Source organism: Microcystis sp. BLCC-F210, assembly GCF_042134685.1.
Taxonomy (GTDB): Bacteria; Cyanobacteriota; Cyanobacteriia; order Cyanobacteriales; family Microcystaceae; genus Microcystis; species Microcystis aeruginosa_D.
Window position 1 is genome coordinate 1,375,001 of sequence record NZ_CP169647.1, and the last position, 57,671, is coordinate 1,432,671.

A 57,671-nucleotide genomic window follows, 5' to 3' on the forward strand; every position below is an offset into this window, starting at 1 on the left:
TGGGAGACTCTTTAACTAGTAAGGGGGTGACGGTGTGGGAGATTGTTGTTCAATATTTTCCGGCGACGCTGGAACTAACTTTTTATGGGATGCTCATTGCGGTGATGGTGGGGGTTGGATTGGGTATTATCACTGCTTCCCGTCCGAATACTCTCTTGGATGTGGGGGGGCGTTTATTTGGTTTGATAACTTATTCTTTGCCGATTTTTTGGGTGGGAATGCTCTTACAGCTGATTTTTGCGGTGCAGTTGCGCTGGTTTCCTTTGGGGACTCGTTTTCCTTTGAGTGAGACTCCACCGCAGGCAATTACGGGTTTATACACCTTTGATAGTCTGATGACTCTACAACTGGATAAGTTGCCTACGGCTTTTTATTATTTAGCTTTACCTAGTTTTACTCTCGGTGTTCTTTTGAGTGGTATTTTTGAACGGATGGTGCGAGTTAATCTGAAACACACTTTGCAAGCGGACTATGTTGATGCGGCCAAAGCTAGAGGAATACCAGAAAAAACGATTATGATTGCCCATGCGCTTAAAAATGCTCTGATTCCCTTAATTACTCTCTTCGGTTTGACTTTTGCTGCTCTTTTGGCCGGTGCCGTCTTGACGGAGGTTACTTTTTCTTGGCCTGGTTTGGGCAATCAGTTATATCGCGCCATTTCTCTGCGGGATTACCCAACAGTCCAGGGATTAATGGCTTTTTTTGCGACAATTGTGGTTTTTGCCAGTATTTTAATCGATCTTATCAATGCTTATGTTGATCCTCGCATCCGTTATTAATGGCTCTTCGTTACTCTTTATGCTAGAGTCAACAAACAAGATGCCAAGACAACATACTTCCACTCACCGTTCGCTCATTTCTCGAACCGAAAATTTGATAGATTGTCTCAAATGTCGTCTATCAAAAGAATTGAGCGTTCTACTCGAATATGTGTTAGTACAAAAAGACTATTTTGAGGTTAAGGAATTGATTGGGGTTTGAGCGAGCCAATCGGTGATCGCACTCTCGGCAATGTTCTACTTAACGTCAGTTCAGGATAAGGGTTGTTGATTTTTTTGGGCGATTAAGGGATTTCGACAAGCAATTAATCTTTCGTCGGGATAATCTTCACTCTCAAATTCCATCAAGTTTACCTGATCAAATAATCCTAATTGAATCACTTCTACCTCAGTCAGTTTCCTAATTTGAGGCTTAGTTAAACTAGCTGAGAGGGGGACAGTGGAAGGAACCACAGAGACACAGAGGACACAAAGATCGATCAATCATAATGTCAGTTAAACTTATCACACAGAACCTAGAAGAGCCTAGGGTTTTACCGATTTTGAGGAGGTCAATTACCTAGGGCTTGCTGAATAATGGTAAAACCCTTTTAAAATAAGGCTTTTGACCTGTTCAAGTCCAGCAATTCTCATTTTGAAAAAAATCAGATAAAATTGGCTCTTCGGTAACTGTTATGCAAATAATTAACTTAAAATAAAATTCGATGAGAGAGCCTACGCCCAAAAATAGCTGAAACCCATACAGGAAAAGGTTTAAGGCACAAACTGGTTAATACAAAAAGATAGACAATCGAGTTAAAATTTGATATAATAGCCAAAAACCAGAGTATTTTACTTATGATACTTGACAAATTTTTGAACCTAGAAGGAACCTCTATTCAAGGCTATCTACACCTAGAAAATATCGGTATAGTTTGACCAGTCGAATCGAAAAATAAAAAAGCAGTCTGTCCTCGTTGTGGGTTAGAGAGCGATAAACTCCACCAAAATCATCGACATTTAGTCAAAGATTTACCGCTCTCAGGTCAACCAGTGTACCTACAAGTTAATCGTCGTCAATTTAAGTGCGGTAATTGTCAGAAACCCTTTAGCGAAGAGTTAGATTTTGTCGGCAAGAAACGAACCTATACGAAAAGACTAGCCGAGAATATACTCGAACAATTAAAATCAGGAGATATTTTAAATGTTAGCCGAAGAAATGACGTAACGGAAGAAGAGATTCAAAGAATGATAGAGGACATAGCTGAAGAAATTACAGAGACAGACCTATCGAAATTAAAAAGACTAGGAATTGATGAAATCGCTCTAGTCAAAGGACAAAAAAATTACTGTGCGGTTTTAGTAAATTTAGATACGGGAAAACTAATAGCTATTCTAGAGAAGCGAACACAAGAAGAATTGAGGGAAACGCTTACAGGGTGGGGAAAAGAGGTATTAGAGCAAATTGAAGAAGTCAGCATAGACCTTTGGTTGCCCTATAAAAATTTGGTGAAAGAATTGATGCCATCGGCCGAGGTAGTCGCCGATAGATTCCATGTAATGAAACAAATTAATCAAGAGTTAGACGAACAAAGAAAAGCAGAAAAAAGAGCCGTAGAAGCGCAGAAAAATAAAAAACAGAAAGCGAAAAAAGAAGCGAAGCTAGAAGTTTTAAAGCGAAGTAAATATAGCTTGTTAAAAAATGAAAAAGATTTAACGGAAACCCAAAAAATTAAACTAGAAGCTATCAAAGAAAATTTTCCAAATTTGAAAAAGATGCAGGAATTAAAGGAAGAATTTAGAAAGATTTATGAAACCTCAGAGAATCCGACAGAGGGAATGCTATCCATCTCGGAATGGTTGGCAAAATCCTCCAGTGTTTTTACTAAGAGTTGTCAAACAATCCGAAACTGGTTTGGAGAAATTATTAGTTATTTCGAGCGAAGGACCACGAATGGGGTGGTCGAGGGAATCAACAATAAACTTAAACTAATAAAACGGAGAGCCTATGGCTTTAGAAACTTTCGGAATTTTTGGGTTAGAAGTATGTTATCTTGGCATCTTGTCTGTTGATTTAGCATAAAGGGTAACGAAGAGCCATAAAATTCTCTTATTTAAATAGAGAACTTGTGTAGAAGCATGATTTTTTGACAGATAATTATCATCCAAAGCTGGAGATAGACAGGTTTTAAGAACTTTGTCCACGAAAAATCGATTTAAACTCATAAATTTAGCTGAAATTCTGACCTAATTTGTGGTTTTTTCAATGAATAAAATAATCTTTCCTTCTCTCGAAAAATTGACATTTTTAACTAGAATTTACTTTTTTAAATGGGGCATATTCGGTTAGAATAAATGAGAAAAATTCCGACCAATTCTTAAACCAAATAAATTTTAATAGGGTACGAATATCATTAAAGAAAGAAGTCCGAGTTACTAATAGCTCACGAATCTTTTGATAGGTGTAATTAACTAAATCCAACACGGTATGAAATAAAAAAGCTAGTAAATTTAAAGACAATAAGAACTCGCACAAATGATTCTGACCGTGACCAAAGTTATGCTCTAAATTATAACCGTGATTTTTAAGAACGTTATTGCCTTCATTTTCAACTTTCCATCTGCTGCGTCCAGCTTTGACAATTTCTTCGACATTATTTTCCGTGATTTTATGATTAGTTATCCAATTATTTTGGTAGATAGTTTTCTGGGTTTTTTCATTGATAACAGTCACTTCACACCAATTAACTTCGAGACTTGAGTCGCCCTCTCTTAAGGGAACTCTAGAAGCATAACGATAACGATAAATTAGATTTTTTCGTCCATCCCATTGTTTCTTTTCAACGGTCCTAACTTCGCCACTTTTTTCTAAAAATTCTAGCCATTCATATAAAGTTTTATGCGACGTTTCCAAACAAACAAAAATAAAATTATAACCTTGTTTTATCGCTAATTCACAAACAGGTTCGTGAGAATATAAGTCGTCTCCTAAAAGAGTTACAGGATAACCATACTTATTTTTATGATTCCTATTTAACCATCTTTTAACGGCCGCATTTTCACAGTCTTGTTTTTGATGTCCATCTTGTTTTTTAATGAATTCTGGCTCTAAATTAATTACTTGTTTTTGCTTAGGAGAAACTACTATCGGTGTGACACAGCCATGAAAATAAGTTGTAGTTCCATTTCGATGATTACGACAGTTACAATGAGGGCAATTAATTTTCTTGGATGAGAAATATTCTGTGCCATCTAACGCCACTAATATTTCTCCATCTTAAGTAGAGAAACTTTTTCAAAACTCCCTTTTCTTTTAACCATTCATAGACTTTTTGAAAAGTCCTAGAGATATTAGATGCTGGCACTGGATCTAACAAATTTCTTATTTGATTATCCCCAGGAATTTTTTTAATTGAAAATAAACTTTCAGCATTATCTTTTCCCTTATTGCTTTTCATTAAACGTTGATGGTCTAAAAAAGACGGCGACTGAGTAAAAAAGACTGAAAATGCAGCCATCACGGCATCTTTTATCTCATATTTTCTATTATTTCCAGGTTTCCTCTCATCGGGTAAATCATCTAATTCTTGATGTAAAAATTGCGTTAATTCCGAAATTTCTAGGGTTGCCGCTTTTTGAGCCATCTTGGAATAATTTGACGTGCTGGTGGATTTCTATCTTACCCATTTTACCTTAGCTGACAATAATTATAAATTTTTATTTCCCTTGAATTCTCTATTCTAAAAACAGAACTATCTTCCTGATTTAACCCCGTTCGTTCTCAGCCAACCTCTTTGATTGCTTGAGTATTTATACTTAATTTGTCTAGCCAATTGTTTTTTTATTGTTCGCCTCTTCTAGAAAATAGTTGCTTCGTACTATATTTTCCCTGCCAAAATCGGGGTTAATGCTCTATTTATTTCAAAATGAGAATTGCTGTCATAATTAGCTTCAAGAGACAGTTTTAAAATATCTGCCCATAAAAAACTTATCTCAACTCATAAATTTAGCTGAAATTCTGACCTAATTTGTGGTTTTTTCAATGAATAAAATAATCTTTCCTTCTCTCGAAAAATTGACATTTTTAACTAGAATTTATTTTTTTGAGCGGGACATATTCGGTAAGAATAAACAAGAAAAACTCTGACCAATTCTTAAACCAAAAATATTTTAATAAAGTACGAATATCATTAAAAAAACTGGTGCGAGTAACTAATAACTCACGAATCTTTTGATAAGTATGATTAACTAAATCTAAAACGGTATGAAATAAAAAAGCTAGTAAATTTAAAGACAACAAGAACTCGCATAAATGACTTTGACCATGACCAAAATTATGTTCTAAATTATAACCGTGATTTTTAAGAACGTTATTTCCTTCATTCTCAACTTTCCATCTGCTGCGTCCAGCTTTGACAATTTTTTCAACATTATTTTCAGTAATTTGATGATTGGTAATCCAATTATTTTGATAGATAATTTTCTGTGTTTTTTCATTAATGACCGTGACTTCACACCAATTAACTTCGAGACTTGACTCGACCTCTCTCAGAGGAACTCTAGAAACATAACGATAACGATAAATGAGATTCTTTCGTCCATCCCATTGTTTCTTTTCTACGCAGCAATTCTCATTTTGAAACGATTTTGCGTTGTTTCAGCGATCTAGAGATTCGTTAAGAATTATTAACCCCTCTGGGTGCAAGGGTTTTAATGTCATGAAACCTTAAAATGAGAATTGCTGTTTTCTACGGCTTTAACTTCTCCACTTTTTTCTAAAAATTCTAGCCATTCATATAAGGTTTTATGAGAAGTTTCAAGACAAACAAAAATAAAATTATAACCTTGTTTTAGAGCTAACTCACAGATAGGTTGGCGAGAGTATAAGTCATCTCCTAACAGGGTTACAGGATAACCATACTTCTTTTGATGATTCTTATCTAACCATCTTTTAACAGCCGCATTTTCACAATCTTGTTTTTGCTGCCCATCTTGTTTTTTAATAAATTCTGGTTCTAAATTAATCACTTGTTTTTGCTCAGGAGAAACCACAATTGGCGTGACGCAACCATGAAAATAAGTTGTCGTTCCATTACGATGATTGCGGCAATTACAATGGGGACAACTAATTTTCTTTGAAGAAAAATATTCCGTACCATCTAAAGCTATTAAAATTTCCTCATCTAAGTAGAAAAATTTTTTAATAACTCCCTGTTTTTTTAACCATTGATAGACTTGTTGAAAAGAGCCAAATATTGTGGCAGCTGGGATAGGATATAACAGGTTTCTGATTTGATTATCACCAGGTATTTTTTTGATACCAAATAAACTTGAAGCATTATCTTTTCCCTTACTACTTTTCATCAAACGTTGATGCTCTAAAAAAGAAGGTGACTGAGTAAAAAAAACCGAAAAAGCCGCCTTAACTGCATCTTCTACCTGATATTTGGTATTGTTTCCTGGTTTTCTGTCATCGGGTAAGTCATGTAATTCTTGAACTAAAAATTGTATTAATTCAGGAATTTCTAAAGTCACAGCCTTTTTCGTCATCGCAGAACAGTTTGATTAATTAATATTTCCAACTTAATAATTTTACCTCAACAGACAACAATCATCAATTTTTATTTGGTTCTCTTTCTGATGTAGAGAACTTTTGTTCTAGATTTCTCCCATCTTTCAAATATTTTGAGTATAAATACTCTATATACTCACTTCTCTGCGATGCAGTCGCACTCGCGGGAGCGCATTTTGTAGCTTGCTTAAAGCTTTGTTTCTGTCTGTATCACTTGTTACTTTTTAAAATGAGAATTGCTGAAAAAATATTAATCGTCTGCGGGGGTTAACATTAGCGATCGCTATTATTCTTGGTCTATCTTTACCACTTTTAGCCCTAATTTTCGGTCAATCGGCTTTCATTGCCGTGACAGTGCTGACAGCATTAACTGTTATTATGGTGGCAGTTTATTGGCGCTTGGGGGAACTGAAAAAACAGTTTTATCAAGGACGGGAATTATTGCCAAGAAATACTGGTAAAAAGCGATAAAGCTGCCGAAAAAGAGCGGAAGTTAGGGAACAGGTTCCTCCTTATCGACTTTGGGGGTTTGGTTTTGGGGAGATTGCTGAAGTTCTTGCCAGCGAGTTTCTGCCAGTAGTTTTTGTGCCTGCACTTCTCGGTCATTGGAACGATAACGAAGTGATTCTTGATAAGCTGGAATCGCTCGATCGTATTGACCGATTTTAAACCAACTATTGCCTAAACTTTTCCAGGTTTCGGGGTTATCTTTTTGTCTTTGAATTGCCTGTTGATAGGCGGTTATAGCTTGATAATTATCGCCTAAACGATACCAAGCGTTACCGATACCGATAAAAACTTCGGCTTTTTGGGAAGAAAGACGGCGAGCTTTTTCGTAGGATGCGATCGCTTCTTGAAATCTTTCCATTTGATGAAGTAATGACCCTTGATGTAACCATGCTTGATAATAATTAGAATTGGCTTTAGTTGCTTGAGTAAATGCCTCCAAAGCTTCTGAATTACGACCTAATTTTTGCAGAATAACCCCTTGACTATAGTAAGCTTGGGAAAATTGGGGATTAAATTGTCCAGCTTTGCTATAACTTTCTAAAGCATCATTGACTTTATTTAATTGATACAAACTATTACCTTTTTGATACCAAATTAAGGGATTATCCGATTCGATCGCTAGAGCCTGATCGTAGGCTTTAACTGCCCCTTCATAATCCTCAAGATTTTGTAATGACCAGCCTTTTTTATACCAGATTTTGGCATCATTTTGCTGAAAAGTTAACAATTTGTCAAGAGCTTTTTGGGCGGCGGAATATTGTTGTAGTTCTAGATAGATATCGGCCTTACCTTGCCAAGCTTGACTAGCGGCAGGATTAAGAGATAAGACCCGCTCAAAACTTTCTAATGCCTCCTGATTTTTGCCTAATTTATCTAAAGCTTCCCCGCGACCGAGCCAAGCTTGCCAAGCGGAATCTGGGTTAATTTGAATAGCTTTTTCGTAGGTATTTAAAGCGTCAGAGTATCTTTTTAAAGCTAATAAAGCATCGGCTTTTCCCTGCAATGCCTCAAGATAATCGGGATTAATTTTTAAGGACTGATCATAGGAATTGAGGGAATCAGCATAGCGTTTAAGTTGATAAAAAGTCTGACCTTTTTGATAGTAACCCAGAGAATTACGAGAATTTTGCCAATAGTCAAAACCCAGATAAGCACCAGCTATTAAGCCAATTGTCCCACAGACAAATAAAATTTTTGTTAGCCAAGATTTACCTTGACGAGCGACCTGACTTTGAGGTTTCACTGCCTGGGTAGTTTTCGGGGCGAGATGATGAATCTTCCCTAATTTTCTCAGATCAATTAATGCTTGACCAGCGCTGGTATAACGCTGACGAAAATCATAGCGGATCATGCGCTCGATAACATAACTAAACTCGGCGCTAGTCATGGCCAAATGTTGCCAGAGAATTTCTCCCGTGTGAGCATCCAGTGGAATATCTTCGGGATCTTTGCCAGTTAAAGCTTGTAATCCAACAATACCAGTGGCATAGATATCGCTGCTAAAACGCGGATAACCCTGGGCCTGTTCACTGGGGAAATAACCGGGGGTACCAATAGCGATGGTAGAAACGGTTTTACCATCTTTAACTACTTGAGTGCTTATTTGTTTGACAGCACCAAAATCAATTAAAACCAATTGATGATTTTGACGGCGACGAATAAGATTGAAGGGATTAACATCGCGATGGATCACCTGTTTGTGATGGACAAATTCGAGAATTGAGAGAATTTCTGTTAATAAAGCCATCACTTTCCCCTCATCTTGCCTATAGATACCGGCATTAATTTCTGTGGCTAAATCTTCCCCTTCAATGTATTCTTGCACGAGGAAAAATTGCCCATTTTCCTCAAAATAGGCAAATAAATGGGGAATATGGCGATGACTGCCCAATTCTTGCAGTATTTTTGCCTCGGTTTCAAAGAGTCGTCTAGCGATAGCTACAGTTTCGGCATCCTTGCACTGGGGTTTAAATTGTTTGATCACACAACGATTTTCATTGGGTAACTGGCGATCGCAGGCCAAAAAAGTTTGTCCGAATCCCCCTTTTCCCAATTGACGGATAATTTGGTAGCGATGACTAAGGATTTTTCCAGCAGCAAGTTCCATAGACGATGGCAATCCGAGGTTTTTTACTATTTTAGGCTTTTCGACTCTCTTTTGCAGTCTATGAACAAAATGCGGAAATTGTCCGATTCTACTTTTTTCCCTATAGGGAGGGAAAAAATTCCCTGTTGAGGGGACTGACATGACAGACAGAAAAAAATAATCTAGAAACAGAGAAAGTTCACTGTTGTTTTTTGAGAGGATAACCGCTATGTCTATGAATCCTGTTACTAGAGCCAGTACAGCTTTACTGATTACCCTGCTCATGGGTTCCATGTCCGGTACTTTTCCGGTCCTCGCTCAAAGTAATATTAATCGGCAACGTCTCATCACTCAACAAATCTCGATTCCGGCCGGAACAGTTATTCCTTTGAATTACGAGAAAGCCGATAAAATTTTAGTTTCTAAAAGTGATGTTATTCCTCTGACTTTAACCGTAGCCAGAGATATTCGCGACCGAAATGGGAGTGTGGTGATTGCAGCGGGAAGTGAAGTCAAGGGTACTTTACAAGCGGTGGGCCGAGGTGTGCGGTTTATTGCCGATGGAATTGGCCTCGATGGGGGTAATCGCACTATTCCCCTCAATGCCACTTCGCGATTAATTACTACCACTGAAACCCTGCGTAAAGGGGCAAAAACTCAAGATATCTTAGCGGGAACCGTTGCCGGTGCGGGGGCAGCCACAGCGATCGCTGCTCTCACGGGCGATCGCAAGATCGAAGTTCTCGACGTTTTAGCGGGGGCAGCCGTGGGAACCCTTGCAGGATGGGGTTTACCGACGGCGGGAATTGTCGGTGGTAGTTCCGTGCAGTTATACTCTGTTAACCCCGATCGAGATTTAAATATTACCCTGCAATCGCCCCTAGTGATCAGAGATTAGTAAACGGCAAACCATAACCAAATCCGTCTGCTGGCGGATTTGGTGTCAACCATCGATTTAATCGGAGCGATCGATTTGTTAGATTTTTAATAGTCGGTCTGTCAACCGATGGACAGAAACAGTTAAAACATCAGAATCAGAGATCAAAGTATGAAACTTCCTACAGAGTTACGGCGAACTATTACCCATGCTTTAGCAACTTTTCTGGGAGTTATGCTCGGTTTTAGCAGTTTAGCGGCGGTAAATGCCCAAAATCTGCCCAGCACTGCCGCCGATCTGGCTATAATTCCCCCGGAGATGACAGCGGAAAGTTTTGTCGCTAAGGCAGTGGCCCGCACGGGTGCGGCGGTGGTGCGAATTGACACAGAAGCGATCATTACTCGTCCCAATAGCCCCTTTTTTGATGATCCTTTTTTTCAGGAGTTTTTTGGGGACCAGTTTCGTCTTCCTACCCAACAGCGAGTGGCTGGCCAGGGATCGGGTTTTATTATCGATGCCAATGGTTTAATCTTAACTAACGCCCATGTGGTCGATAATGCCGATAAGGTAACGGTAACTCTAAAAGATGGTCGTAGCTTCAAGGGGGAAGTCCGCGGTACTGATCGGCTCACTGATTTAGCCGTGGTGAAAATTAATCCCCAAGGGGAAAATTTACCTGTAGCCGTCCTCGGCAATTCCTCATCTATACAAGTGGGGGACTGGGCGATCGCTGTAGGAAATCCCGTCGGTCTAGATAATACGGTAACTTTAGGAATTATTAGCACGATCGGGCGCTCGGCGGCTAAGGCGGGTATTCCCGATAAACGCATTGATTTTATCCAAACCGATGCCGCTATTAACCCGGGCAATTCCGGCGGTCCTTTACTTAACGCTCAAGGAGAAGTCATCGGCATCAATACGGCAATTCGTGCCGATGCTATGGGGATCGGTTTTGCCATTCCCATCGACCGGGCCAAGCAGTTACAAGCAACCCTAGAATCAGGTCAAAAGGTAGCCCATCCCTATATCGGTGTACAGATGGTTAATCTAACTCCCGATTTAGCCCGGGCTAATAATCAAAACCCCAATTCCCCCATGATTGTGCCGGAAGTGTCGGGAATTTTGGTGGTGAAAGTCCTACCTAATACCCCCGCCGAAAAAGCTGGGATCCGTCGCGGGGATGTGATTGTTAAAGTTAATAATCAACCGGTTAGCGATGGCACTCAGTTACAGGAAATGGTGGAAAAAGCTGGGATTGGTCAATCTTTACCCCTAAGAATCAGAAGGGGCGAAAAAGCGATTGATTTCACCGTAATCACCGCCCAAATGTCGAATCAGTAATCGCGAGTCAGTTATCAGCTTATCAGCTATCCGATGTGAGTTTTTATTTTACTGATTACTGTTCAATATACTCGCTCTATCCTGATATTTTTCTAAAGCTAGAAGGGTATAGTAAGAAGGTGAGAGATTCTGATCAACGCTTATTGAGATAAATCTATTATGCTTATTTATTTTATTCATGGAGTGGCCACAAGAGATGCTAGTTATGCCAATAAATTAATTAAACTAATTGAAGAAGAATGTAAACGCAAAAATCTGGCGATTCCCTACTGTTATGCAGGATTCTGGGGAAATGTCCTCAAAGGAACCGAAAAATTATGGCGAGATATTGATCAAGAATTACAGACACAAAAACAGAAAAATAGTAATTTTAATCCCGAACAATCCTTTCGCTATCAAAATTTTAGAAAAGAGTATTTATCTTATTTTATCGGTGACGCATTTAGCTATTTAGGCAGCGATCGAGGAAAACAAATTCGCCGCATTATTGCCGATCAATTAATCGATCTTGTTCAAGCTTATCCCCAGGAAACCGAATTACATATAGTCGCCCATTCTTTAGGTACTGTAATCCTTTGGGATCTGTTATTTTCCGAGCGTTTTGATCCTAAAGATCCCGCTCATGAAATTCGTGATCTTATCGGTAAAGAACGGGGCAAACTTTCCCTATCTAGTGTAACAACAATGGGTTCACCGATCCCATTTTTAAATTTAACTTTAGGCATTGATACCAATCAAATTGAAAAATTTATTACCCAGCATAAAAGTCAGCGTTTGCTCTGGAATAATCTGATCAATTCCTCCGATATTATCGCTTATCCAATTCGTCCTCTTTTTGATTCTATAACCGATGTATCCAAGATTTTAATGAGCGATTATTATCTAGAAGCGACTGGCAATATTTTTGATTCTGTAGAAATTGCTGCCGTTGTCTTAAATTCCCTTAATGCTCATACCTATTACCTAGCATCAGATAAAGTGGCTAAAAATATCGTAGAGACAATTTATTTTAATCAGCAGGATTATAATCATAGCAATAGTTACAGTAATAACACTTGTGTTGATCTTGCCATAGAAAGAATAGCTAAAATATCTGGAGTGACTAAAGATGTGGCAAAAATGAAACCTTTAAAAGAAAAAATATTACTAGAAGGTAAATTCAAAGATGCCAGTGGTTATATTTATTTAAGCTCAGATTTATATCGTGTCCATCATGTTTATATACAGGACAATCATCAAAATATCGTATATGCTGTATATGTGGGTTGGATTCATGTAGAGGGATTGAAAAATTCTGTTACAGAAATCATCAGACAGCTATGTTATATTAACGATGAAGCGATGAACACCTAATAGCATGATGTACCAGACAACTTTTTAATTTTCCCTGCGCTATACTGCCATTATTGAGATTAAACCAGCATTTATGAATCAATCCCCCCGCATTCTAGCACTCGATTTTGATGGTGTTCTTTGTGATGGCATGATCGAGTATTTTCAGATTAGCAAACGCACCTATGAAACCCTTTGGCCAGAAATAATTCCCGAGGATTTTTTTCCTAGGTTTTCGCAACTTCGTCCCGTTATCGAAACCGGTTGGGAAATGCCTTTACTGTTGCGAGCGCTTGTTCTCGGTATTCCCGACGGGGAAGCTTTAAATAATTGGCCGTCAATTCGGCAAAATCTGCTAGAAAGGGAGAAAATAGCGAAAAAAGTTCTCTCAAATGCTCTTGATAGTCTTCGGGATCGATGGATTGAGTCGGATCTAGAGTCTTGGTTAACTTTACATCAATTTTATCAACCCGCGATCGATCGCTTGGCCTCTCTTTTAGACTCGGATTTTTTGGTTTATATCATCACTACCAAAGAAAGTCGTTTTGTCAAGCAATTGTTACAAAAAGTAGCAATTGATTTTCCGGGAGCGAGATTAATTGGCAAGGAAATTAAACAGCCGAAATACGTCACTATTCAACAAATACTGGCTGATTTACCGGAATCTCCCGCTAATTTGTGGTTCGTCGAGGATCGTCTCGATGCGTTGGAATTAGTGGAGCAACAAGCAGATTTAAACGATGTGGGCTTATATTTAGCCGATTGGGGTTATAATACCGCTCAAATGCGTCAAAAAGTCGCTCAAGATACCCGCATTAAACTGTTATCCCTATCTCAATTTGCAGCAGACTTCACCCACTGGTAGAGTCAGTAACGAAAAATATTAAGGTAAACTATCTAACTTATCGTCGTCTAACCCACCCGACATTATCTGTTATAATAAAAAGCGTAGTCGTTATGAGTTGCATTTACGGTTATGACTGTCGAGAATTTAGTCATTATTGGTTCGGGACCCGCGGGATATACGGCGGCGATTTATGCGGCGCGTGCGAACTTAAAACCCTTGATGTTTGAGGGTTTCCAAGCGGGAGGTATTCCGGGGGGACAATTGATGACCACCACAGAAGTAGAAAATTTCCCCGGTTTTCCCGAAGGAATCACCGGTCCGAAACTGATGGAAAGAATGAAGGAACAGGCCGAAAGATGGGGGACCCAATGCTATACCGAAGATGTTATCTCGGTGGATTTAAGTCAGCGTCCTTTTACCATTCGTTCCACGGACCGGGAAGTTAAGGCCAATAGTATTATTATCGCCACGGGAGCTACTGCCAAACGCTTAGGATTACCCAGCGAGGCCCAATTCTGGAGTAACGGGATTTCCGCTTGTGCTATCTGTGACGGTGCTACACCGATATTTAGAGAGGAAAACCTCGCTGTCATTGGTGGCGGTGACTCTGCGGCCGAAGAAGCCGTATATTTAACTAAATACGGCTCCCACGTCCATTTATTAATTCGCGGGGAAGCGATGCGTGCCTCGAAAGCAATGCAGGACCGGGTGTTAAATAATCCGAAAGTTACCGTTCATTTTCACACCCAAGCGGTGGATGTGTTCGGTACAGGCAGTAAAATGGCAGGAATACGCATTAAAAACTCGCAAACGGGAGAAATCAGTGAATTAGCCGTTAGAGGGTTATTTTATGCCATCGGTCACACTCCCAATACTTCCCTCTTCCAAGGACAACTAGAATTAGACGAGGTGGGTTATGTGAAAGTCAAACCGGGGACTGTTGCTACCAGCGTTGAGGGGGTTTTTGCCGCAGGAGACGTACAGGACCACGAATACCGTCAGGCCATCACCGCCGCAGGTACGGGGTGTATGGCGGCGTTATTGGCAGAAAGATGGTTATCGGAGCATAATTTAATCCAAGAATACCGTCAATCAGCCACTTCTGAACATTACGAGACGAAAACCGTTAGCGAAACCCCGGCCGATACGGAGGAAACTTTTGATATTAACAAAACCCGTCACGTTGGAGGTTATGCTTTGCGGAAATTATTCCACGATGGCGATCGCTTGTTAATGGTAAAATATGTTTCTCCCACCTGTGGCCCCTGTAAAACCCTGAAACCGATTTTAGATAAAGTGGTCGATGAGTACGATGGCAAAATTTATTTTGTGGAAATTGACATCGAAGCTGACCCAGAAATTGCCAAAATGGGTCAAGTAACCGGGACTCCCACGGTACAATTCTTTAAGGATCGGGAATTAGTCAAGGAAATGCGCGGAGTCAAACAAAAAAGCGATTTTCGTCAAGTAATTGAGAGTTATCAATAATCAGTTATCAGTTATCAGTTATCAGATGTGAGTTTTTAGTTTATTGTTTACTGAAAAAGCTCCCTACACTCCACACACAATTTCATAATTCATAATTCATAATTCATAATTCCCTATGCTAGAGGCCTTACAATTTGATTTTATGCGCCATGCAATCGCCGCAGGAATATTAGTTAGTATTGCCTGTGGGATTGTCGGTACTTTGGTAGTAGTTAATCGCGTGGTTTTTATCAGTGGGGGAATAGCTCATGCTGCCTATGGAGGGATAGGAATCGGTTATTTTTTCGGGATTAATCCTGTGGTGGGGGCGATATTTTTTACCTTTTTTTCGGCCTTAGGCATGGGTTTTTTACAGCGTCGCATCCAGGAGAGAGCTGATACTTTAATCGGGGTGATGTGGGCGATTGGTATGGCGATTGGGGTAATTTTTATTGATTTAACCCCCGGTTATAAAGCTGATTTAATGAGTTATCTTTTTGGTAGTATTTTAACTGTACCGAGGGATGATTTATGGATAATGGCATCAATAGATATAATAATTATAACCTTAGTTAGTATCTTTTATAAAGAGTTGTTAGCCATATCTTTTGATGAAACTTTTGCGATTATTCGTAATATTCCCGTGGAGATAATTTATTTAGGTTTAATGGGAATAACCGCTTTAACTATTGTGGCAGTAATGCAAGTGGTAGGATTAATTATGGTAATTGCTTTATTAACTATTCCCGCCGCTATCAGTGGACAATTTGTTAAAAATATGAAGGGAATGATGATCCTAGCGATTATTTTAGGAATTATCTTTACTTTGGTTGGTTTATGGTTATCCTATAGTTTAAATCTCACCTCAGGGGCGACAATTATTTTAGTGGCAGGATTGGGTTATTTAATCAGTCTTGCTTGGAAACCTTTCATCGTTACTATCACCAGAAAAATAGCTAATCTTTAAAGCTCTCCCGTAGTTGTGGTGATCAGATTCCCAGTGACATCCTTGCCGCTTGGCTTTTAGCGATCGCCTGATATTTCCTAGTTCATATTTGGTTGCAACAGTTATTAGAGACACCCAAGGAGATCAACAGTCAAGAGGAAATTAATAATTAGTTGACGACTTGCTGCCAAAAAAATATCACGTTATACCTAAATTTTTGGATAAAGCTAATCAAAGCCCTATAGTGATCATCGTTTGATATTCCTCGTTGACACTGAATCATGAAACCAAAAATGCCTAAAGGGAAGGGTCTATCCCTAGGACGGTTTCAAAGCCGTCCCCTTACTTTTTTCACTTTAGTTCTCCTCTGCATTTTAACCTTTACCTTAGCACCGTCATCACCCCTGATGGCCACGTCTAAATCTGAGACTAAGATAGACTTTGTATCGCCGGTTTGGGTAGCGCAAAATCTCAAAGATCCGAAGTTAAAAATTCTCGATGTGCGGATTAATCCTTTGGAATATATCACCGGTCATTTACCGAAAGCGGTGAATATAGCCGATAATAATTTTCGCGGACCGAACGGATTTTTGCCAGTTCAATATTGGCAAGAGGATAAAATTGGCAGCCTTTTTGCCGCTGCGGGAATCACTAATGGCGATCGAGTGGTAGTATATTCCGATGGTCGCGATGTCTTGGGGGCAACCATGGTGGCTTATTTATTAGAGCGATCGGGTTTCCGAGATGTAGCCGTCTTAGATGGTGGTTTTAAGGGTTATAAGGCTTCTGAACAAAAGGTAACGAAAGAATTCCCTAAATATCAACCAGGGAGCTTTACTGTTCGTGATAATCCCTCGATTCGGGTGACTTTAGCAGAAGTAGAGAAATTGATCGGCAAACCAGATGTGGTTTTTATCGATCCCAGACCCGAAGAACTTTTTCAGGGGAAACAGGATATCTGGCTGAGAAATGGTCATATTCCAGGGGCGAAAAATATCCCCTGGCCAACCTTTACCGAAGCGAATAATCCCGATGAATCCCTGAAAAATCCCCATAAATTGCAATCCTTAGACGAAATCAGGAAGATTCTTGCCCAACGCAACATCAAGCCCTCGGATAATATTATCGTCAGTTGCAGTACCGGACGGGAAGCGACTTTACAGTATGTTGTCCTCAAACATCTGCTCGGTTATCCCAAGGTGCGAATCTATGAGGGTTCTTGGACAGAGTATAGTACCACGGATCTGCCCGTCGCTACGGGGCCAGAAAAAGCGGTCTGAAGTCAAGTTTATCGGTTTATACTCGTTGTGTTTAACCATCTTGCCCAAGATGGTTTTTTTGTTGGCGCAGGGTAGGGTATCGAGCCAGACCAAGTTAGACGGACGCAAAAAAACTCGGCACTCATCCCCAGGTGAATTTAGGAGATTTGAGCTTGGTTGGGTAAGACTTTCAGACTTTTTGTCAATCAAAAAGCACTATATCCAGCAATTCTCATTTTGAAAACAAAAGAAGATAAAGTTCTCTTGTTCACATAGAGAACTTCTGTCTAATTATCATTTTTTTTCAAGATAATCATCATAATTAGCTTCAAGAGACAGTTTTAAAATATCTGCCCATAAAAAACTTATCTCAACTCATAAATTTAGCTGAAATTCTGACCTAATTTGTGGTTTTTTCAATGAATAAAATAATCTTTCCTTCTCTCGAAAAATTGACATTTTTAACTAGAATTTACTTTTTTAAATGGGACATATTCGGTTAGAATAAATGAGAAAAATTCCGACCAATTCTTAAACCAAATAAATTTTAATAGGGTACGAATATCATTAAAGAAAGAAGTCCTAGTTACTAATAGCTCACGAATCTTTTGATAGGTGTAATTAACTAAATCCAACACGGTATGAAATAAAAAAGCTAGTAAATTTAAAGACAATAAGAACTCGCACAAATGATTCTGACCGTGACCAAAGTTATGCTCTAAATTATAACCGTGATTTTTAAGAACGTTATTGCCTTCATTTTCAACTTTCCATCTGCTACGTCCAGCTTTGACAATTTCTTCGACATTATTTTCCGTGATTTTATGATTAGTTATCCAATTATTTTGGTAGATAGTTTTCTGGGTTTTTTCATTAATAACAGTCACTTCACACCAATTAACTTCGAGACTTGAGTCCCCCTCTCTTAAGGGAACTCTAGAAGCATAACGATAACGATAAATTAGATTTTTTCGTCCATCCCATTGTTTCTTTTCAACGGTCCTAACTTCGCCACTTTTTTCTAAAAATTCTAGCCATTCATATAAAGTTTTATGCGACGTTTCCAAACAAACAAAAATAAAATTATAACCTTGTTTTACCGCTAATTTACAAACAGGTTCGTGAGAATATAAGTCGTCTCCTAAAAGAGTTACAGGATAACCATACTTATTTTTATGATTCCTATTTAACCATCTTTTAATGGCCGCATTTTCACAGTCTTGTTTTTGATGTCCATCTTGTTTTTTAATGAATTCTGGCTCTAAATTAATTACTTGTTTTTGCTTAGGAGAAACTACTATCGGTGTGACACAGCCATGAAAATAAGTTGTAGTTCCATTTCGATGATTACGACAGTTACAATGAGGGCAATTAATTTTCTTGGATGAGAAATATTCTGTGCCATCTAACGCCACTAATATTTCTCCATCTAAGTAGAGAAACTTTTTCAAAACTCCCTTTTCTTTTAACCATTCATAGACTTTTTGAAAAGTCCTAGAGATATTAGATGCTGGCACTGGATCTAACAAATTTCTTATTTGATTATCCCCAGGAATTTTTTTAATTGAAAATAAACTTTCAGCATTATCTTTTTCCTTATTGCTTTTTATTAAACGTTGATGGTCTAAAAAAGACGGCGACTGAGTAAAAAAGACTGAAAATGCAGCCATCACGGCATCTTTTATCTCATATTTTCTATTATTTCCAGGTTTCCTCTCATCGGGTAAATCATCTAATTCTTGATGTAAAAATTGCATTAATTCCGAAATTTCTAGGGTTGCCGCTTTTTGAGCCATCTTGGAATAATTTGACGTGCTGGTGGATTTCTATCTCACCCATTTTACCTTAGCTGACAATAATTATAAATTTTTATTTCCCTTGAATTCTCTATTCTAAAAACAGAACTATCTTCCTGATTTAACCCCGTTCGTTCTCAGCCAACCTCTTTGATTGCTTGAGTATTTATACTTAATTTGTCTAGCCAATTGTTTTTTTTATTGTTCGCCTCTTCTAGAAAATAGTTGCTTCGTACTATATTTTCCCTGCCAAAATCGGGGTTAATGCTCTATTTATTTCAAAATGAGAATTGCTGCCTGGAAGCGGAACCCTTTGCGTTCGTCTCCAGAAAGTGCAAGGGTTTTGAGTCCCTCGGATCGATTTCTCAACGTTTGTCTCTGGCACTTTTTGGGTTAAAAAAGTGCCAAAACCATTTTCTAGTAAAGCTTACAGTAATTTTCAGCAAGCCTAGCTATTTCTCGCTTTGTTTATGGGGTAAAAAGAAAGCATCGAGGGGATCTGGGATGGGTTTAACCACTGCGGGGGGTTGGGGGGGAATCGCTTCCGCGACGGGTTGCGCGGGGGGATTGGGTTTAACGGGGGTGACGACGGGAGTTTCTGGAGGTTTTGTTTCAGCTGCGGTGGGAATTGTCACCTGTCGGGGATTTTCCAGGGGTTTAGTTGAGATTGGGGGAGAATTATTTTCTGGGGGTTTAACCTCTGAGGTGGGGGAAGGTTTAATTTCTGGGGACGGGGAAGGAGTGGGAACCGAATTAACCGCTACTGCATCCATCTGTTCTAATTCCACCACATACACTTCGTTAACGGTTTGAGAACCCTGGGGAATAGCCTCAAAGTCAATTTTGCCCTTAATGACGATTTCTTCGCCTTGACGGGGTAATTTATTGCTATTGGTGCGAATCCAAATCTTGCCAGACCCATCCTGCAAAAGATAGGCCCCTCCCGCTAAAAAAGGGGCATAATTGCTGACAGTTCCCCTAAGATAAACTAAAGCGCCTTTTGGTTTTTCCTGTAATTGCTCGATCGCTGTTAGGGGAGGATCACCGATGTAGGGAACGGCAATACCGAGGTCAGCAAGGGTACTACAACCGAATAACCCTAGCAATAATAATAAACTGCCGATGCGCCCTACACGAGTCTGAATAGACATTCTTGCTTTAACCTTAACGAGTGCGATTAGCCAATCTTTTTGACCATAGAATAGATCCGAAAGATTTTTGTTCTCGGTATTATCATAGAATGTCCGTAACTACTTGCCAAATTCTCGACGGGAAAGCCTTAGCTCAAAAAATCCAGCTTGGTCTAGGAGAGCGCATCCAGACGCTAAAATCTTCAATGGGAAGACCTCCGGGGTTAGCGGTGTTGATGGTGGGGGATAATCCCGCTAGTGCCGTTTATGTACGCAATAAGGAGAAAGCTTGTACTAAAATCGGCATGGCCTCCTTTGGTCGTCATTTTCCTACCAATACAAGTGAACCAGAAATTTTAGCGGAAATTGTCCGTCTCAATCAAGATGAGCGGGTGGACGGGATTTTAATTCAATTACCCTTACCCAAGCATTTAGATGCGGTTTCCCTTCTCTACCAAATTGACCCGAAAAAAGATGCTGATGGTTTACATCCTCTCAATTTAGGCGGTTTAGTGCGGGGTGAGGACTGTATCCGCAGTTGTACTCCTGCGGGGGTCATGGCACTGCTGAAAGAATATAATATTCCCATAGCTGGTAAGCACGCGGTGGTACTGGGTCGCAGTATTCTAGTGGGGAAACCTTTAGCTTTAATGTTATTGGAGGAAAACGCTACGGTAACTATTGCTCACTCGCGCACGGAAAATCTGGCAGAAATAACCAGAAGTGCCGATATTTTAGTACCTGCGGTCGGTAAAGCGAATTTAATCACCCCGGATATGGTAAAACCGGGTGCGGTGGTGGTGGATGTGGGGATTAATCGCGTCGCTGACCGTTTGGTGGGGGATGTGGACTATGCTGGGGTTTTAGAAGTGGCTAGTTATCTTACTCCTGTACCGGGTGGTGTGGGTCCGATGACGGTGGCAATGTTATTAAAAAATACCTTGTTAAGTTACGAACGCAAGTTATAAATCCTCATGGCTCTCTTAGGTTTGGTGGGTAAAATATGTTCTAAGATATAGTCCTGCCGGTGAGTGCATGGAACGAACCACAAAGACACAAAGGACACAAAGATTGATCACTTCTATATAAGTTAAACTTATCACACAAAGAAGGTTCTTCGTTACTTGGTATGGTTCGATAGGGTTGCATAAATCGACTAAATCCTTATCTGGCAAAAGATTTAATTGATTAGTTCGCTCTAGATCAAAAACAATTGACAAAAATCGCTAAATGCCTTTCTCTATAAGGGTTCCATCCCTTATAACCCTCGTCCATTGCATAACACAAACCGAAGAGCCACAAAGAATAAGAGGGCCGTAATTCTACCGATACAATCCTTGATTTTTTTTAACTATGTTGGTAGAATTTTCCAAAACTGGATAGACTAGGAGCTTTTCGGTCATGATCTTTATTATCCCGATTATTCTTGGTGCGGCGGCCTTAGTTACTGCTGGTGTCGGTGTTAGTGCAGGTGTTGATGGTGTCTCCAAGCTACAAAAGGCGGAAAAAATTGGCAAAAGTGCCGAACAAAGATACAAAAAAGCCAATAAATCCCTAGAAAAAAAGTTTCAAGCTACCCAAAAATTTGCGGAAGAATACGGTCAACTACAAATTAACGTCAAAATCAACACTATCGGCAGATTTGTTAAGTTTGTTCGACGAATTGATCAAAGAAATAGTCAAAGAATTGGTCAAAATTCCTCCCCATCCCATCAACGCTTCTTAGAAGGGTTTGAGGGATTTTCTGCCGAACAATTCAAGGAATTTAAAGCAGAAGTTTTAGACGCGCAAAGTTTGGCTGTAGGAGGTTTAAAAGTAGTGGGAGTCGCTTCGGCAGCCAGTCAGGGAACCCTAGGATTAATTGGTCTTTTCGGTACTGCTAGTACAGGAACAGCAATTAGTGGACTTAGTGGGGCAGCTGCTTGGAATGCTACCTTAGCATGGTTAGGAGGTGGTTCTTTAGCTGCCGGTGGTGGTGGTATGGCTTTAGGAACAGTGGTTTTAGGAGGTATTACCGTCGGACCTGCTTTAATGATTGGTGGTTTTGTCTTAGGAGGAGAAGGGAAAAAGGCCCTAAGTAAAGCTATCGAATACGCCAAGGAAGTGGATAATAAAATAGCTCAATTAGATAAAAGTAAGGGTTTTTTAGGACAAGTTCAGCGCAGAATTAAGGAGTTACAATACCTGGTTAATAGTCTGAATAGTAGAGCTATTAAGAGTTTAACTGAACTGGAGTCACGAGCTAATTTTAATCTCCATCTAGAGGAAGATGTGGCCAAGTTTCGGGAGGTACTGCTTTTAATTAAAGCTTCATCGGAAATCATGAAACTACCTATCCTAGACGAAAAGGGAAAATTAACTAAAGCAACAGAAAATCTCCAAGAAAAGTACCGTCATCTCTTAGAAAAAGAATAGTAGGATGCCTGCCAAGTAGCTGGTTATAATATAATTAAATTAAAAATGGATTTTAGGTTCGATCCCCCCTGCTCCCCTTGATAAGGGGGGTGTCTGATAATTTTTAACGCCTACCTACTCAGAAATAAAGAAAATAGTATAAGAAACGCTCTATAATTTAATTTAATAAATATTACCGAGTATTTCAGTGAAAGTTAACTCTATTTCTGGAAAGGATTCAATAAAAATACTTTCACCTCGATAATATTTCTGCATATCCTGATAACTACCCTGCAGCGGATAGCGATAAACTTCTAAACATTCTTCCTTGAGATTGACAATCCAAACCTCTTTAATATTTGCCTCCGCATAAAGAGGTATTTTAGTATAGCGATCATAATCGAGGGTAGAATCGGAAACTTCAATAATTAAATAGATATCTTGAGGACAAGGATGGGCAGCAACATAAAAATCCGATCGAGGTATTAGTAAACTTAAATCTGGTTCTGGTTGAGAATTATTATTTAATCTAATCGGATTTTGCACCCTGAGAATAATTTTCTGTCCTAACTTTTGATAGAATAATTGTATTAATCTATCTACAATAGAAGCATTACGGGTTCCCATCGGTGACATTTTGATGATTTCTCCTCGAATTAATTCCACTTTTTCATCGGGTTTGATTATTCCCTCGGTTGCCATTTTTTCGTATTCTTCCACCGTAAATTTACGGGTAATCAGTGATAAAGACATTTTAACTAAACTCCTGCTTTTTCTTTATTCTATCTTGACAGCCTTGCTGAGGTTGAATTATCAGTATCTAAACCATTAATCAGGGGTATAAACTAACTTTTTGGGGACTTGTACTGATTTTTTGGGAAAAAACAGCGGTTGCTATGGTGACAAAACCGCTAGATCTAACGTCTAGAAAGCTAGGGTAGGATCGAAACTGCCCCAAAAAAGCTACTATAGGTCAGTTGTCGATGTCAAAAAAAATAGCCGTTCCCCTCCGGAACATTCAGTCGAGAAATTTTATGGTTAAGCGAAAACAGCCTTATAGTTTAATTTATCTGCTCACTCTGGCGATCGGTTTAGGAATTGCGATCGCGCCTAACGGACAAGCACAAACCCCCGACTCAAACACTCCTGCCAGCGATCCTAACGAATTAAAACCCTTAAATCAAGCCGATAGTGTCCTGAGTCTTCAGGGGGGACAACGTTTAGTGGAAGAAGCGAACACTGCTATTAATGCCGCTAAATACGATGTCGCTGTGGACAAACTCAATCAAGCGCGTCGGATTTTTAACCAACTATCTAACTATCATCTGCAATTAGCTAATAGTTTCTCAGGAATTGACCCAAAAGTATTCGATTCTCAGCGTCAAAGTGCTTTAAACACGGGACAAATGCGGGATGAAGCCACCTATAAGCTTGCTTTGGTTCATAGGGCGCAAAATCAGCCAGAATTGGCGGTTCCTTTGTTAATTCAGGTGATTCAATCCCAAAACCCCACCAGTGAATTAGGACAAAAAAGCTATCAACAACTCTACGAAATGGGATTTGTCAGCACACCCATCTCCGCACCGACTCCCACCTCCGCAACTCCTAGCAATCCCCCCCCAAAGCAGTGAATTTTATCCCCATTGACGAGCTTTCGGTAACAATGGGATCAGAGTATCTTTAAATTGTTTTGAGGAGTTAAGATGGTTGACTTTCGCCAAGTAGAAGCGATGATTCAAGAACAAATCCCCGATGCACAGGTGATGATTCGGGATTTAACGGGAGGTGGCGATCATTTGGAAGCGGTGGTTATTTCTGGCGAATTTGCCGGCAAAACCCGCGTTAAACAGCATCAAATGGTTTATGGTGCTTTACAATCGGCACTCGCTACCGAAGCAATCCATGCTTTGGCATTAAAAACCTACACTCCCGACGGTTGGGAAGCAGAAAAATAACAGTTATCAGTTATCAGTTATCAGTTATCAGTTATCAGTTATCAGTTAATTTTTTGGCTCTCTTAGGTTTGGTAGGCAAAATGTATTCTAAGATACATTCTTTCAGGCTAGCGAGTGGAAGGAACCACAAAGACACAAAGGACACAAAGATTGATCGATCCTCTGTAAGTTAAACTTATCACACAGAACCTAAAAGAGCCAACTACCCAATTCATAATTCATAATTCATAATTCATAATTCCCACACCCTACCCCCACGAAAAACTTTTTGCCGCAAACCCTAATTACTTATGGTTAGTCCTTTACTAGAACCCTTTCGAGAAGCCTATCGCAATTTGGAACTTTTACCCCTGCGATCGGATAAAGAATTAGAGCGTTTTGCTGTCAAATACGGCACAGAAATTATCGACGAATTAGAACAATTGGTCGAAGATAGTCCTTCGGAAGACGGAAAAATTATTCTAGCAGGACATCGGGGTTGTGGTAAGTCAACCCTACTCTATGAATTTAAAAGAAAGTTAGATGATCGCTATTTTGTTGTTTTCTTCTCGATCTCAGACATGATCGAAATGTCAGACGTAAATCATGTTAATATTTTATTCTCGATCGCCGTTCAGATGATGTCAGAAGCGGAAGCCCAAAATTTAACTATTAAAGATTCTATTAAAAAAAGCTTTTATCAATGGTTTGCTGAACAAATTCGCACGGAAACCAATCAAGCAGATGCCACTATCGAAACAGGTTTTAACTTTTCTTCTTTACTAGCTCACATTAAAGGAATTCTCAAGATTAATTCGACTATTCGCGAGGAAATCAAACAAAAGTATGAGCGGAGAATTACCGATCTAGTTGCCCAAATTAACATTATAGCTAGTGCGATCGAGTCCCAAAGTCAGAAAAAAATCTTAGTAATTGTTGATGACATTGATAAAATTGACTTAGCACAGGTAAGGGATATTTTTCAATCCCATATTAAAGCGATTATGTTGCCCGGTTTTCGGATTATTATGACTATTCCGATCGCCGCTTTAAGAGAAGTAGCTTTAAAGGCAACTCTCCAAACAGAAACTAATGATCAGATCGTACAAATGCCTGTATATAAACTCTTTAAACGGGGAGAAATTAATTCAGCTAATGCTATACCCGATCCGCAAATTATTGCTACTTTAACCGAGATTATCACTAAGCGCATCAATCCCGCTTTAATCGATCCTGACACCATCGAAAAAATTTGTCTTTATAGTGGGGGAGTGTTACGAGAATTAATTCGCATTACTAATGATTGCTGTCGGGTTTGTTTGCGATCGGTTCGTCGTTATCCTGATGATAATACCCTAAAAATTAATCAAGCTGTTTTAGAACAATCAATCACAGAACTTAGTCTCGATTTTGCTGAAAGTATCGGTACAGCAGATGAGGAAATTATTAAAACTGTTTATAAAAAGTCAAAACCGAAGGATCTCAAGGATCAAAATTTTCTAGATCTGTTGCATGGTTTATATATTTTGGAATACCGCAATGGCGATCTCTGGTATAATGTGCATCCGATTGTGGTTGAGTTAATGAAAAAAAGAGGAACAATTTGAATGGGATATTATGAATAATGAAACATCTTCAATTATTGACCAAAATGAAAGAGAATACGAAGGTTTAATCGTGTCTCTAGAGGCAAATCAAGAGAGATTAAATATATTGATTTGTGTGTGTGATCAGGAAAAATTGCGAGAAGAAATCATTGATCGCTATAGCAAAGAATTAGAACCAGTAATCCCTTGTTATCGGATTGATTTAGATCAAAAAGAACCGAGTTTAAGAGCAGCAATTGCTAGTTTAGTCTCCAGAAAACCAGAGTTATTACAAAGTAAAAACGCTGTGATCACAACCACAGGAGTGGAAAAATTACACTCGATCTCGCGTAGCGAGCGCGTTGCGACCGAATGGCAACAGGAAAAATCGGAACTAGATAAATTTTTTGGTTATCTGCAATGGACAAGGGAAGGATTGCGAGAATTTCCCTATTCCATCGTTCTTTGGGTAACAAGCACAGTGGAAGTAAATTTACGCAAAAAGTCCCCCGATTTTTGGAGTTGGAGAAAAGGAGTTTTTCGCTTTATTTCTCCTCCAAGTAACTTTTTACCTTGTCAGGAAATTTTACCAATTTTACAATCTTTTGACGAAATTACTATAGATAAAGATATTCCTTTAATCTCTAAGGAAGACTTGTTAGAACTAATCGAGCAAATCGAGGTAAATAAAGGCAAAAAAGAGCCAAGACTAGCGCGTTTATATGCAAGTTTAGCTAAAATTTATAACCATCGTTTATTAAATCTGCCATTGTCAGATTATCGTCAGGAACTTCTGCTTGCGATCGAGTATTATCAAAAAGCGATCGATTTACAAAAAGAGTTAAATCTAGAACTTGATTTAGTTGCGAGTCTCAACTCATTAGCCGGTATTTACTATTTTCTAGGAGAATACCAAAAAGCGCTCGAGTTTTGTCAACAGTCCTTAGCAATAAGTCAAGAAATCGGTGATCGGGGAGGTGAAGCGGCATCCTACAATAATTTAGGCAATGTTTACGATTCCCTAGGAGAATACCAAAAAGCGATCGAGTTTTATCAACAATCCTTAGCAATCAAACGGGAAATCGGCGATCGGAAGAGTGAAGCGAAATCCTACATGGGTTTAGGCAATGTTTACTATTCCCTAGGAGAATACCAAAAAGCGATCGAGTTTCATCAACAGTCTTTAGCAATCACACGGGAAATCGGTGATCGGGGGGATGAAGCGAAATCCTACAATAATTTAGGCACTGTTTACTGTTCCCTAGGAGAATACCAAAAAGCGATCGAGTTTTATCAACAGTCCTTAGCAATCACACGCGAAATCGGTGATCGGGGGGGTGAAGCGGCATCCTACAATAATTTAGGCAATGTTTACACATCCCTAGGAGAATACCGAAAAGCGATCGAGTTTCATCAACAGTCCTTAGCAATCACACGGGAAATCGGTGATCGGGGGGGTGAAGCGAATGTCTACAATAATTTAGGCATTGTTTACAAATCCCTAGGAGAATACCAAAAAGCGATCGAGTTTTATCAACAGTCCTTAGCAATCAAACGGGAAATCGGTGATCGGGGGGGTGAAGCGAATGCTTGGTTTAATCTGGGACTTACCTACTATAAACTCAAACGTATATCGGAAGCGAAAGAAGCATTTCTTCAGTCGCGGGAATTATCTCAAGCATTGGGGTTAGCAGGATATGTTCAAAAGTGCGATCGGGCAATTCGGAGATTATAAACCCGAAAATATCCCTTAATCGTTGCTTTCTTTCTGGGGGTGGTTAAGTTTCCTTTAGTTTTAATTGGGGGGATAATAGTGGCATTGTGGCGATTGTTAAAAAGATGGTTGAGTAAAGCATAATTAGGGGTTAGATATCCCTTATTTTTAACCTGAGTTTGACATCTGCTAATTTACCCTCATAACTACCGTAAAGTGAGAAATTATAGTAATATTTCTAAGGATTACCAGAAAAGAAAGAGCGCCACGCTGCCGTTCCGATCGCTCCTCCTAAAAGAATAATTAACGTCCAAACTTGATTTTTTTGGGTTCCTTCCACCTTTTCTAGTCTTCTATCCATCCCATCGACTTTCTCAGTTAGTTTTGCTTGTCCTACCTCTAGCTTAGTTAGCCGTTCGTCGATTTTCTCAAATTTCTGGTTAAGATCCTTCTGTAGGCTATCAAATTTCTGGTTAACATCTTGTTGCAAGGTATCGATTTTTTGGTTAACATCCTTTTGTAGGCTATCAAATTTCTGGTTAAAATCCTTCTGTAGACTATCAAATTTCTGGTTAAAATCTTGTTGCAAGGTATCAATTTTTTGGTTAACTTCCTTCTGTAGGCTGTCAAATTTCTGGTTAACATCCTTTTGAAAAGTATCGATTTTTTGGTTAACTTCCTTGATGCTGTCTTTAATTTCCTTGAGGACAGATTCAAGACTATAAGTAACGGTTTCGTTAGACATTTTGGTAACATCCCTGGGAGTAATGATAGTACAATAATTTTATTTTAATCCTAAATCTGGTTATTAAAGACTGATTACCTATTGCCTAGAATTTAGTATTATGGTAATATTTCTAAGGATTACCAGAAAAGAAAGAGCGCCACGCTGCTGTTCCGATCGCTCCTCCTAAAAGAATAATTAACGTCCAAACTTGATTTTTTTGGGTTTCTTCCACCTTTTCTAGTCTTCTATCCATCCCATCGACTTTCTCAGTTAGTTTTGCTTGTCCTAACTCTAGCTTAGTTAGCCGTTCGTCGATCTTATCAAATTTCTGGTTAAAATCCTTCTGTAGGCTATCAAATTTCTGATTAACATCCTGTTGAAAGGTGTCGATTTTTTGGTTAACTTCCTTGATGCTGTCTTTAATTTCCTTGAGGACAGATTCAAGACTATAAGTAACGGTTTCGTTAGACATTTTGGTAACATCTCTGGGAGTAATGATAGTACAATGATTTTATCTTAATCCTAAATCTGGTTATTAGAGTTCTTGCATAATTAATTATGGTTGATTCCGAGCAATAGTGTCACAACCAAATCTACTTTCATCTTCTCAACGTTTGTGTCTTACACTTTTTTGGCTAAAAAAGTGTAAGACACCATTTTCTAGTAAAGCTTACAGTAATTTTTAGCAAGCTCTAGCTAGGATTTGATAGCTGCGATCGCTGTCTTTTCAGTAAGGCACTAGCGAGAAAAATGCCCAGTATTGCCAATACAGCCATAGCATAAAAAGCATAAGTGTAAGTACCGAACCAATCGCGAATTCTACCGGTTACTAAAGTTCCGATCAAAGCACCAACACCGTAGGCAGTAAAAACAATACCGTAATTTTGGGCGTAGTGGTCAGGATTAAAGAAGTGGAGAGTGGTAGCGGGAGCTAGGGCTAACCATCCCCCTAAACAAAACCAAAATAGACAAAAAGCCACTAGATAGTTAGTAACTGCCCCTTTTTCGGCCTTGACCATCAACAGGCAGCCGATCAAAATGAGTGTATAGGCCCCGATCGCTAGATAATGGGGTTTCCAGCGATCGCTTAACCAACCGAACAAAGGACGACTAATACCATTAAAGAAAGCAAATAGAGCAACACTACTAGCGGCTAACCCCGGCTCGATCTGGATAATTTCCTCAGCGACGGGACTAGAAATACCGATGGCACTCAAGCCAATTAAAGCACCAATGGCGTAGCAAAGCCATAAGCCATAAAATGAGCGACTTTTCAGCATATTCACTGGATAATTAGCCTGAAAGTCGGATTTTCCATTAGCTAAATTGGCGGGAGGTTGCCAGTCTTGAGGGGGTAACTTCAGGGTGAGGGCAATCATCACAATAATTATTGTAAAGATAATCCCCAAAAATCTTAAACTTGGTCTGACACTATATTCATTGATCAATCGATTGGCTAAAGGTGCGGTAATCAGGGGAGAAAGGCCAAATCCGATGATAGTTAAACCCACCGCTAAACCTTTTTTGTCGGGAAACCAGCGTGCCACCACTGCCATGGGAACACCGTAAGCGATGCCGACTCCTGTGCCGGCAATGACTCCGTAGGTAAGAATAATTGTCTGGATCTGAGCGGCAAAACTAGCGAGAATATAGCCTAAACCGACGATAATTCCGCCGATAGCCGTCATCCTGCGAGTGCCTACCCGGGGGATAAAAAAACCGGCGATCGGCATAGAAGCGGCATAAAATACTAAAGCCACAGTGTAGGGTAGTAAGCTTTCCGTGGCGCTGAGATTTAATTCTGTTTCTAGGGGTTTTCTAAAGATACTCCAAGAGTACACCGTCCCTAAACAAAGTAAAACGCCCATTCCTAGAGGTATTAATAACCATCTACCTTTGGCTGCGGGTAATCCCAAAACTGTCAACTCGGAATCATAATTACTGTTAGTCATAGATCGCCGTGACTCTTTCTAGACTTGTTTGGCCAGTATTCTAGATGAGGTCATGGCTAATAGGGCCAATTTTCCAGAAAATTTTCCGATTAAAATAAGGGGCGAATTATTTCGCCCCCCTTTAAAAGTCTGCCCCCCATCTATAGCTGAGGGACTTCTGAGGACTTTTAACTAAACTGCCGCGAAGTAAACTTTTGACTTCACAGGATCGGGAACCATAGTAGCATCCCCTTCTTGCCAACCGGCGGGACAAACTTCATCCGGGTGGGATTGGACGTATTGAATCGCTTTCAGAGTGCGGAGGGTTTCATCGACACTGCGACCAAAGGAAAGATTATTAATAGTAGCGTGTTGGATAACACCTTCTTTATCGATGATAAAGAGACCACGCAGGGACACTCCCGCATCAGGATCAAGAACATTGTAAGCGGTGCTGATTTCTTTTTTCAGGTCTGACACCAAAGGATAGGCCACATCCCCCACACCGCCGGATTTTCTCTCGGTTTGAATCCATGCTAGGTGAGCAAATTCGCTATCGACGGACACTCCTAAAATCTCGGTGTTGATGCTGGCAAATTCGCTAACTCGATCGCTGAAAGCGGTAATTTCCGTGGGGCAAACAAAGGTAAAATCGAGGGGATAGAAGAATAAAACTACGTATTTACCCCGATAATCCGACAATTTGATGGTTTTGAACTCTTGGTCGAAAACGGCGGTCGCGGTGAAATCCGGCGCCGCTTGTCCGACTCTTAAGCAACCCTCGGCGGTCATACTCTTAATCTCCTTAATCTAGTTTCTGGGAAAATGCAACTATTTTTACATTCCTTAACAACTATATCATAGTCATAACGATTTTGAGTAGTTGACAATCAGTTACCAGTTATCAGTTACCAGTTATCAGTTATCAGTTATCAGTGGCTAGTGGGGAGATAGGGAGATAGGGTGATAGGGTGATGGGGGTTAGGTGTTAGAGAGGTTTGATCGGGGGAGAGAAAAAGAATTTAATAGACTGCATAATGTTTACTTTCGCAGCCAAAATAAGAATTTAAGGACAGCGAAAGAGATCGTTGCACGAGGAATTTAGCCCATTGTACAATCTAGTACAACTTTCTTGCCTCAACGCTCCGACCTGCTGCTGTCTGCTTTTACTTATAGTTGCAAAGGCTATGTCATCAAGCACTGGTAAATATCTATCCCTATCCCAACGTCAGCAACTTCTCGAAATCTTAACAGAACCAAATATCCCCGATATCGATCGCAAACGGATTCAAATCATTCTTTTCGCTGATGAGGGCAAATCCCAGAACGAGATCCGTAAGCTTCTCGATTGTACTGCCGCCACCGCTAGTAAATGGATACTGATCGCCGAGAGTGGCAAGATCGATCGCTGGCAGAAATACCGCCGCGGTCGCCCCTCAAAAGTTGATCAATTTTACCTCGATCGCCTGAGAGAACTGATTAGTAAATCCCCCCGGGATTTCGGCTATTCCTTTAACCGATGGTCGGGAGTTTGGTTAGCGCAGCATCTAGAGAAAGAATTCGGGGTCGCGCTCACCCCAACCCACATCAATCGCCTCCGCAAACAGCTACAGCCGATCCGCATCATCGATCTTTCTCCTTCAGCCAAAGCTTAAAACAACTATGCTCGATACTCACAGCCTCGTCAATCCCTGGCCAGAATTCCTGTCCGAAACCCAGTGGCGGAGTCTCCAGAAAACGGCGATCACCCTCTCTCCCGAAGCAGGGATCTTGTCCCTACAGCCCGGATTATACCTAGTCGTTCGCGGCAAAGTTCGCATAGCGAACTCGCAGCAAAAAGAGATGATTGCGCTCAAAAACGACGAATTTTTCGGAGAATTCACCCTCTTTCCCCGATCGGGTTTTCTGCTCTTCGGCGTAGCTCAGAGACCACCCTACTCGGTTCGAGTCTCGGTGAAGGCGGAACTACTTCTTATCCCCGAGTCCGCCCTGAGGCCGATCCTGAAAAAACACCCCGCCCTGAAAAAAACATTACTGCAACGGGCGCGGGAAATTGAGCAACTTCTTGGGATGAAGGCAGAAGAAACGGACAAAAAAAGCGATCGAACCTATTTTCCCTCTCCGGCGCGGCGGTTAGGTCACTGGATCGGTCAATCCCTCCGCCGTTATCCCTTCTTCGAGCAACAGTCCGCCTCCGATTGCGGGGCGGCCAGTTTAGTCATGATCGCCCGTTATTGGGGCAAAAGAATCAGCGTCAACCGTTTGCGGGAAATGGCCAACGTCAACCGCGACGGAGCATCCCTGAAGGGACTGATCACTGCGGCGGAAAATATCGGCCTCTCCACCCGTCCGGTAAAGGCGACTCTAGAGGGATTAGTGAAACAGCCCCTACCTGCGATCGCTCACTGGGAAGGCAAACACTTCGTTGTGATCTGGAAAATTACCCCCAAACAGGTGATTATTGGCGATCCGGCGATCGGGCAATTAACCCTAAGTCGTGCCGAATTCGCCAGTAAATGGACGGGATTCACCCTTCTGCTGCAACCGAACCAGAAATTCCGGGACACAAAAGAGGATAAAACCTCTCTCTGGCAGTTTTATCGCTTACTGGAACCTCATTGGTTCGTGCTGCTGGAAATTTTCGTCGCCTCGCTTTTTATCCAGATATTCGGCTTAATTACGCCGATTTTCACCCAGTTAATCCTCGATCGAGTAATCGTCCAGGGGTCCTTAACCACCCTTTGGGCGATGGGTATCGGTGCGCTAATTTTCGGGGTTTTTCGGGTAGCAATTACCGGTTTACGGGCCTATCTCCTCGATCACACCGCCAATCGCATCGATACGGCATTAATCACCGGTTTTATCCGCCATACCCTCAGCCTTCCCCTCGGTTATTTCGAGTCCCGCTATGTGGGCGATATTATTTCCCGCGTCGGGGAAAATCGCAAGATCCAGCGTTTTCTCTCTGGGGAAGCTCTCTCGATTTTACTTGACTTATTAACGGTTTTCGTGTATGTGGCGGTGATGTTCCGCTATAGCTGGCAATTAGCCCTCATCAGTTTAGCGATCGTGCCACCGTTCTTTCTGCTGGCGTTAATTTCTACCCCTTTTCTCCAGCGAATATCCCGGGATATTTTTCAGGCGATCGCTAAGGAAAGCAGTTACCTGATCGAGATTTTAACCGGTATTCGTACCGTCAAATCTACCGCCACAGAGCGCTCAACCCGTTGGCACTGGGAAGACCTTTTCTCGGTGGAGATCAAGAAAAATTTCTCTGGGCAGATCATCGGCAATAATCTCCAGATATTCAGTAATCTGATCGAATCTTTAGCGACAACGGGGTTACTCTGTTTCGGTGCCTATCTAGTGATTCAAAATCAATTATCGATCGGACAACTGATCGCCTTTAATATGCTTTTTGCCCAGATCATCGCGCCTTTTCAACGCTTAACCGTTCTCTGGACGCAATTTCAAGAAGTCAATATCGCCGTCGAGCGCATTAACGATGTACTAGACGCAAAGCCGGAGGAGAATTTAGAGGAACTTTCCCGTCAGTTTCTCCCGGAATTACAGGGACATATTCGCTTTGAAAATGTCACCTTTCGCTACCACACCGACAGCGATCACAATGTTTTAGAAAACCTCAGTTTTGAGATTTTACCCGGTCAAACCGTTGCCCTCGTCGGTCGGAGCGGTTCGGGAAAAACCACGATCTCGAAATTACTGATCGGCCTCTATCCCCCCACCGATGGGAAAATATCGATCGACGGTTACGATCTGAGTACGATCGCCCTCAGTTCCCTCCGGCAACAGGTGGGAGTCGTCGATCAGGATACTTTTCTCTTCGGTTCCACGATTCGGGAAAATATCAGTTTAGGACATCCCGATCGCCCCCTAGAAAATGTAGTCGAATCGGCGAAATTAGCGGGAATTCATGACTTTATTCAATCACTGCCCATGGGGTACGAAACTCAAATCGGCGAGGGTGGAGGGCTACTTTCCGGGGGACAGAGACAACGGATCGCCATCGCTCGATCATTGATGGGAGAGCCGCGGTTATTAATCCTCGATGAAGCCACTTCCCACCTCGATACGGAATCGGAACGGATTATTCAAACAAATCTCCAGAAAATTCGCCAGAATCGCACGATGGTGATTATCGCCCATCGCCTCTCTACGGTGCGGAACGCAGATTGTATTCTCGTTCTCGATCGAGGGGTATTAGTCGATAGTGGAACCCACGAAGAATTAATGGCTCGTCCCGGAATTTACCGTAATTTAAATTCTAATCAATTGAGTGAATAACTATGACCACCAATCTAGACAGAGAGCGTGATAACTGGTCTTTCCAGACCAAGGAATTGATCGATACTTTACCCCTACCCTGGACGCGGGGTTTACTCTATTTTCTGATTATTTTTGTCTCTATTATTCTCCCCTGGGCGATATTCTCAAAAGTCGATGAAACGGGTGTCGGTCCAGGAAAACTGGAACCCCAAGGGGAAACAGTCAAACTCGACGCAATCACCGCAGGAGAAGTGGAAAAAATCTATGTCCGTGAGGGACAAGAAGTGAAAGCAGGACAACCGATTTTAACCCTAGATTCCCTATTAATCAGCAAGGAAATACAACAAATCGAGGAGAAAATAGAAGGACAAAAAAGCCGTCTTTCCCAACAGAAACTTGTCAAAAGTCAGTTAGAGATTTCTTTAACCACCCAAAGCCAACAAAATCGCGCGGCAGCAGCGGAAAAAGAAGCCTCGATCGAACAAGCGCGGGAGAATGTGGACGCATTAATCAAGAAGGCCAAAATATCCCTAGAAGAACAACAAGAGCGAGTCAATCAAGCGAAAATCGCCCTCGCACGCAGTCAAACCGATTACCCGATTCTCAAAAGTCGTTATCAAACGGCTTTAAAAGAAGTCGAGCGCTACCGAAAAGCGTGGGAGGATGGCGCGATATCGGAGGTACAATTCATCGAGCGCGAGGATAATGCCAAGGAGCGCCAACAACTCTACGAACGGGGAAAAGCGGAGGTAAAAGAAAATCAACATAAACTAGCGGAATTAGAAAGCACCTACCGTCAGACGAGTCAACAAACGAGCGCGGATATCGCCCAAGCGCATCTGCAATTACAGGAGCGGCAGCGGGGTTATCAAAGTCTCCGCCATTCCAACGAGTTGGCACTCTTAAGGATACAGGAGCAGATTAACAATCTAGAAACGGAGATCGCAACCCTTGCATCGGAAATCGCCCAAACCAAGAGCCAACGGCAAGCGCTCCAAATCCAGCTAAGTCAGAGGGTTTTAAAGGCGAATACCGACGGCACGATCTTTTCATTACCGATTAAACGCGCGGGTGCGGTGGTGCAGTCGGGAACGCGGATCGCGGAGATAGCACCGAAAGGATCGCGGTTTATTCTCAAGGCAGAAATGCCCACGGATCAAAGTCAATTTCTCCGGGCCGGTATGCCGATAAAAGTCAAGTTCGATGCCTATCCTTTTCAGGATTACGGCATTATCGGCGGCAAGATCACCAAGAAATCACCGACGGCGATCGAAAAGGAAACGCCAAACGGAAAAATTAACGTTTTCGAGCTAGAAATTCAACTCGATCGCTCCTGTATTCAAAAGGGAAATCAATGTATTCCCCTCAATCCGGGAGATACGGCTACCGCAGAAGCGATCGTCCGTCAGCGTCGGGTGATCGATTACATCCTCGATCCCTTTAAGGATCTGCAAAAAGACGGTTTAAAACTGTAGTTTTTTTTCAGGAGTCATTATGTCGCCTAGTATCAACATCACCAATCAAGACCTTATCCAACAGCTTAAGCTATCGGGAAAAGTTCCCGAAATAGTCGAGGGAATTATCGCTCGGAAAATCATCACCGAAACCGCCACGGCAGCGGGGATTAAAAACACAACCGACGAGTTACAACAGGCGGCCGATCAATTCCGTCTCGCCAATAAATTACATAACGCCAAAGATACATGGAATTGGTTGGAAAAACAGGGCTTATCCCTAGACGATTTCGAGGAGATCGTTCAATTCAGTTTACTATCGGGTAAATTAGCCGAACATCTTTTCGCAGACAAAATTGAATCCTATTTTGTGGAACACCAGCTAGATTATACCGGCGCGGTGATCTATGAGGTAGTGTTAGCAGATCAGGCGATGGCGGAGGAGTTGTATGAATCAATTCAGGAGGAGGAAATCAGCTTTCAGGAAGTAGCGCATCGCTATATCGAGGATGTGGAATTACGACGCAAGGGAGGTTATCGCGGTACTGTTTCCCGTAAGGATTTACGACCGAATCTTTCGTCCGCAATTTTCGCATCGGATTCTTCTCGATTGTTGAAACCGCTGCAAGGCGATCGAGGTTTCCACCTGATTTTCGTCGAGGAAATCCTTAAGCCAAAATTAACTGAGGAGTTGGCTTTGCAAATCGGTGTCGAGTTGTTTAACGGCTGGATAAAAGAGAAAATTCAGGAAATAGAATACGAGTTAAGTAATTAATTGTGGACGGGGGGGGTTATGCTCACCCCGCAAACATAGTAAGGGAAGATAAGAGTTATGGAATATGTGATCTGTAAAAACGGTACGACTCGATCGGGTTTCGTAACTGTTACCTTGGAGAGAGATAATTGTATCGTGATTTTAAAACAAGTCCCTGCTGATATCTGTTAAAATTGCGGGGAGTATTATCTAAGCCAGTCGGTCACTAAAGAGTTTTACCATTATTCAGCAGGTCTTAAATACTTGGGAAAATAGGGTTCGCAAGCGCACGGATTTTCCATTATGAATATAGTATCATGTCAAGGGGCTTTTGTCAAGAGAAATTTTTTCTGATCCGGAAGAAATTCAACCTAGATAAAAACTGAGGATCAGAGCCACTAAAAAAGTCATTAACAGGCATAAAATTCCGAAATAAAGGACGATTTTAGGACGGAAAGCTGATAGGAGGAGGATAAAAGCTTTAATATCAATAAGGGAAGCGACCAGTAAAAAAGCTAGAGTGGAACCCACAGACAGATTAGTAATTAAAGAACCGGGGACAAAAGTGCTAAGACTAGCATTAACAGCGAGGGTGAAACCAAAGAACAACTGCACGAGAATTTGAGTAGCGGGAGTATTCCCCCAGGCAATTAATTGACTCTGAGGTAATAATAGCTGAAAGACACTAGCGATTGCACAGCCGATAATTAATAATCCCCCTAATTCCAGCGCTTCATCGATAAAGTTATCGAGAAATAACTGCACAGAAATTGGCCAAGCTTGCTTATCTCTAGTTTTATACTCATAAACAAGACTGCCGACTCTTTGTAGAGGTTGACTGGCTGCTTTCTCCGGTAAAAAACTACCAGAAAGAACTAAACTCGATTCTAGGGGAATTTCACTATCGGTGCGGGGTTTTTCCCGATAGAAACTAAAGAGAGTTCCGATAACAATTGCCATTAACCACACCGAAAGCGATCGATAGAAGAAAACACTAGAATAGCTGAAAGTCTGCCAAGTTAGCCAAAGAGTGACGATATTTAGGGTAGGTGCAGCGGTGAGAAAGCTAAACACCACCCCTGGGGGTACTCCCTCTAATAAGAATCTTCTAGCAACGGGAATCGTGCCGTATTGTCCGACGGGTAAGATTAATCCGATGGCACTGCCAACGATCGCTCCTAAGACACGATTGCGGGGAAATATCGCCGCTAGTCGCTGTTTATTGACGAAAACCAGCAAAAAACTGGAAACGGCTGTCCCCAAAAGTAAAAAGGGAAGGGAGGTCAAGACTAAACTAAGAAAAAAAGTAACAGCGATAGAAATTTGATTCATGAATAGGGTTCAAGATCGGAAGCTATCCTACAAAATAGCAGATAAGGTAAAAAGTAAAAAGATCGGTTTTAGATGCAACAACTAGGTTAGTTTGTGGAAACCAAAAATTAAAAAGAACGTAAAGCGATTAATTGTGCCTCAGCTTTATGAAGGGATTCTAACCATTCTTTTTCGGGATCGCTATCGGCAACTATTCCCGCTCCCACCTGTCCCCAAACGGTGTTAAAATTCCCTTGAGTGGTCATTAATAGGGTACGGATGAGAATATTCAAATCTAAATTACCCCGTAGGTCAATATAGCCACAGGAACCATAGAATAAATTGCGTCGCATCGGTTCCAATTCTTCGATAATTTCTAGACAGCGAACTTTCGGACAACCGGTAATTGTTCCCCCGGGGAAAAGAGCTTTAATTAAATCAATAGCATGATACTTTTTATCTAATTTTCCTTGAACATTACTGACCAAGTGCATAACGTGACTATAACGCTCGATCGTCAGTAATTCATCCACATCAACCGATCCCCATTCACAAACTCTACCCAGATCATTGCGTTCTAGATCCACTAGCATAATATGCTCGGCCCGCTCTTTTTTATTAGTTAATAATTCCTCGGCCAATTGTCGATCGAGTGCCTCGGTTTTACCCCGGGGACGGGTTCCAGCGATCGGTCTAGTGCTGGCTATTCCCCTTTCTAATTTCACCAATCTTTCAGGAGAACAACTAATCATTTCTCCCCAAGGGGTACGCCAATAACTGGCAAAAGGAGAAGGGTTAATCTGTTGTAAACTGCGATAAATTTGCCATCCTTTTGCCCTAGTTGTGCTTTGAAATCTTAGGGATAAATTTGCTTGAAAAATATCACCTTTTCTGATATAATCTAAGGCTTTTTTAACAGCTTTTTCGTAGTCGAGTTGAGAGGTATAAAAGAGTAAGGGAGAGGGATCAGGATCGATCAACTCAAAATCAGGGTTAGTGGTTAAAGATTGTTCGTATTTATCTAAATCTTCGGGTTTAGTGGCAGCTAACCAGAGAATTTGTGCTTGGTGATCGAGAAGGGCAAAACTATCCGGTTCATACCAATAAGCGACCGGAAAAGGGAGAGTATCAGTTTTCCTGTCTGGTAATTTTTCTATCTCCCAAGCTAAATCATAGCCTAACCACCCCAACCAACCGCCATGGAAGGGAAGATGATCGGGAAGATGATCACATCGGGGTTGGGGGAGTAAACTGCTTAAAAAGGGCAGAATTTCCCCCAGTGCGGGGGTCCAAAGCTGACGCGGGGAACCAGCACAAAGAGAGTAACGGGAGAGGGAATTACCCGGATAGGGACTTTCTAGTAAAGTAGCGATCGCATTTTGGGAGAATAAGCAGGCAAAAACCTCGGAACCAGTGCGCTGATGCAGAGGAAGCGATCGCCAATGCCATGCTAGAGGTTTTTGCATCTAAAATCGCGGGACAAAATAGCTGGTAAATTGGGTATAACTAGGGTTTTGGTGTTAGTTGTGGGGGAGTTGATCTTTCCTATCTGCTAACACCTATTATCTTAGTCCTAAATGTTTGCTGCCTCCTAATTATCCCCGATAATCGAGGTCAATTTCTTTAGAACCGCCGCGCTGTAATTGGCCTAATAATTCCCCTAACTGACTCCAAACCAAACCACCGATAAAGATAGTCATGGGGAGAGAGATAGCGTAGGCAACCCAACCATTGAGAATAAATATATCTAATCCCGAGGCCAGGAAAAGACAGATTCCTACACAAATACCGATAAAAGGAATTTGTAAGGAACTGGATTTTAAAAGATTTTGATCGTCTGAACCCTTATTTTTATACCAATTGTTAACCACTTGCTTGAGACTAGCTTCAAAAGCAGCCCCGCAGGTAATACCGATAAATAAACCAGCAAAAACTAGAAAATAGGGCGGTTGGGGCAGAAAATAATAATCCATAGAAAAAGTGATTAAGCGATGATGACCTTAAACACTTTAACGCGAACTGGTTTCTCGCGGAAGGACAGCGGCCACACCTTGGGACGATAATTCCCGAAAAGCGCTCATGGCCACATCCAAGAGTCGCCGCGGTTGCAATTCTCCTTGAATTAAACCCCAGAGACGTTGTACTTCGGCCGTGTGGAGACGGTCATCTTCCGTTAAAGCTAATAGCAATTGACGACGCAGATAACGACCTTCTTCCGAGAGAAGAAAAGTGATGCCTAATTGCGCGGTGGGCAGTAAATCGAAGTTACTTTCCGAGCGAGCCATTGTAATCATGTTTTCTAGACGTTGCCACTGGAATTTACCGTTTTTGAACAATACATCCAGTAAACGCCGGCGCAGTTGGGGCGATTCCCCAGTCAGGAGACGTTTAGCGACGTAGGGATAGGCCACTTGGACGATTTTGAAGTCAGGATCGAGGGTAAGGGCCACCCCTTCTTGGGTGACGAGGGAACGAATAATCAGGGCGAATTTGGCGGGAATCCGGAAGGGATATTGGTACATCAATTCAGAGAAATCATCGGTAATAGTGCGGAAATTGAAGTCACCGACCCTTTGACCGATGGCATTGCCTAAAACCCGTTCTAGAGCCGGAATAATGGGTTTTATATCCGTTTCTGGGGTTAAAAATCCTAGTTTGACAAAGTTGGCGGCCAGGTTTTCGTAGTCTTTGTTAATTAAATCAACGACGCAACTAGCGAGGGTTTCTTTAGTTTCCTCCTCTAACTGGTCCATCATGCCAAAATCGATATAGGCCATGCGACCATCAAAGGTGGCGAAAAGATTACCCGGATGGGGATCAGCGTGGAAAAAGCCGTGTTCGAGGAGTTGCTGTAATCCGGAGGTTACGCCGATTTTAACGATACTATTGGGGTCTAATCCTAAAGCTTTGATATTCTCGGTATCGGTGAGTTTATAGCCATCAATCCATTCTAGGGTGAGGACGCGGCGACCACTATAACGCCAGTAGATACTGGGAACTTTAACTTCGGGGTTATTTTGGAAGTTGGTGGCGAATTTTTCAGCGTTGCGACCTTCGTTTTGATAGTCGATTTCCTCAAACAGTTTGGTGCCGAATTCATCGACAATCAGGGTGAGGTCATGGCCGAGATTGAGGGGTAATAAACGACCGAATTTTTGGGCAGCCCAGCGCATTAGGTATAAATCGAGGCTTAAAAGCGCCCGCAGCCCCGGTCTTTGCACTTTAACGGCTACTTCTTCGCCGGTGGGTAGAATCGCTTTATAAACCTGTCCTAAACTAGCGGCAGCCACAGGGGTGGGGGATATTTCTCGATAGGCTTTTTCTACAGGCATTCCCAATTCTGTCTCGATAAGGGCAAAAGCGATGTCGTTATCGAAGGGGGGAAGTTGGTCTTGCAGTTTAACTAATTCGTCTAAAAAGTCTTTGCGAACGAGGTCGGGGCGGGTAGAGAGAGCTTGACCGACTTTGATGAAGGTGGGACCCAAACGGGTGAGAATTTGCCTAAGTTCGCTGGCACGCTGGTATTTATTGGCTTCTTCTTGCTTTGTCCATTTGTCCCAGAGGAGACTGAGGAGAAATAATCCTAAAGACCAAGTAATCACGAAAGCGCGACCAAACAATTGCCAAGGTTTGTAACGGTATTGTTGAGCGATCGCTTCTGCACTGTAAGGAGTGAACTGTGTTTCTTCTCGTTTCCGGTCAGTTTGACTGTCTTGATTCCGACTCACTAGCTAATCTCTATATATCTTACGCCACCTGATATTGTAGCTAAGTTCTTGACATCAGTATACAAAACTACACATTATTTAATAATTGTTATAATTCCCTGAGAAATCATAAGTATTTATTGCTGGACTGCCGGGGAAATTTTCGGCTAGTGGATGTCCTCAAGTACCTGATGGATATTTTCAACAAGCTGTTCTATAAAGGTAACGGCATCATTAATCATATTTTCATCGATATTCCAGCGACTACCAATGCCATAACTCGGGTCTATATCAGCTTCATGGGCGATTTTGTTCCTTCGCTCAACAATTATGCTAAGTTGGCTTTTAATATCTTTGGCTGGTTTATTTAGTTTGCTGGCCACTTCTTCCCACAATTTCTTGGCTGAAATTAATCTAATGGCCTCCGCTATCTTGTCCGGTTGTTGAAAGCTTTTATATCTGAGGTTTTCTCTAATTTCAGTCTCTAGCCAATAATTACTATTAAGTTTGTTGGTGAGGAGATTTTCAATCATTGGTAGTACCTCGGAAATTGAGCGAGATTCTTGATCAAAAAAAGAACCGTAGTTTTGTTGAATTTCGTTCTCTAACCAAGAGCCAATACTAATAGCTATCAATCGTTCTTGTCGTGCGCCATTCAAGGAGACTTGAAAACGAGAAAAGGCAGATTGAGAACTGTTAGGAGTGGGAGAAGGTTCTGAACGTTGGCCTCGATAAATTTCTAGCATTCCTAGAGTAACCACTTCGTGAACATAATATCTAAAGCGCTCACAGTCAGGACTAAAGCGGCTCTGAGGATATCCGATACATCTAGGGCCGAAGTAGTCTGAGATTTGAGGGAATTGTGGATAGCGATCAAGTCACGAACGCGGGCAAGACCAAGGCGAAATTGTTCAATGGCTAACTGCATAAATCTCGGAGGTAAGACCGATAACTTTGTCTGCTAAGTCAGAAAAAATATTTTTAAATTCTTGTTGTTTTTCTTGGGCTTGATCTAACACTGTACCTTGCCATTCTAATTGTTCAGCAGTTAGCGCAAAAACGGGCGTTTGATGCTCTTGAGATAAGGCAATAAGACTATTAAAATCAGGTATTTTTACTAGAGTACAGCAAGCCGGTACACCATTCTGATCGTAGATAAATTTCGGTAGCATCATGCCATTTTTTTCTAGGGCTGGAATCATTTTATCGCCAATATTTTTCTCGATTTCGTTAATCCAGTTTTGAAAAGCTTTTGTTTGTTGACCACCTCTGATTCGATAGTTCTGAACAATAGTTCCCAAAAAATGTAGGTTAACTTCGGGGAAGGGATAGTTGGCGGTTTTGAGAATTGGTAAAGCACTAGCTGCCTTAGCCCATTGGTGCCACTTAGGCAAGATTTTAGTTAAAGAATCGATAGCCATAACCGAGAAAAAATCCGCTGTGGTTGGCACAATAAAAAAGTTGCTGGTCATCAGTATATTTTGATTGATTGACCCCAAACTGGGACTCATATCGATTAAAATATAGTCAGCTTGAAATCTTTCGGCAGTTTCGTCTAATAAATATGTAATCGCACCGGGGAGATTTTTTAAAGCCTGAATTGACCCGCTAAGTTCTTGAGCAATACCTAGGGTAACTTCATATTCAGCTAACCCCACATGACCGGGCAGTAAAAATAAGTCATCACGACCATCAATAGGAATACAGTCCACAGCTTCGATTAATCTCGGTTGAGATTCAAAAGCGGGTGCTAAAGCTGTTTTAATATTAGAGCAAGTATTGTAGATTGCTTGTAGTCTTTCCTCCCTATCTTCACTTTCATTAGTCAAAGCCATACCAGTTAAGTTACATTGGGGATCGGTATCGACAATAATTACTCTTTTACCCTTCTCAGCAAGCATCCAACCAAGATTAAAAGTGGTTGTAGTTTTGCTCACTCCACCTTTATGATTAAAAAAAGCTATTTTTTGCACCATGGCATTAATTATATTTGAAGATTGTTGCCCTTGGTCATTATTATAACATCAGTGTGGAGATTTTGCCATGATTTCTAGGCTAGAATCAGAGTTTCGGATTACTCGTTTTAATGCCTAGCAATTAAGGAAAAATTGCGCCATGGTTTCCACCCTAACACCTCCAACAGGATATTTAAGCAATTTCATCGGGATTAATGCCCAATTCTCGCAGCTTTTGGGCTAATTTTTCCGCCCGTTGTTGTTCTCTTTCTTTGGCTAATCTTTCCTGTTCTTTGGCTAATCTTTCCCGTTCTTTGGCTAATCTTTCCTGTCGGGCCGACTCTTGAGGGGTGGGAACCAATTCGCCCAATTCGGTGAAATAGCGCAATTTATTGGCAAAAATCCCTAAATATAATCCCAGTTGCTTACTCCATAAATAACCGTTTTCATTGGGGGTAATCGGTTGGTATTGTCCCTCGATTAAAGTGAATCCTTGCCATTCTAAGGTATTGGGATCAAACCAAAAATATTCAGGAGTCCGGAAAGTATGCTGATATAGTTCCTTTTTGGCTTTTCTGTCCACATTAGCGGTGGAATCGGAGAGAATTTCGATGATTAGATTGGGATATTTACCCCCTTCTCCCCAGACAACCCAACTTTTCCGGGGACGTTTCTCTGTATCTAAAACCACGAAAAAATCTGGTCCACAAAAATCTCGCTGTTTTAGTTGTCTTTCGTTATAATAAATAGTCAAATTACCCGAGGCATAGTAATCGTTTCTATCTTGCCAGAGCCAATCAAGACAAGATAATAATAAAATAATTTGTTGTAAATGCAGATCACTTTCCACGGGTGGTTCATCACTCCATAAATCGGTGGGAGGACAGACAATATCGGTAGCAATATCTAGGGTTGTCATCGTTTATAAACCCATTGAGTCAATTTGGGGTGATTCTAGCAACAAGCGACAATCAATACAATTATATTATAATTCCGATCGTTTTGCTTGTATATAGGCTGTTAGGAGTCGGTTGGGGAAGTCAGAATATCATGACCTCAATCCCCTTGGTTGAAGGACTTATAAAAACCAGAAGAAAGCCACTAAAATAACAGTGAGAGTGGCGGCAAAAATGAGAGCGTATTCAATTTTTTGATTGATAATACCAATAACCATGACTAGGGTAATTGCCAGAAGAAACACACCGATATAGACTATGTCTTGAGAACCTGAATTAACTAAATTATTATTTAAAGTCGGTGTGGGTGTGGGAGTTTGTAGAATTGTTGATGAGAGACTAATCGTGGAGGTAATGAACATAAATATTTATGACTACCATAGAACTAATTTTATACAGTAAACCGGACTGTCATCTTTGCGAAGGGTTGCTAGAAAAACTAGAAAAAATCCGTCAACCGGAGTGGCAGTTAGAAATTAGGGACATTACCAGTCGAGAGGATTGGTTTAACGCTTATCAGTACGAAATCCCCGTTCTCTGTCAAAAACTAGCCACGGGGGAAAAAATCCTCCCTCGTCTTTCCCCCCGGGCAAATGCCGAACAATTGGCCCGTCTTTTAGCCAATAATTTAACCTAAGGGCTAATTACCCGGACTAGGACTAGGGACCGGACTAGGAGAGGGAGAAGACTGGGGGACTGGTTGCGGTTTGGCTGCGGGTTGAGTTTGATACCATTTAAAGTGTTGGTAGGCCGTGCGCGATATTTGTTGAATCAGAGTCCTAGCGTTACTATCATTGTGGGGACGTTTCACCATCACTGCTCCTAGATAGCGTTTCCCGTTGGGCATATCAATAATCCCCGCATCCGCTAACATTGAGCCAATATCACCGGTTTTATGGGCAATATCGGCGGATTTCTCGATACCTTGGGGCAGCAGGGTGCGAGTGCGCGTTTCCTGCATAATATTTAATAGACGATCGCGGGAACGCAAACTGAGTAATTCCCCTTGATTAACTTTTCCTAAGATTGTCACCAAATCTCTCGGACTTGTGGTATTGGTTCCTTCCAAGTCTGGTAAAGGGTTATTAATTACCGTACTGGTCAAACCCCAAGCTTGAAAACGCTGATTAAGAGCCTTTTTGCCGCCCATCCGCTTGATTAACATATTAGTAGCGGTATTATCGCTAATCACGTTCATTTTAGTGGCGGTTTCTAGGGCAGTATAGGTTTTATTCACTCCTAGATACTGCATATCTCCAGACCCACTGGCCATGACATCCTTAGTGGCCACAAGGGTTTCATCGAGACGAATTTTCCCCGCGTCAACATCCTCAAAAAAGGCCACCAGAATCGGGATTTTAATCGTACTAGCGGCGGCAAAAATAGTATCTCCGCGAAAATTAGCGTAAGCACCGTTATCGAGGTCAATAAATAAAGCTCCCGCCTGTAATTTCGGATATTTGACCGCTAAAGCCTGTAATTTCTGGTTAAGACTGCTGAGATTTTCGTTTAAGACTAAGGTGGTCGGTTTTGGGGTGACAAGTTTGGGAGTCGGGGAATTAGTAGCGGTGGATTTTGGGTGTAGGGGTAATTTGCTCGGATCCACCACCGTTAAAACCGTACCAGCGATCGCACCTAAACCGACACCAAGGATAGAGAAGCGAAGAACCTGAAGGAGAAAAGAAGCGATTAGGTTAGGTTTACGTTGTTTTTTTGCCCTTTTAACGGGTACAGGCCTTTTGTTATTGTTTGAGTCCATGGCACCAGGGGACTCAGGACCGGATTGGACTTTACTAGGACGACGAGTTACTTGACGAGTCACGGTTTTCCTCAAGGGTATCCAGATTTATTATCGATCGCTAGGAGAATTTTTTTTCTTGCCCTTGAGACTATCAAGACCGAGAAAAAGTTGCCCGATACTTTCAATATGACCGATAATACCCCGCAGCAGGGCTAATTCCTCCACCGTGGGCCGGGCCCGATGATAAAATTGCCGGAATTTCTCCATCCTAGCGGCGGCGGTGTGGGGGTAAAGATAGCCAATTTTGAGCAAAAAGCTCTCTAAGTGCTGATAATAGCCTTCTAGAGCCTCAAAAGTGGCATTGGGGAGCGTTTCTACTCGGGGTTCGAGCCTATTTTCCGTCGCCATTTGGTACAGTTCGTAGGAGCAAACTGCCACCGCTTGGGCGAGATTGAGGGAGGAATATTGAGGATTAGCGGGAATACCGACAAAACGCTGGGCGTGGTTCAGTTCGCTGTTACTTAAACCCCGGTCTTCTGGCCCGAAAATTAGGGCCGATTCCAGGTTAGGGGTGAGTAACCAGGGTAAGGCTGTCCGGGGTGTTTCAAGGGGAGTATTCAGGTGACGGGGTTTCGAGGTGGTGGCAATGATGCGATGACAACCCTGCAAAGCTTCCCCCAGGGTGGCTACCTGTGAACAGTTTTCTAGGACTTCAATCCCGTGTACTGCCATGCGTCGCGCTTCTTCTGCAAGGATATCACAGGCGGGATTGACGATAATTAAGCGACTTAAGCCCATATTCCGCATAATTCTGGCAGTGGAACCCACATTTAAGGCTCCAGCTGGTTCAACTAAAATAATTCTCAGGCGATCGAGTGGGGAACTCTGATTATTTTCATCTACACTCATAGATAAGGCGCAGTTTTTGACTTTTTAATTTTAATCATGGCACGTCAGCCCTCGAAGTCCGATCTTCCCAGTAAAATTTGTCCTGTTTGCGGTTTATCCTTTACTTGGCGCAAAAAGTGGCAAAACTGTTGGCATGAGGTCAAATATTGTTCGGAACGCTGTCGTCGTCGCAAGTCCTCGGCCAATCAGTAAAAAGCCGAGAATTTTAACTATCAAATAGGCACTCTTGCAAAAGGCAATTTTTAGCTGAGGACTTAGATGGATAATTAATTTTGCTGAGGTACTCTATTCGCTTTTAATTTTACGGCTAATTTAGTAAGCTGATACTTGGCTAAATTAACTTTTTCTTAAGAGAATCTGAATGCACATTGCCTGGTTAGGAAAAAAATCTCCTTTTTGCGGTAACGTTACCTATGGGCGAGAAGTGACTAATTCCCTGCTCGATCGAGATTATCAAGTCAGTTTTCTACATTTTTCTTCTGAAAAACCCACCGTAAGCGATTGGCCCGACTTTTACGACGAAATCACCCTGCCACGTCTCTATAGTTCCCAAGTCTATACTATTCCCACCCTGAAATCGAGTCGGGTTCTACAGGATAAACTCAGGGAACTGAAACCCGATCTAGTTCATGCGTCCTTACCCCTGTCTCCCCTCGATTTTCTACTACCAGAAATTTGTGAGTCTTTAGATTTGCCTCTGGTGGCGACTTTTCACCCGGCTTTTGATAGTAAAATTCGCAATATCATCTCCAGTACCCAATTATTAACCTACCAACTACACGCTCCTTTTTTAGCTAATTACGATAAAGTAATTATTTTTTCCACCTCTCAACGGGATTTTTTAGTTAAATTGGGAGTTCCCGAAGAAAAATTAGCAATTATTCCCAATGGGGTTGATGTTAATAAGTATTGTCCAGGACCATCGAATATTAAAGCTCAATATAATGCTGATTGTTTATTTATTTATCTCGGTCGGATCATGCCGGAGAAAAATGTAGAATCTTTATTGAAAGCTTGGAAAAAAACCAATTTGGGGGGTAGATGCAAACTGCTCATTGTTGGTGATGGTCCGTTAACTCCTTCCCTTAAGCCTTTTTATGGAGAAGAATATGGTATTATCTGGTTAGGTTTTATCGGCGATGAAAATAAACGAATTGAAATTTTGCGCGGGGTTGACGGCTTTATTTTACCCTCTTTAGTGGAAGGTTTATCGATCTCTCTCTTGGAAGCGATGGCCTGCGGTGTTGCTTGTCTGGCTACGGATGTGGGGGCCGATGGGGAAGTGTTAAAAGGTGCGGGAATAGTTTTAGATACTAGAGGACTAATTACCCAATTAAAAACGCTCTTACCTGTATTACGAGATCATCTCGAATTAACCACTATTTTAGGTCAAAAAGCCCGTCAAAGAGTTTTAGACTCTTACACTCTTAGCAAAAATATTGATCGCTTACAGTTAGTTTATCAAGAAGTGTTAGCCCAAAAACAATCTTCTCTTAGCTACTTTCACTAAGGAATTTATATGACGATTGCCCGGACAATTTGCTTGGGATTTATTGCAGTAGTTTTAGCGGGAACTTCCCTATTGATGTTGCCTATTTCTACCACTAGCGGCACTTGGAATGATCCAATTGTTGCCCTCTTTACCTCCACTTCTGCTGTCTGTGTCACGGGTTTAGCAGTGGTAGATACGGGTACTTATTTTTCTTTTTGGGGTCAATTATTTATCGCTTTATTAATTCAAGTGGGTGGACTGGGATATATGACCACTACCACTTTTTTAATGTTATTAATTGGGCGAAAATTTGACCTGAGACAGAAGTTAGCAATTCAAGAATCCTTTGATCGACCTTTCCTACAAGGTAGTCAAAGTTTAATGAAATCAGTGATTGCTACTACTTTAGTTTTTGAGTTAACAGCAACTTTGGTTATGTTAACTGTCTTCGCCCAAAAGTATGATTTTAGATATGCAGTTTGGTTATCTTTATTTCATAGTATTAGCGCTTGGAATAATGCGGGTTTTGGCTTGTTTAAAGATAACTTAATTTCCTATCATTCTTCAATTGTTATTAACTTATCTATCACAGGATTAATCATTTTTGGAGGTATCGGTTATCAGGTAATTATCGAGTTTTACACTTGGTTTATTTACCGCTTTCAATATAAACGAAAAGGCTTTGTTTTTTCGCTTAACTATAAAGTTGCTATCAGCACAACTATATTTTTATTAGTGATAGGAACATTGGCTTTCCTATTTACTGAACAGGGAAACGGTGACACTTTGGCTAATTTATCAATGAAAGATAAATTGCTGGCTGCTTGGTTCCAATCGGTAACATCGAGAACAGCAGGATTTAATACCATTGATATTGGTAAAATTTCCGTAGAAGGTTTATTAATTACCATGGCTCTCATGTTTATAGGAGCCAGTCCTAGCGGTACAGGGGGAGGTATTAAGACCACAACTTTTAGGATTTTATATAATTGTACTCGCTCGGTTTTACGGGGACATGAAGAAGTGACTCTTTATCAAAGACGCATTCCTATGCCGTTAATTTTAAAGTCAATGGCGGTGGTTTTTGGTTCGGTTATAGCGATTATTATCTCCACCCTAGCTATCTCATTTGTGGAGACAGATTTTAAAATGATTCAACTATTTTTTGAGGTAGTTTCTGCCTTTGGAACTGTCGGCTTATCTATGGGAATAACCGCCGCTTTATCACCGATTTCTAAGTTAATTATCGTTTTTATGATGTATCTTGGACGGGTAGGAGTTATACTGTTAATAGCGGCTATTATCGGCGATCCGAAACCAACAGTTATTAATTACCCCGAAGAAAACCTTTTAGTGGGATAATTAATATCAGTTATCAGTTTCTCTTGTCTCCTGACTTATTGACACTAGCATTTTAAATGCTTAACAGTTTAACTTAAAATTATGCAATCAATTAAATTTTTTAGTAGTATGCGTCCCCAAAATCGCCAATTTGCCGTCATCGGATTAGGCAGATTTGGGCGCGCCGTTTGTGAAACCTTACGCAAACAAGGTTATCAAGTGGTGGCCACAGATATTGATGAAGGATTAGTAGCACAAGCGTTATCTGATCGGATAGTAGATAATGCGATCGAGCTTGATTCTACCAAACCTAACGCTCTGCGAGAAGCGGGAATTTTTGAAACCGATACGGTGATTGTTGCTATTGGTAAATACGTGGAAGAAAGTATCATTACTACTCTCAATTGTAAGGAAGCAGGGGTTAATTTTGTCGCCGCTAAAGCCTCCACAGAAATCCATGGAAAATTACTCAAAAAAGTTGGCGCAGATTTAGTAGTTTTTCCCGAATACGATGCTGGTTGTGAGTTAGCGCATCGTTTAACTAGACCATCAATTTTAGAACGATTTGATCTCGATCCCGAACATAGTATTGTCGAGTTAAAAGTCCCGGAAGCTTTTCACGGTAAAACTCTAGCAGAGTTAGAAATTCGTAATCGTTATGGCTTAAATATTGTCGCTGTCGGTAATGCGGAAAAATTCAAGATTAACCCCAATCCTCAAGAAAGATTATACAAGGATTTAGCCATGGTGGTAATTGGTTCTAACCGAGATATTCAGCGTTTACCAATGTAAAATTTAGTCAAACATTTGATTTACTTAGTTTCTAATCCTCTTTTTAGGTAGGAGAATTATCAGAGCCTTTCTTTTGCCTCTTGCCTCTTGCCTTCAGAAACTGATAACTGATAACTGATGACTGATAACTGATAACTGATAACTGATAACTGATAACTGATTAATTTCCTCGCCAAAAGATAATCGAATTATTGAGAGGTTGGATGGTGGTGCCAGGATAATAGAAAGCGAGAATTTGTTCGGGAGACCAACCCAAACGGGCTAAATTATAGGAACCAAATTGACTTAATCCTACCCCGTGGCCGAAACCGCCACCAATAAAGTTATAACCCTGGATCTGTCGATTGGTATCGTAGATAGGATCGATGTAAAATAGGGTACTGCGAGGCGGTCCTAAGGCACTACGCACCTCATTTTTATAGAGTTCCAAAATCCCCTTATCGGTTTGAATAGTCATAGTCAAAATCCGACCAGAAGGAGAGCGCTTAGTCACTTCCATCCATTGGATTTTCTGGAAGTCGGCGAGGGGATGTTTTCTCCGTGTTAAATAGGTTTCTAGGTCTTGACTCAAATCAGCTAAAGAAGCTTGTTTTTGCCAGCGAAAAACCCGTCGGCCTGTCTCATTAAAACCATCTTTAAGATTAATAAACTGACGAAAAGTTGTCTCATTAGCGAGGGATTGTTTCGACAGATCCCAGACTCGATTAGGGGAGTCCACCACTGCCCGGAGATAAGGTCTTTCTTCCCCATCCCACACATCACTAAAGAGGGCAGTTACCCCGCCGGTGGTGGAGGAATAAAGGGCATCGACTAACTCATTTTGGTAAGTTAAAACCAGGCCTTGAGTAGCTGCGATCGCTTGATCAGCCCGGGGATTAGTTCCCGTCAATCCATAATAAACTTGACAATGGGTATCGGCACAGAGTTCGTAATTATCGGCTTGAAAACGGCGGAGATTGCGGAGGGCGTAGGTGCGGGCGATAATAGTTTGCGCCCGGGTGGCACTTTCTGGGGCATCATGACCGATTTCGTGGGGTACAACCCCGCGCAGGTAGGTTTCGAGGGGAACGTTATTAACTAGGGTAAAAGTGCCGTAGGCGTTGGGCTGTAGGCGCATAGTCCCACCGTACAAACGTACCTGATCGGGGCTATGGGTGACTTGAATCAGGTTTTTTTGGCTCTCGATTTCCAATTCTTTGGGAAAATAGCGCACCCCGTTGATTTGGAAAGAAACTTGCGGCTTTTCTTTGAGTAAAACACTATTAATATAGGGTTGATTGTGGCCTTTGGTTTGCAAACTGGTCAGCAACCAACGTCGCACTAGGGGATTTTCATAAACTTCTCGCTTTGCCCAAACCTGCCAGCGTCCGGGTTGGGTAATTTCCACTTTAATGCCCATTTTTGCCCAATTTTTGGCGCTATTTTCGGCGGTTTCAAAGGTGGCGTGGTCGCTTAAAATGACTTTTTCTTGGAGGATGGGAGAAGCGAGGGGACGGGGAATAACTTCTAATTGTAGGCGATTGGTTTGCAGGGTTTGGGGTTGGCCATCTTCTCCCACCACGCGCAGGGTGAGATTATCACCACTGGTACTACTCAGGGTTAATTTTTCCTTGGCTTCATCGCCAAAACGTTGGACAATGCCCACTCTCAGAAGCACATCCTTGGCTATAGCGGTAGGAATTAGGGTTAAACTGAGCAAGATCGCCGCAGTTATGGAACCGATGCTAATTATTGGTTTTTTTTCCTTGATTTTTAGCATAAAGTCAAGTATCTGTTAATAAGTTTTCATAAAAGTTGACGATATTCAGAGATTATAGCAGCAAGCCGTTGGGTGTTAGGAAGTGGGGAGGTGGGGAGGTGGGGAAGTGGGGAAGTGGGGAAGTGGGGAAGTGGGGAAGTGGGGAAATGGGGAAATGGGGAAATGGGGAAATGGGGAATTTCAGCTAAAACCCTAAAACCCTAAAACCCTAAAACCCTAAAACCCTAACACCCTAACACCCCAACAAAGCGTCTAACTTCCCCCATCGCTGATAATGCGTAAACGTACCGTTTTTTGCCCACCTTCATCCAGCTCTACTTCGATCACTTCACTGGTTAAACTTTCCAAACAGGTTAACATCGATCGCAGATGGGGATTACTTGCTCCCGTATCCACATAGAGGCGATCGGACAAACTACCCAAACGTTTCCAAGTAGTATAAAGTTTAGCCACAGCCTGCTCTAATTGTGTGGCTTGTTTAACTAGATCCGCCGCCGTATTTAGACAATCGACGCGCAAAGCTTCTTCTAGAGCCATCTCAATATCTAAATTACCCCGTCGGAGAGTTTGTACTTGGGCCGCCGCGTCGAGATATTTGGCTAAACTGCGTGCTTCCGAGGTGATTAATTTTACCGTATCTACATCGGGATTAGCGGCGATTTCTTGACGGAGAGTGTCGATATGAGTATCGGGTAACTTTTCTAATTCTTTCACTAGGGGAGCGAGATGACGCGCCGGTAAACTACCATCACTGGCTTTTTCCTTCACTTCATCGGGTAGTAAATCCGAACTCATCGCCGTCCATTCATCGGCCAATTGCTTCACCTCCCGACGAGTAATCCTCTCCCCTTGTCGGGCCGCATCACTGACTAATTTTTGAATTTCGGGGGCAGATTTGGCCGTTTCTACGAAGGCGCGTTTACTAAAATTATTGATACTATCGGGATCCAGTTGTCCTTCTGCTAGGAGAGTATCGGCACTATTAGCCAATTGAATCAGAGCATAAGCTTGACTTTTAGTGATTTCTCGCTGTTTTAACCAGTTTAAAAAGCCCGTACCGCGACTGTCACCGCCTTGCTTCTCCCGGTCGCGAATAGCTCGCAAAATTCGCCCCCGCCAGATTTCCGTTTGCAAATCAAAGCGATCGCAGACTTTCCAAAAAGAATCCAGTTGCTGCTGAAAATCATGATCTTGGATGGTTTCATCTTCGGGATCCGGCAGTTGAAAGTTAAACTCTAGAGGCGTTTCAAAGGCATCAATGATCGCAGAGGTGTCGGAGGGGAACGTCGCAGCATCAACCATATATGATAGACTCGGCAGTTAATCAGGCATTTTATCTTAACTCGCTCAGGCAACCCCCGACAAGCCGATTAATCGTCAGGTAAAACCCTAGTTAGGGGAAGCATTGGGGGGACTCGGAGCGGGAACAGGTACGAAAGGTGTCGTCCCGGTCGTGGGACTCGGAGCGGTAATGGGTGCGGGAGAAATGGATGGATTAGAAGCGGGATCACGACTCAAGAATTGCCAAGCTATCGCAGCCAGTAAACCGAGAACACCGACAGCGATCGCTGCTCCGAGGAAGGGAGAAATGGCAGTGCGCGCAGGGGGGGAGGTGGGACTAGAAACAGAAGAAGATGGAGGGGGAGAAGTGGGTGTTGCCGTTACCACTTTTTCTCCGGGGTCGGTGTCCCTGTTGTGATCAAAATCTTGGTCATTAGGATCGGGAATAATTCGTTCTTTGGCCTCAGCATAAACTAAAGGCGTGACAGGTTCAGCTGCAGGAACTACCCGACAATAAACTAGGGCGATGGTGGAGTTATCATGACCGTTTTTCTGGTTAGCTAGTTGTAATAAACTTTCCCCCACGGCCGTCACGGTTTTCTCTCCTCGCAAAAGAGGCAGAATTTCACTGTCCCAGTATTGTTCTACCCGATCATAATCACTTAAACCATCGGAACAGAGGAGAAAAACACAATCTTGATCAACAATCAACCTTTGAACAGTGGGATGGAGATTAGTGGCGCTACCCATGCCCAAAGCTTGCACCAAGGCCCCTGCGTTGGGATACTGTATGGCATCACGATAGAGGAGATAGCCTAATTTCACCTCCCTGGAAGCGAGATCATCATCCACCGTCACTTGATGACAACTATGGGGGGTAATCCAATAGATACGGGAATCCCCCACATGGGCAACGTACATTTCTTGAGCATGGCCAAAGGCCATAACTAGAGTCGTACCCATGCGCTGACGATCTTGTCTTGACTCCTGATCATTGCGTTGACTGATCAGATCATTGGTGACACGAATCGCCTGTTCGAGGGCAAGACTGCAACTATCGGGATAGAATTCAGTATCACTGGTGAGACTCTGATTAATTTCCCTAGGCAGGGTTTCGATCGCCAATTGAGCAGCGATTTCGCCCCCTTCCTGACCGCCGATGCCATCACAGACAATCGCCAGGGGCTTGCCCTGAGCTTTGTCGAAGGGATTTTGACCATGAGCGAGGGTTATGGCCTGATTAGCTGGGGGATAACAGGCATCCTCGTTGTGTTCCCGCAGCGGACCGGTATCGGTGCAGGTGAAAATCTCATAGGTGCGTTCTCGACCCGCACCGTAGTGCTGTAGAGCATAATCGAGGATCGTAATCAGGGACTCTGGGCGATCGAGATCACCGGATTCTAGTTCTTGGGTCAGGGATGCCAGAAAATCTTGAATATTAGCGGCTGCCGTCGGGATTAGACTAGACCAGAAGGCCCCTAAATCTCGTAAATTGGGAGCGGTGGCCTCGTCTTTGCTTAACTCTAGCAATTGCAGCAGCTGATTATTCACTCTCGTTAGAGAAGGGTTGAGCAGACTAGAGACCACAGCTTTTTTCTGGAGGGGATGCCAGAGTTTGGCCATTTGCCATAACCAGTGAATTTGCCTTAAATCGGAAGCTTGCGACCAAACCTCGGCCAGAGTGGGCAATAGTTCCGGATAAATTAATTCTCCTGTTTCATCGAGGGGAATAGTGCTGTATTCTAACAGCCAGATGTCCATATTTAAGCGTTCATCGGGACTGGCAATATAGCCATAGACTTGGGGAATGTGGAGATGGAAGGGTAACAATTTTAGGTAGAGGGAGAGCCAGCTGGGAGGTTCTTCCGGCGCTTGAGGTGCTTGAGCTGGTTTAGTGTCAAGAACAATTTGTGGTTGTTTGACCAAATAACGATTATCAATTAGCTCACCCACACGATAATAGGTTCTCACCCAATCACCGATCATCCATAAATAGCGCTTAACTAAAGGAGTACCGCATTTTTCACAGAATCTATTAGTGAGAGCGTTCGGGGCTAAACAGGTTAGGTTTTGACATTGGAGGTTTATCACGGAATCCATGAAAACTGCTTACTCCTAAAGCGCGGTTAGTATAGGTTACTAAAATAGCGTGTTTTTACCACGATGACTGTCAGTGTATTCTAGTGTCTCCTAAATTTTAATACTTGTGGCTCGATCGAGAATAATTAATGCTGACAGTGCCATCTCTATAGTTGTGTCTGGGGTGTAGGAATTATAAATTATGAATTATGAATTGGGGAAATGGGGAAGTGGGAAAGTGGGGAAGTCGGAAGTGGGGAGGTGGGGAATTGGGGAAGTGGGGAGGTGGAGAAGTGGGGAAGTGGGGAGGTGGGGAAGTGGGGAGGTGGGGAAGTGGAGCATTTGGATGAAATTTCCTTAAATCCCTATCACCCTATCACCCCAAAACCCTATCACCCTGTCTTCTGTCTCCTGACTGATAACTCCCGGCTCCTAACAGTTTCTAAATATTTTTCCACATCAGCAAAGAGCGAGTTTGAAAGCCGAGATTTTGGTAGAGATTGAGAGCATTGTCGTTATTGATGAAGACTTGTAAACCGATGCGGGTTTGTCCGCGACTTTTTGCCCAATCCTTAGCTCGATCGATTAGTGCGCTGGCGATACCTTGGCGACGATGCTGGGGATCAACGTAAATTAGGAAAATATGACCATAGCGATCGCCTGTCACCTGATCGACGGCGCTCCCCATCCAGAGACAAGCGATCGCTGTTTGTTGTCCTTCGACGATCCACAGGGGAGTATCGAGGCCAAAAAACTGTCTGACTGTATCAGCTAGATGGGAGAGGTTTTTTTGTTCGGGAAAAAATTCTTCATAGGTGCGGGTGAGAAAATTAATGAGTAGATAGCGATCGCCCATTTTTCCCAGTCGTAGCTGATAATCTTTGGGAAGGTTAGCCATACCAAGGATAAAAGAAAATTATGCCCAGGGATTGCTCGATCGGAGCGGGTGCCGCTAAATCTGTTGGTAAAAAAATCCGGATGCCGGTGGCAACCAAAGCAACTAAAAACACTAAGATAGTCAGGAGCGGGGCGATATATTGCCTAAAAAAAGCCATGATTATTTGATCTCTAAACTGCTGTTCTTTCTATTTTAGGGATTGCCAGTGGAGATATCAGCAATTTTTTCCTAAAAATTCGCCCAAAAAAAAGTGATCGGCATACCGATCACTAGAAACCGACAACTAGACTATGACTAAACACCGATTAAATCTAACGAAGGTGCAAATAGGCCGCCTCTGCTTCCAATTGACGTACTAAAGCTTCATTTCCCTGCGCTCTAGCTACTTCCAGTCGGTGTTGTAAATTTCTGCGGAGTGTTTCTCTATGAGCGACGGTGGCCTGTGTTAGGACTTGCTGACGATTTTTGTTCATGATGGACAGACTTTTGAGCGACTTAACTTACCTTATATCTAAATCATAACATTCTCCTCGTTAAACTGTATCTTTAGTTACTGAATTTAGCGTTAAGATTTATTAACGCTTTTGGCAACCCTAGGGACAAGTCAATGAAGGAACAGGCACTAATAACCCTTACTAGCGATTTTGGACTACAGGACGGTTATGTGGGCATTATCAAGGGAGTAATCGCGGGAATTGCCCCCCATGCTCGCACGATCGATCTGAATCATCAAATTTCGCCCCAAGAC

At 41.8% G+C, this 57,671-nt stretch carries 51 protein-coding genes and 6 pseudogenes (2 of these 57 running past the window's edge); 29 read left to right on the forward strand and 28 right to left on the reverse strand.

Translation table 11 applies throughout. From position 1 onward, the window contains the following. Positions 1 to 779: the 3' portion of an ABC transporter permease gene (locus tag ACE3JL_RS06525; protein WP_375329107.1), read on the forward strand. Its footprint begins 247 nt before the window's first position; only the last 779 of its 1,026 coding nucleotides appear in the window; its start codon lies beyond the left edge, outside the window; the stop codon is at positions 777 to 779. A 252-nt stretch (positions 780 to 1,031) separates the two neighbouring features. Here the strand turns inward: ACE3JL_RS06525 and ACE3JL_RS06530 are convergent, their stop codons facing one another. Next, positions 1,032 to 1,262 carry a hypothetical protein gene (locus ACE3JL_RS06530; RefSeq protein WP_375329664.1) on the reverse strand — a complete coding sequence of 77 codons (231 nt, stop codon included), beginning with the start codon at positions 1,260 to 1,262 and terminating at the stop codon, positions 1,032 to 1,034. A 354-nt stretch (positions 1,263 to 1,616) separates the two neighbouring features. Here ACE3JL_RS06530 and ACE3JL_RS06535 point away from each other — a divergent pair. Then, positions 1,617 to 2,831: pseudogene (locus tag ACE3JL_RS06535) on the forward strand (ISL3 family transposase). Between the two features lie 321 nt (positions 2,832 to 3,152). Here the strand turns inward: ACE3JL_RS06535 and ACE3JL_RS06540 are convergent. Further along, a pseudogene (locus ACE3JL_RS06540) lies at positions 3,153 to 4,402 on the reverse strand (ISNCY family transposase). Positions 4,403 to 4,928: 526 nt separating this feature from the next. Next, positions 4,929 to 6,308 (reverse strand): annotated as a pseudogene (locus ACE3JL_RS06545) (ISNCY family transposase). Positions 6,309 to 6,678: 370 nt separating this feature from the next. Between ACE3JL_RS06545 and ACE3JL_RS06550 the strand changes: the two are divergent. Beyond that, complete coding sequence (locus ACE3JL_RS06550) at positions 6,679 to 6,801, forward strand: hypothetical protein (protein WP_271988350.1); 123 nt, start codon at positions 6,679 to 6,681, stop codon at positions 6,799 to 6,801. Between the two features lie 22 nt (positions 6,802 to 6,823). Here ACE3JL_RS06550 and ACE3JL_RS06555 read toward each other — a convergent pair whose 3' ends face one another. Beyond that, complete coding sequence (locus ACE3JL_RS06555) at positions 6,824 to 8,947, reverse strand: tetratricopeptide repeat protein (protein WP_375329108.1); 2,124 nt, start codon at positions 8,945 to 8,947, stop codon at positions 6,824 to 6,826. Positions 8,948 to 9,155: 208 nt separating this feature from the next. Between ACE3JL_RS06555 and ACE3JL_RS06560 the strand changes: the two genes are divergently transcribed. The 8 genes and pseudogenes from ACE3JL_RS06560 (at position 9,156) to ACE3JL_RS06595 (ending at position 17,016) form a co-directional block, all read left to right on the forward strand. Then, positions 9,156 to 9,824 carry a hypothetical protein gene (locus tag ACE3JL_RS06560; protein WP_271988348.1) on the forward strand — a complete coding sequence of 223 codons (669 nt, stop codon included), beginning with the start codon at positions 9,156 to 9,158 and terminating at the stop codon, positions 9,822 to 9,824. Positions 9,825 to 9,974: 150 nt separating this feature from the next. Then, positions 9,975 to 11,144: an HhoA/HhoB/HtrA family serine endopeptidase gene (locus ACE3JL_RS06565; protein ID WP_271988347.1), complete on the forward strand. Its 1,170-nt coding sequence runs from the start codon at positions 9,975 to 9,977 to the stop codon at positions 11,142 to 11,144. 159 nt (positions 11,145 to 11,303) lie between these two features. Beyond that, the gene (locus ACE3JL_RS06570) at positions 11,304 to 12,497 is read left to right on the forward strand and encodes a hypothetical protein (protein WP_271988346.1); all 1,194 of its coding nucleotides are present in this window, start codon (positions 11,304 to 11,306) and stop codon (positions 12,495 to 12,497) included. Positions 12,498 to 12,570: 73 nt separating this feature from the next. Then, positions 12,571 to 13,341, forward strand: a complete 771-nt coding sequence (locus ACE3JL_RS06575; protein ID WP_375329109.1) for an HAD family hydrolase — start codon at positions 12,571 to 12,573, stop codon at positions 13,339 to 13,341. A gap of 111 nt (positions 13,342 to 13,452) precedes the next feature. Next, on the forward strand, positions 13,453 to 14,811 hold the full coding sequence (gene trxB / locus ACE3JL_RS06580; RefSeq protein ID WP_375329110.1) for a thioredoxin-disulfide reductase: 1,359 nt from the start codon (positions 13,453 to 13,455) through the stop codon (positions 14,809 to 14,811). A gap of 115 nt (positions 14,812 to 14,926) precedes the next feature. Next, positions 14,927 to 15,757, forward strand: a complete 831-nt coding sequence (locus tag ACE3JL_RS06585; RefSeq protein ID WP_375329111.1) for a metal ABC transporter permease — start codon at positions 14,927 to 14,929, stop codon at positions 15,755 to 15,757. A gap of 17 nt (positions 15,758 to 15,774) precedes the next feature. Continuing rightward, positions 15,775 to 15,909, forward strand: a pseudogene (locus ACE3JL_RS06590) (PAP2 family protein); the annotation flags it as partial. Positions 15,910 to 16,017: 108 nt separating this feature from the next. Further along, a complete protein-coding gene (locus ACE3JL_RS06595) occupies positions 16,018 to 17,016 on the forward strand; it encodes a sulfurtransferase (RefSeq protein WP_375329112.1) in 999 nt (332 codons plus the stop codon). Positions 17,017 to 17,542: 526 nt separating this feature from the next. Here the strand turns inward: ACE3JL_RS06595 and ACE3JL_RS06600 are convergent. Continuing rightward, positions 17,543 to 18,791 (reverse strand): annotated as a pseudogene (locus tag ACE3JL_RS06600) (ISNCY family transposase). A gap of 452 nt (positions 18,792 to 19,243) precedes the next feature. Beyond that, positions 19,244 to 19,942, reverse strand: a complete 699-nt coding sequence (locus ACE3JL_RS06605; protein WP_271991420.1) for an OB-fold nucleic acid binding domain protein — start codon at positions 19,940 to 19,942, stop codon at positions 19,244 to 19,246. Positions 19,943 to 20,031: 89 nt separating this feature from the next. Between ACE3JL_RS06605 and folD the strand changes: the two genes are divergently transcribed. Together folD and ACE3JL_RS06615 are read left to right on the forward strand one after the other, a co-directional pair. Continuing rightward, positions 20,032 to 20,889, forward strand: coding sequence for a bifunctional methylenetetrahydrofolate dehydrogenase/methenyltetrahydrofolate cyclohydrolase FolD (folD, locus tag ACE3JL_RS06610; RefSeq protein WP_271991422.1), 858 nt, complete (start codon positions 20,032 to 20,034; stop codon positions 20,887 to 20,889). A 433-nt stretch (positions 20,890 to 21,322) separates the two neighbouring features. Beyond that, a complete protein-coding gene (locus ACE3JL_RS06615; protein ID WP_375329113.1) occupies positions 21,323 to 22,336 on the forward strand; it encodes a hypothetical protein in 1,014 nt (337 codons plus the stop codon). Positions 22,337 to 22,498: 162 nt separating this feature from the next. On the opposite strand, the gene ACE3JL_RS06620 is transcribed toward ACE3JL_RS06615, so the two are convergent. Beyond that, entirely contained in the window at positions 22,499 to 23,068 is a 570-nt protein-coding gene (locus tag ACE3JL_RS06620; RefSeq protein ID WP_375329114.1) for a Uma2 family endonuclease, read from the reverse strand. Positions 23,069 to 23,298: 230 nt separating this feature from the next. Here ACE3JL_RS06620 and ACE3JL_RS06625 point away from each other — a divergent pair, with 230 nt between their 5' ends. From ACE3JL_RS06625 to ACE3JL_RS06640, 4 genes are all read left to right on the forward strand, one after another. Then, complete coding sequence (locus ACE3JL_RS06625) at positions 23,299 to 23,946, forward strand: hypothetical protein (RefSeq protein WP_271991435.1); 648 nt, start codon at positions 23,299 to 23,301, stop codon at positions 23,944 to 23,946. A gap of 72 nt (positions 23,947 to 24,018) precedes the next feature. Beyond that, the gene (locus ACE3JL_RS06630) at positions 24,019 to 24,270 is read left to right on the forward strand and encodes a BolA family protein (protein WP_271991438.1); all 252 of its coding nucleotides are present in this window, start codon (positions 24,019 to 24,021) and stop codon (positions 24,268 to 24,270) included. A gap of 290 nt (positions 24,271 to 24,560) precedes the next feature. After that, positions 24,561 to 25,856, forward strand: a complete 1,296-nt coding sequence (locus ACE3JL_RS06635) for a P-loop NTPase fold protein (protein WP_375329115.1) — start codon at positions 24,561 to 24,563, stop codon at positions 25,854 to 25,856. 10 nt (positions 25,857 to 25,866) lie between these two features. Continuing rightward, the gene (locus ACE3JL_RS06640; protein ID WP_375329116.1) at positions 25,867 to 27,570 is read left to right on the forward strand and encodes a tetratricopeptide repeat protein; all 1,704 of its coding nucleotides are present in this window, start codon (positions 25,867 to 25,869) and stop codon (positions 27,568 to 27,570) included. Between the two features lie 217 nt (positions 27,571 to 27,787). Here ACE3JL_RS06640 and ACE3JL_RS06645 read toward each other — a convergent pair whose 3' ends face one another. The 4 genes from ACE3JL_RS06645 to ACE3JL_RS06660 form a co-directional block, all read right to left on the reverse strand. Continuing rightward, positions 27,788 to 28,294 (reverse strand): DUF4164 domain-containing protein, encoded by a 507-nt coding sequence (locus ACE3JL_RS06645; protein WP_375329117.1) that lies wholly within the window; start codon positions 28,292 to 28,294, stop codon positions 27,788 to 27,790. A 112-nt stretch (positions 28,295 to 28,406) separates the two neighbouring features. Next, positions 28,407 to 28,748: a DUF4164 domain-containing protein gene (locus ACE3JL_RS06650; RefSeq protein ID WP_375329118.1), complete on the reverse strand. Its 342-nt coding sequence runs from the start codon at positions 28,746 to 28,748 to the stop codon at positions 28,407 to 28,409. Positions 28,749 to 28,968: 220 nt separating this feature from the next. Beyond that, complete coding sequence (locus tag ACE3JL_RS06655) at positions 28,969 to 30,228, reverse strand: OFA family MFS transporter (RefSeq protein ID WP_375329119.1); 1,260 nt, start codon at positions 30,226 to 30,228, stop codon at positions 28,969 to 28,971. Between the two features lie 171 nt (positions 30,229 to 30,399). Further along, on the reverse strand, positions 30,400 to 30,999 hold the full coding sequence (locus ACE3JL_RS06660) for a peroxiredoxin (protein WP_002735961.1): 600 nt from the start codon (positions 30,997 to 30,999) through the stop codon (positions 30,400 to 30,402). 395 nt (positions 31,000 to 31,394) lie between these two features. Between ACE3JL_RS06660 and ACE3JL_RS06665 the strand changes: the two genes are divergently transcribed. From ACE3JL_RS06665 to ACE3JL_RS06685, 5 genes and pseudogenes are all read left to right on the forward strand, one after another. Beyond that, positions 31,395 to 31,862 carry a helix-turn-helix domain-containing protein gene (locus ACE3JL_RS06665; RefSeq protein WP_271988410.1) on the forward strand — a complete coding sequence of 156 codons (468 nt, stop codon included), beginning with the start codon at positions 31,395 to 31,397 and terminating at the stop codon, positions 31,860 to 31,862. 7 nt (positions 31,863 to 31,869) lie between these two features. Continuing rightward, positions 31,870 to 34,512, forward strand: coding sequence for an ABC transporter transmembrane domain-containing protein (locus tag ACE3JL_RS06670; RefSeq protein WP_375329120.1), 2,643 nt, complete (start codon positions 31,870 to 31,872; stop codon positions 34,510 to 34,512). 2 nt (positions 34,513 to 34,514) lie between these two features. Next, positions 34,515 to 35,969: an HlyD family efflux transporter periplasmic adaptor subunit gene (locus ACE3JL_RS06675; protein WP_375329121.1), complete on the forward strand. Its 1,455-nt coding sequence runs from the start codon at positions 34,515 to 34,517 to the stop codon at positions 35,967 to 35,969. 19 nt (positions 35,970 to 35,988) lie between these two features. Then, positions 35,989 to 36,723, forward strand: coding sequence for a peptidylprolyl isomerase (locus tag ACE3JL_RS06680; RefSeq protein WP_271988413.1), 735 nt, complete (start codon positions 35,989 to 35,991; stop codon positions 36,721 to 36,723). A gap of 57 nt (positions 36,724 to 36,780) precedes the next feature. Further along, positions 36,781 to 36,891 (forward strand): annotated as a pseudogene (locus ACE3JL_RS06685) (YgiT-type zinc finger protein); the annotation flags it as partial. A gap of 177 nt (positions 36,892 to 37,068) precedes the next feature. Here the strand turns inward: ACE3JL_RS06685 and ACE3JL_RS06690 are convergent. The 9 genes from ACE3JL_RS06690 to ACE3JL_RS06730 all read right to left on the reverse strand — a co-directional run bounded on the left by ACE3JL_RS06690 (position 37,069) and on the right by ACE3JL_RS06730 (position 44,993). After that, positions 37,069 to 38,034 (reverse strand): permease, encoded by a 966-nt coding sequence (locus tag ACE3JL_RS06690; RefSeq protein ID WP_271988415.1) that lies wholly within the window; start codon positions 38,032 to 38,034, stop codon positions 37,069 to 37,071. A 107-nt stretch (positions 38,035 to 38,141) separates the two neighbouring features. Next, positions 38,142 to 39,479, reverse strand: a complete 1,338-nt coding sequence (locus ACE3JL_RS06695; RefSeq protein ID WP_375329122.1) for an anthranilate synthase component I — start codon at positions 39,477 to 39,479, stop codon at positions 38,142 to 38,144. A gap of 129 nt (positions 39,480 to 39,608) precedes the next feature. Next, on the reverse strand, positions 39,609 to 39,986 hold the full coding sequence (locus tag ACE3JL_RS06700; RefSeq protein ID WP_002734118.1) for a hypothetical protein: 378 nt from the start codon (positions 39,984 to 39,986) through the stop codon (positions 39,609 to 39,611). A 36-nt stretch (positions 39,987 to 40,022) separates the two neighbouring features. Then, entirely contained in the window at positions 40,023 to 41,741 is a 1,719-nt protein-coding gene (locus ACE3JL_RS06705; RefSeq protein ID WP_375329123.1) for an ABC1 kinase family protein, read from the reverse strand. A gap of 146 nt (positions 41,742 to 41,887) precedes the next feature. Beyond that, positions 41,888 to 42,466, reverse strand: a complete 579-nt coding sequence (locus ACE3JL_RS06710) for a HEPN domain-containing protein (protein WP_375329124.1) — start codon at positions 42,464 to 42,466, stop codon at positions 41,888 to 41,890. A gap of 2 nt (positions 42,467 to 42,468) precedes the next feature. Beyond that, positions 42,469 to 42,648: a hypothetical protein gene (locus ACE3JL_RS06715; RefSeq protein WP_375329125.1), complete on the reverse strand. Its 180-nt coding sequence runs from the start codon at positions 42,646 to 42,648 to the stop codon at positions 42,469 to 42,471. After that, positions 42,632 to 43,696 carry a ParA family protein gene (locus ACE3JL_RS06720; RefSeq protein WP_375329126.1) on the reverse strand — a complete coding sequence of 355 codons (1,065 nt, stop codon included), beginning with the start codon at positions 43,694 to 43,696 and terminating at the stop codon, positions 42,632 to 42,634. Before ACE3JL_RS06720 ends, ACE3JL_RS06715 begins: the two co-directional genes overlap by 17 nt. A 172-nt stretch (positions 43,697 to 43,868) precedes the next feature. Continuing rightward, positions 43,869 to 44,594 (reverse strand): Uma2 family endonuclease, encoded by a 726-nt coding sequence (locus ACE3JL_RS06725; RefSeq protein WP_375329127.1) that lies wholly within the window; start codon positions 44,592 to 44,594, stop codon positions 43,869 to 43,871. A gap of 159 nt (positions 44,595 to 44,753) precedes the next feature. Then, entirely contained in the window at positions 44,754 to 44,993 is a 240-nt protein-coding gene (locus tag ACE3JL_RS06730) for a hypothetical protein (protein WP_271988421.1), read from the reverse strand. Positions 44,994 to 45,001: 8 nt separating this feature from the next. Here ACE3JL_RS06730 and ACE3JL_RS06735 point away from each other — a divergent pair, with 8 nt between their 5' ends. Then, positions 45,002 to 45,268, forward strand: a complete 267-nt coding sequence (locus ACE3JL_RS06735) for a glutaredoxin family protein (protein ID WP_002750529.1) — start codon at positions 45,002 to 45,004, stop codon at positions 45,266 to 45,268. A gap of 3 nt (positions 45,269 to 45,271) precedes the next feature. Here ACE3JL_RS06735 and ACE3JL_RS06740 read toward each other — a convergent pair whose 3' ends face one another. Then, a complete protein-coding gene (locus ACE3JL_RS06740; protein WP_375329128.1) occupies positions 45,272 to 46,453 on the reverse strand; it encodes a serine hydrolase in 1,182 nt (393 codons plus the stop codon). A gap of 27 nt (positions 46,454 to 46,480) precedes the next feature. Further along, entirely contained in the window at positions 46,481 to 47,281 is an 801-nt protein-coding gene (locus tag ACE3JL_RS06745) for an RNA methyltransferase (RefSeq protein WP_271988423.1), read from the reverse strand. A 36-nt stretch (positions 47,282 to 47,317) separates the two neighbouring features. Here ACE3JL_RS06745 and ACE3JL_RS06750 point away from each other — a divergent pair, with 36 nt between their 5' ends. From ACE3JL_RS06750 to ACE3JL_RS06765, 4 genes are all read left to right on the forward strand, one after another. Beyond that, positions 47,318 to 47,473: a DUF2256 domain-containing protein gene (locus tag ACE3JL_RS06750; RefSeq protein ID WP_002746413.1), complete on the forward strand. Its 156-nt coding sequence runs from the start codon at positions 47,318 to 47,320 to the stop codon at positions 47,471 to 47,473. Between the two features lie 169 nt (positions 47,474 to 47,642). Further along, positions 47,643 to 48,791 carry a glycosyltransferase family 4 protein gene (locus tag ACE3JL_RS06755; RefSeq protein WP_271988424.1) on the forward strand — a complete coding sequence of 383 codons (1,149 nt, stop codon included), beginning with the start codon at positions 47,643 to 47,645 and terminating at the stop codon, positions 48,789 to 48,791. A 9-nt stretch (positions 48,792 to 48,800) separates the two neighbouring features. Then, the gene (locus tag ACE3JL_RS06760) at positions 48,801 to 50,135 is read left to right on the forward strand and encodes a TrkH family potassium uptake protein (protein WP_375329129.1); all 1,335 of its coding nucleotides are present in this window, start codon (positions 48,801 to 48,803) and stop codon (positions 50,133 to 50,135) included. A gap of 81 nt (positions 50,136 to 50,216) precedes the next feature. Beyond that, the gene (locus ACE3JL_RS06765; RefSeq protein ID WP_002798291.1) at positions 50,217 to 50,906 is read left to right on the forward strand and encodes a TrkA family potassium uptake protein; all 690 of its coding nucleotides are present in this window, start codon (positions 50,217 to 50,219) and stop codon (positions 50,904 to 50,906) included. A 160-nt stretch (positions 50,907 to 51,066) separates the two neighbouring features. Here ACE3JL_RS06765 and ACE3JL_RS06770 read toward each other — a convergent pair whose 3' ends face one another. The 3 genes from ACE3JL_RS06770 to ACE3JL_RS06780 form a co-directional block, all read right to left on the reverse strand. After that, complete coding sequence (locus tag ACE3JL_RS06770; RefSeq protein WP_271992380.1) at positions 51,067 to 52,665, reverse strand: SpoIID/LytB domain-containing protein; 1,599 nt, start codon at positions 52,663 to 52,665, stop codon at positions 51,067 to 51,069. 252 nt (positions 52,666 to 52,917) lie between these two features. Next, positions 52,918 to 53,967, reverse strand: coding sequence for a hypothetical protein (locus tag ACE3JL_RS06775; protein WP_002786465.1), 1,050 nt, complete (start codon positions 53,965 to 53,967; stop codon positions 52,918 to 52,920). A gap of 87 nt (positions 53,968 to 54,054) precedes the next feature. Then, the gene (locus tag ACE3JL_RS06780) at positions 54,055 to 56,046 is read right to left on the reverse strand and encodes a protein phosphatase 2C domain-containing protein (RefSeq protein WP_375329130.1); all 1,992 of its coding nucleotides are present in this window, start codon (positions 56,044 to 56,046) and stop codon (positions 54,055 to 54,057) included. A gap of 188 nt (positions 56,047 to 56,234) precedes the next feature. Here ACE3JL_RS06780 and ACE3JL_RS06785 point away from each other — a divergent pair, with 188 nt between their 5' ends. Next, a complete protein-coding gene (locus tag ACE3JL_RS06785; protein ID WP_375329131.1) occupies positions 56,235 to 56,375 on the forward strand; it encodes a hypothetical protein in 141 nt (46 codons plus the stop codon). 92 nt (positions 56,376 to 56,467) lie between these two features. Here ACE3JL_RS06785 and ACE3JL_RS06790 read toward each other — a convergent pair whose 3' ends face one another. From ACE3JL_RS06790 to ACE3JL_RS06800, 3 genes are all read right to left on the reverse strand, one after another. Then, a complete protein-coding gene (locus ACE3JL_RS06790) occupies positions 56,468 to 56,923 on the reverse strand; it encodes a GNAT family N-acetyltransferase (protein WP_375329132.1) in 456 nt (151 codons plus the stop codon). Next, the gene (locus ACE3JL_RS06795) at positions 56,916 to 57,080 is read right to left on the reverse strand and encodes a hypothetical protein (RefSeq protein ID WP_164502948.1); all 165 of its coding nucleotides are present in this window, start codon (positions 57,078 to 57,080) and stop codon (positions 56,916 to 56,918) included. The genes ACE3JL_RS06790 and ACE3JL_RS06795 overlap by 8 nt, the downstream gene beginning before the upstream one ends. Positions 57,081 to 57,234: 154 nt before the next feature. Beyond that, positions 57,235 to 57,396 carry a hypothetical protein gene (locus ACE3JL_RS06800; protein ID WP_002733724.1) on the reverse strand — a complete coding sequence of 54 codons (162 nt, stop codon included), beginning with the start codon at positions 57,394 to 57,396 and terminating at the stop codon, positions 57,235 to 57,237. Between the two features lie 134 nt (positions 57,397 to 57,530). On the opposite strand from ACE3JL_RS06800, the gene ACE3JL_RS06805 reads away from it, so the two are divergent. Next, positions 57,531 to 57,671: the beginning of an S-adenosyl-l-methionine hydroxide adenosyltransferase family protein gene (locus ACE3JL_RS06805; protein WP_375329133.1), read on the forward strand. It continues 657 nt past the right edge of the window; only the first 141 of its 798 coding nucleotides appear in the window; the start codon lies at positions 57,531 to 57,533; its stop codon lies beyond the right edge, outside the window.

Excerpts from the sequence above, each read along its gene's own strand:
- ACE3JL_RS06555 (WP_375329108.1), bottom strand. The coding sequence starts at position 8,947 with ATGGAACTTGCTGCTGGAAAAATCCTTAGTCATCGCTACCAAATTATC.
- ACE3JL_RS06560 (WP_271988348.1), top strand. The coding sequence starts at position 9,156 with ATGTCTATGAATCCTGTTACTAGAGCCAGTACAGCTTTACTGATTACC.
- ACE3JL_RS06565 (WP_271988347.1), top strand. The coding sequence starts at position 9,975 with ATGAAACTTCCTACAGAGTTACGGCGAACTATTACCCATGCTTTAGCA.
- ACE3JL_RS06570 (WP_271988346.1), top strand. The coding sequence starts at position 11,304 with ATGCTTATTTATTTTATTCATGGAGTGGCCACAAGAGATGCTAGTTAT.
- ACE3JL_RS06575 (WP_375329109.1), top strand. The coding sequence starts at position 12,571 with ATGAATCAATCCCCCCGCATTCTAGCACTCGATTTTGATGGTGTTCTT.
- trxB (WP_375329110.1), top strand. The coding sequence starts at position 13,453 with ATGACTGTCGAGAATTTAGTCATTATTGGTTCGGGACCCGCGGGATAT.
- ACE3JL_RS06585 (WP_375329111.1), top strand. The coding sequence starts at position 14,927 with ATGCTAGAGGCCTTACAATTTGATTTTATGCGCCATGCAATCGCCGCA.
- ACE3JL_RS06595 (WP_375329112.1), top strand. The coding sequence starts at position 16,018 with ATGAAACCAAAAATGCCTAAAGGGAAGGGTCTATCCCTAGGACGGTTT.
- ACE3JL_RS06605 (WP_271991420.1), bottom strand. The coding sequence starts at position 19,942 with ATGTCTATTCAGACTCGTGTAGGGCGCATCGGCAGTTTATTATTATTG.
- folD (WP_271991422.1), top strand. The coding sequence starts at position 20,032 with ATGTCCGTAACTACTTGCCAAATTCTCGACGGGAAAGCCTTAGCTCAA.
- ACE3JL_RS06615 (WP_375329113.1), top strand. The coding sequence starts at position 21,323 with ATGATCTTTATTATCCCGATTATTCTTGGTGCGGCGGCCTTAGTTACT.
- ACE3JL_RS06620 (WP_375329114.1), bottom strand. The coding sequence starts at position 23,068 with ATGTCTTTATCACTGATTACCCGTAAATTTACGGTGGAAGAATACGAA.
- ACE3JL_RS06625 (WP_271991435.1), top strand. The coding sequence starts at position 23,299 with ATGTCAAAAAAAATAGCCGTTCCCCTCCGGAACATTCAGTCGAGAAAT.
- ACE3JL_RS06630 (WP_271991438.1), top strand. The coding sequence starts at position 24,019 with ATGGTTGACTTTCGCCAAGTAGAAGCGATGATTCAAGAACAAATCCCC.
- ACE3JL_RS06635 (WP_375329115.1), top strand. The coding sequence starts at position 24,561 with ATGGTTAGTCCTTTACTAGAACCCTTTCGAGAAGCCTATCGCAATTTG.
- ACE3JL_RS06640 (WP_375329116.1), top strand. The coding sequence starts at position 25,867 with ATGAATAATGAAACATCTTCAATTATTGACCAAAATGAAAGAGAATAC.
- ACE3JL_RS06645 (WP_375329117.1), bottom strand. The coding sequence starts at position 28,294 with ATGTCTAACGAAACCGTTACTTATAGTCTTGAATCTGTCCTCAAGGAA.
- ACE3JL_RS06650 (WP_375329118.1), bottom strand. The coding sequence starts at position 28,748 with ATGTCTAACGAAACCGTTACTTATAGTCTTGAATCTGTCCTCAAGGAA.
- ACE3JL_RS06655 (WP_375329119.1), bottom strand. The coding sequence starts at position 30,228 with ATGACTAACAGTAATTATGATTCCGAGTTGACAGTTTTGGGATTACCC.
- ACE3JL_RS06660 (WP_002735961.1), bottom strand. The coding sequence starts at position 30,999 with ATGACCGCCGAGGGTTGCTTAAGAGTCGGACAAGCGGCGCCGGATTTC.
- ACE3JL_RS06665 (WP_271988410.1), top strand. The coding sequence starts at position 31,395 with ATGTCATCAAGCACTGGTAAATATCTATCCCTATCCCAACGTCAGCAA.
- ACE3JL_RS06670 (WP_375329120.1), top strand. The coding sequence starts at position 31,870 with ATGCTCGATACTCACAGCCTCGTCAATCCCTGGCCAGAATTCCTGTCC.
- ACE3JL_RS06675 (WP_375329121.1), top strand. The coding sequence starts at position 34,515 with ATGACCACCAATCTAGACAGAGAGCGTGATAACTGGTCTTTCCAGACC.
- ACE3JL_RS06680 (WP_271988413.1), top strand. The coding sequence starts at position 35,989 with ATGTCGCCTAGTATCAACATCACCAATCAAGACCTTATCCAACAGCTT.
- ACE3JL_RS06690 (WP_271988415.1), bottom strand. The coding sequence starts at position 38,034 with ATGAATCAAATTTCTATCGCTGTTACTTTTTTTCTTAGTTTAGTCTTG.
- ACE3JL_RS06695 (WP_375329122.1), bottom strand. The coding sequence starts at position 39,479 with ATGCAAAAACCTCTAGCATGGCATTGGCGATCGCTTCCTCTGCATCAG.
- ACE3JL_RS06700 (WP_002734118.1), bottom strand. The coding sequence starts at position 39,986 with ATGGATTATTATTTTCTGCCCCAACCGCCCTATTTTCTAGTTTTTGCT.
- ACE3JL_RS06710 (WP_375329124.1), bottom strand. The coding sequence starts at position 42,466 with ATGCTAGAAATTTATCGAGGCCAACGTTCAGAACCTTCTCCCACTCCT.
- ACE3JL_RS06715 (WP_375329125.1), bottom strand. The coding sequence starts at position 42,648 with ATGCAGTTAGCCATTGAACAATTTCGCCTTGGTCTTGCCCGCGTTCGT.
- ACE3JL_RS06720 (WP_375329126.1), bottom strand. The coding sequence starts at position 43,696 with ATGGTGCAAAAAATAGCTTTTTTTAATCATAAAGGTGGAGTGAGCAAA.
- ACE3JL_RS06725 (WP_375329127.1), bottom strand. The coding sequence starts at position 44,594 with ATGACAACCCTAGATATTGCTACCGATATTGTCTGTCCTCCCACCGAT.
- ACE3JL_RS06730 (WP_271988421.1), bottom strand. The coding sequence starts at position 44,993 with ATGTTCATTACCTCCACGATTAGTCTCTCATCAACAATTCTACAAACT.
- ACE3JL_RS06735 (WP_002750529.1), top strand. The coding sequence starts at position 45,002 with ATGACTACCATAGAACTAATTTTATACAGTAAACCGGACTGTCATCTT.
- ACE3JL_RS06745 (WP_271988423.1), bottom strand. The coding sequence starts at position 47,281 with ATGAGTGTAGATGAAAATAATCAGAGTTCCCCACTCGATCGCCTGAGA.
- ACE3JL_RS06750 (WP_002746413.1), top strand. The coding sequence starts at position 47,318 with ATGGCACGTCAGCCCTCGAAGTCCGATCTTCCCAGTAAAATTTGTCCT.
- ACE3JL_RS06755 (WP_271988424.1), top strand. The coding sequence starts at position 47,643 with ATGCACATTGCCTGGTTAGGAAAAAAATCTCCTTTTTGCGGTAACGTT.
- ACE3JL_RS06760 (WP_375329129.1), top strand. The coding sequence starts at position 48,801 with ATGACGATTGCCCGGACAATTTGCTTGGGATTTATTGCAGTAGTTTTA.
- ACE3JL_RS06765 (WP_002798291.1), top strand. The coding sequence starts at position 50,217 with ATGCAATCAATTAAATTTTTTAGTAGTATGCGTCCCCAAAATCGCCAA.
- ACE3JL_RS06770 (WP_271992380.1), bottom strand. The coding sequence starts at position 52,665 with ATGCTAAAAATCAAGGAAAAAAAACCAATAATTAGCATCGGTTCCATA.
- ACE3JL_RS06775 (WP_002786465.1), bottom strand. The coding sequence starts at position 53,967 with ATGGTTGATGCTGCGACGTTCCCCTCCGACACCTCTGCGATCATTGAT.
- ACE3JL_RS06780 (WP_375329130.1), bottom strand. The coding sequence starts at position 56,046 with ATGGATTCCGTGATAAACCTCCAATGTCAAAACCTAACCTGTTTAGCC.
- ACE3JL_RS06785 (WP_375329131.1), top strand. The coding sequence starts at position 56,235 with ATGAATTGGGGAAATGGGGAAGTGGGAAAGTGGGGAAGTCGGAAGTGG.
- ACE3JL_RS06790 (WP_375329132.1), bottom strand. The coding sequence starts at position 56,923 with ATGGCTAACCTTCCCAAAGATTATCAGCTACGACTGGGAAAAATGGGC.
- ACE3JL_RS06795 (WP_164502948.1), bottom strand. The coding sequence starts at position 57,080 with ATGGCTTTTTTTAGGCAATATATCGCCCCGCTCCTGACTATCTTAGTG.
- ACE3JL_RS06800 (WP_002733724.1), bottom strand. The coding sequence starts at position 57,396 with ATGAACAAAAATCGTCAGCAAGTCCTAACACAGGCCACCGTCGCTCAT.